This is a genomic window from Galbibacter sp. (assembly GCF_035306585.1).
Taxonomy (GTDB): Bacteria; Bacteroidota; Bacteroidia; order Flavobacteriales; family Flavobacteriaceae; genus Galbibacter.
The window spans coordinates 57672-112001 of sequence record NZ_DATGNU010000077.1; the positions used below are offsets into that span (position 1 = coordinate 57672).

Sequence of the window (54330 nt, forward strand, 5' to 3'; positions counted from 1 at the left end):
TGGAATCATTCAGGCAAATGCTACAGGTGGTAGCTCTTATAAGTGGCTTTCGGAGAAAGGAACAGTTTTAAGTGAGGTGTCCACCTTGAATATCACACAAACTGGAATTTACACCCTAATAGCCACATCGGGATCCTGTACAGTGGAGAAAACGCTAACTGTTGATGCCAATATGGTTGAGAATATTCCCAATGTTGTTAGTCCAAATAACGATACAGTGAATGATAAATGGACCTTGCCACAAAAATTTATCAACGATCCAGAGACTGAGGTAGTAATCTGCGATGCATATGGTACAACAGTTTTAAAAACAACATCTTACGATAATAGCTGGCCAAGTTCTACTTCGCAATTTGCCTCTCAAACACCAGTGTACTATTACTTTATTAACAAAAATGGCAAGAATATCAAAAAAGGTTCCATTACTTTAGTAAATTAAATTGACTATATTAGCGGCAATGATTACTGGTTCACTCGTAGTTGTCATAGGGTGGATGCAGTGCTATGTATTAAAATACGCTGAGTAATTAAGAATGCTTTTGCGTATTTAGAACTTAAACCCAAATGAGTTCAACTTATGAAAAGATACCTACTAAATGTAGCCATGCTATTGGTTTGCTGTACGGCTATTTCGCAAGTCGAAAACAAAAGCACTATTGTTGATTGGCGACAACATAACTTAACCCAATACAATAAATTCCTTGTCAATCCCACCTATAGTGCAGTTCGAAATCAACACAGATCGGTAAGTTTTTGGAGCAGAATTCAATGGACAGGGGTGGATAATTCACCACAAACCTATATGTTGAGTTATGCAGGAAAGGTCGGTGAGAACTCTGGTGCTGGTTTGGGGTTGTATCAACAAAGCCTTGGCTTATTGGTGGATTCTGGTCTTCTGGTGAATTACGCCTACAACGTACAGATTGCGCAAGAGGTTTCTTTGGCCTTTGGGGTAAATACTACTTTATTTAGACGAGGACTTGATAAGAACACCGCAAATTCGGCTGATCCAGATCCTGCTGTTTTAGATAATAAAGATGATTTCTTGTTGGTTTTTATGCCAGGATTAAATGTCTCTATAAAAAATTTTGATGTTGGAGTTTATGCAGAAAACCTTTTTGATTACAACTTTAATGATTCCAATACCCTGACTGATTTTTCTAAGAAAATCTTTTCTGGGCAGTTAGGTTATACCAAGGAATTGGAATACGCCAATGGAATGTTCTTAGATGCAACTTGGCGTACTGTGGCCTATGGGAAGTCCTTGCCAAATGAAGATTTTCAGTACGGACTCAACACCATGATAGATCTGCCATATACTGGATGGATGCAGGTGGGATATAATAATGCTTTTGGGATATCGGGAGGTATTGGTGTTAAGGTAGGCGAGGGCATAAGTATTGGTATCGTTTATGAAAACGGCACCTCAAAAACTAATAAAGCTTTCGGAAGTACCTATGAGGCGATTGCTACTATTGAATTAGGGCCTCGTGAAAGACGTAAGAATATTATAGATACTGACGCACGAGCTATTGTCTCGAAAAATGTTGACCAGGCTAATTTTGTGAGTGCTGATGATATTAGCCGTAGCAGATTGGAAGTGCCAAGTGATAGCGCGAAAACAGCCGAGGATCAAAGCCTATTGATAGATGCGCAACCCCAGGAGGATCAAACAAATAAATACGCGGTATATGCCGCTAGTGATCAAGAGGTGCCGTCTGCTGAAGAATCCGATCAGAACGTGGGTAATTCAGATGCGAAGGAAGATCAAACGGATTCTTATTCCCTTATTGGTGTAACGAAAGATAAAAATAATGATGACACAAAAGCGGCGGGGCAAAGCATGCTTCAAGAGCCTGAGGATGAAACACAGGAAAATGCTTTAGACAAAACAACTCTATTAGAGGCCAAGGAGGAACAAAGCGATCATACAGACCAAATGAGATCACCAATGCAGGTTAAAGATGATGGTGCTGGCCAAGTAACACAGGTGGTAAAAGATTCTGATACTCAGGAAATCAGCGCAGAGGAGATGGCTGAAATTGAAGCCGCTTACCAAGAGTTTTTGGAGAAGAGCGATGCTATAGCTGCAGGATATTCTCCTAGGAAGATTGACAGCACTGCAGTGACCGCAGAGATTTTTGGAACAGAGAGTAGCTATAAAACTTTAACGGTTTCACATGGTATAGATAAAGGCTTTTATTTGGTGCTTAATGTATTTTCAGTAGAACATTATTTTGAAGATTTTATGACTGATCTTAAGAACAGAGGTTTTGAACCAAAATTCTTTATAAACCCTGAGAACGATTATTACTATGTGTATTTATACAAAGCAGATCGGTATATCACTATTAAAAACCTTCAACGAAATAATGTAAACAACTCTTATTTTGACGATAAGTGGGTGTTATGGGTTAAATAATTCACATTCTTTTAGGGTATGCTACCAGCTCTAGGAAATAATCCCTTTAGCTGAGGATATTGCAGGCCGTCTTCCTGAACGTCCATCGATAAAGAGCGATGGTGATCAGGCATTGAAACCCTTGCTATTAGGTGAGGTTCAAGGTGCAGAAGTTAGATGATTATTGCAGCAAGGAGAAAAATAGATTAGAGTCAAATAGACAAGGGCATGATAAAGAATGTTTTTAGTTACAAAATATAACGTAATGCCGTAAATTCGATATATTTATTTTATTTAGAAAAAAACACTAAATAATATTTGGATTCCAGTTTTTTATTGAGTTAAATTTGTAGTGTTAATTGAAACGACATGAAATTTTATAATGTACATCATCATCATTTTTACACTGGCACTCAGGCGAGGTAAAGATGTTATGTATATTATTCATCATATAGGAACCCGTTTGAGTCAGATCAAGCGGGTTTTTTTATGTAAAAACCAATATTAATTTTCAAAGGTTTTATACACTATGGAAGAAAGAAGAATTAAAATAGCAATTCAGAAATCAGGTAGACTCAATGAAGATTCTTTAAAAATTCTCAAGGACTGTGGGATATCTATCGATAATGGTAGGGATCAATTAAAAGCATTGGCTAGAAATTTCCCTTTGGAAGTGTTGTATTTAAGAAATGGGGACATCCCGCAATACCTTAGAGATGGGGTGGTGGATTTAGCTATTGTCGGGGAGAATTTGTTGTTTGAAAAAGGGGCTGATTTACAGGTGATAGAAAAACTAGGATTTTCAAAATGCAAAGTATCTTTAGCCATTCCGAAGGGACAGACTTTTGATTCGATAAAAGACCTAGAGGGTAAAAGAATCGCCACTTCTTATCCAAATACGGTCAAGGAGTTTCTCCAACGAGAAAATATAGAAGCTGACTTGCATATTATTAATGGTTCTGTTGAAATTGCACCTAATATTGGACTAGCCGATGCGATTGTGGATATCGTTTCCAGTGGTAGTACGTTGTTTAAGAATAATCTTAAGGAGGTGACAACTCTTATGAGAAGTGAAGCTGTCTTAGTGGCCTCACCAGAAATCCCTAAGGAAATTAATGCCTTGGTAGAGAAACTAAAATTTAGAATTCAGTCTGTTTTAAATGCTAGAGAATCAAAGTATGTGCTGTTGAACGCCCCCAATGACAAGATTGATGATATCATAGCACTTTTACCTGGCATGCGAAGTCCTACAGTTTTGCCTTTGGCTCAAGAAGGATGGAGTTCCATACATACCGTTATTCATAAAGACCGCTTCTGGGAAGTCATCGATGAGCTTAGAGCAATAGGGGCCGAAGGAATTCTAGTGTGTCCAATTGAAAAATTGGTAGTCTAAATAAAAAAACAATCTAAAAAATGCAAAAAATAACTAACCCAGAGATAGGTAGTTGGGATATAATACTCAAAAGACCGACCGTACAAATTGATGATATTGAAAGTACGGTGACCGAGGTGTTCAATGAGGTTCGCACTAAAGGTGATGTAGCATTGAATAAGTACACGAGTTTATTTGATGGGGTTCAACTACAGACAATCCCAGTAAGCGAATTGGAGATCGAAAGAGCCAACCAAGCGGTAGAGGAACCTTTAAAAAAGGCAATTGAGGTAGCCAAAAATAACATTCTTGCCTTCCACCAGGCTCAAAAGACACAGCGCGTAGCGGTCCAAACCACACCAGGGGTAAATTGTTGGCAAGAAAAACGCCCCATTGAAAAGGTTGGATTGTATATTCCCGGTGGAACCGCACCGTTATTTTCGACCATATTAATGCTCGCAATCCCAGCCCAATTGGCCGGGTGTAAAGAAGTGATTATTTGTACTCCACCAAATAAGCAAGGAGCTATTGATCCAGTAATATTATACACAGCTGCCTTATGTGGGGTGAAAAAGATTTATAAAGTAGGAGGAATTCAAGCGATTGCAGCGATGACCTTTGGAACCCAAACGGTTCCTTCTGTGTACAAAATATTTGGACCAGGTAATCAGTTTGTCACGGTCGCCAAACAATACGCCACACGTTATAATGTAGCCATTGATATGCCAGCTGGACCTTCAGAACTTCTAGTGGTGGCAGACCATAGTTCAAACCCTCAGTACATTGCCTCTGACTTACTCTCTCAAGCAGAACACGGTGTGGATAGTCAAGTCATCCTAGTGAGTACAGATACAGAAATGATCGATATGGTACAGCAGGCAATCGAAATACAGTTAGAAGATCTACCCCGCAAGGACATCGCTAGAAAGGCCATTGAAAACTCTCGATTCATTTACTTTGACACGCATGAACTAGCAATGGAATTTATTAATGCCTATGGTCCAGAACATTTCATCATCGCAAGCTCAAATGAGCAGTTTTATACTGAAGCGGTTCGAAATGCGGGTTCGGTATTTATTGGAAAATACACCCCGGAGTCTGCTGGAGATTACGCATCAGGAACCAACCATACCTTACCTACCAACGGGTATGCAAAGCAGTATAGTGGTGTGAATTTAGATAGCTTTTTAAAAAGCATCACATTTCAAAAGATTTCCGAACAAGGAATTAAGAACATAGGTAATGCCATTGAGCTAATGGCTGAGGCAGAAGGGCTCTTGGCACATAAAAACGCGGTGAGTATCCGACTAAAGGATTTAAATTAACCCATAGATAAAGGTGATCAATTCAATATCCATGACAACAACATTTAATTTAGAGCAATTGGTACGAAAAAATGTACTAAAATTAACCCCTTATTCATCTGCAAGAGATGAATTTACAGGATTTAAAAATCCTATGATTTTTTTGGATGCTAATGAGAACCCTTTTGAGAATGGGGTGAACCGGTATCCTGATCCGCAACAAAGAACCCTTAAAGAGGTGTTGGCTAAGGAGAAAGGAGTTTTAGATTCTCAAATAGTACTAGGAAATGGTAGCGATGAGGTATTGGATTTTATATTCCGGGTTTTTTGTGAGCCCAAAGTAGATAATATTATTACTTTACCTCCAACTTACGGAATGTATAAGGTGCTTGCTGAGATTAACGATGTTGAGAATAGAGAAGTGCTCCTTAATGAAGATTTTGAACTCAATACTCCGGCTATTTTAGATCGTATTGATTCCAATACGAAACTTCTTTTTATATGCAACCCAAATAATCCAACAGGCAACACCTTTAATAACCAAGCTATTGAGAGAGTACTAAAATCTTTTGATGGGATAGTGGTTATTGATGAGGCTTATATTGATTTTTCTTCCCATTCAAGTTGGGTAAATCGGTTGGAAGAATTTCCAAATTTAATCGTTACACAAACCCTTTCCAAGGCCTATGGAATGGCAGGAATTCGATTGGGAATTTGTTACGCAAGCAAGGATATAATTCAAATCATTAACAAAGTTAAGCCGCCTTATAATGTGAATGAACTCACGCAATTAAAAGCCTTAGAACGACTAGAAAACCAATCCCTTATTAGAAGTGAAATACTCTCAATTACAGAATGGAAGAGTAAGTTAATTAAAGCTTTAAGTGAACTAAGTTGGATTACGAAGATCTATCCCAGTGAGGCGAATTTTTTATTAATAAAAGTAGATAATGCCTCAGAACGCTACAAGCGATTAATCCAAAAAGGAATCGTTGTTCGCGATAGAAGCAGCCAACCATTGTGTGAAAATACGCTAAGAATTACCATTGGTACTCAAGCTGAAAATATAAAGTTGATCGAAGTTTTAAAAACAATTTAATGAAGAAGAAAGTACTTTTTATAGATAGGGATGGAACCCTGATTAAGGAACCAGAAGATGAGCAAATTGATTCTTTTGATAAATTAGAATTTTACCCAAAGGCATTACCTTATATGGCTAAGATTGCGGCAGAATTGGACTATGAGCTAGTGATGGTTACCAATCAAGATGGCCTAGGGGGACCCGGATTTTTAGAAGCTGATTTCTGGCCTGTCCAACAATTTATCATCAAAACCTTCGCAAATGAAGGAGTTGTTTTTGAAAAAGTGGTCATCGATAAAACTTTTGCTAAGGACAATGCCCCAACCCGTAAGCCAAATACAGGACTTTTAACTCAATATTTCTCCCCGGTGTATGATCTGGAGAACTCCTTTGTAATTGGAGATCGTTTAACGGATATTGAACTGGCTAAAAACCTAGGATCTAAAGGGGTGTTTATCAATGATCAGCGCTATTTAGGAGCAGATGAAATATCGGTTAAAAGATCGGAATTGAACGATTATATCGCATTGGAAACCAATGATTGGAAACAAATATACCAATTCTTGAAATTAAATAGTCGAGTGGCTGAGATCAGTCGTAAGACCCATGAAACGGATATCTACATAAAAGTAAATCTAGACGGGACAGGTAAGAGCGATATCCAGACGGGCATTGCGTTTTTTGATCATATGCTTGATCAAATTGCACGCCATGGACAATTGGACCTTACCATTAAGGTAGATGGTGATCTTGAAGTTGATGAGCATCATACTATTGAAGATACTGCCATTGCTTTAGGAGAGGTATTTCAAAAAGCATTAGGGGATAAACTCGGAATGGAACGATACGGATTTTGTTTACCTATGGATGATTCTCTGGCACAAGTTGCAATCGATTTTGGAGGAAGAAATTGGTTGGTCTGGGAGGCTGAGTTTAAACGCGAAATGATTGGTAAGATGCCTACCGAGATGTTTTATCACTTTTTCAAATCCTTTTCTGATGGTGCTCGAGCCAACTTAAATATTAAGGCAGAAGGGGATAATGAACACCATAAGATAGAGGCTATTTTCAAAGCACTGGCTAAATCAATTAAGGCTGCAGTAAAAAGAGATGTTGAAAAGATGTTATTGCCCTCTACTAAAGGAATGATTTAATTAAGGGAATTTAAAATACTGGAATTTAGTAATATATGATTATAAATAGAATATATCCTCTTAGTGATTTTAGTCAGTTTATGGCGTATTTTACCTATTATTCCGATTGCAATAAGTAAAGCAAAAAATGAAGGTAAGTATTATAGACTATGGCGCAGGAAATATCCAAAGCGTAAAATTTGCGTTAGAGCGCATGGGAGCTCAGGCCATTTTAACTAATAATGTTGATCAGATCATCCAAGCGGATCGGGTAATATTTCCAGGTGTGGGAGAGGCCAGTAGTGCGATGGACAAACTACGTGATACAGGACTAGATAAACTTATTCCCAATTTAAAACAACCTGTTTTAGGAATCTGTTTGGGAATGCAACTCATGTGTAATAGCTCAGAGGAAGGAAATACGCGTGGTTTGTCCATATTTGATGTCGATGTGGTAAGGTTCAGTGAAAGGGTTAAAGTACCCCAAATTGGGTGGAATCAAATCACGAATCTACGTGGAAGTTTATGGAAAGATATCCAAGAAGGGGAGAATATGTATTTAGTACATAGTTACTACGCCCCAGTTTGCAAAGATACCATTGCATGCACTACGTATGATGTTAGGTATTCCACTGCATTGAATCGTGATAACTTTTATGGGGTTCAGTTTCATCCTGAGAAGAGTAGTGTGATGGGACAGCAGATTTTACATAATTTTCTTCAGCTGCCATAATTGGAAGCAATAAAGGTTGAATCGCAGATGCAGTAATTAAAAAATACAAACTCTAAGAAAAAGAAATTATTTAATTTATGAGAATTATACCGGCAATTGATATTATAGAAGGAAAATGCGTTCGCCTATCGAAGGGGGATTACAACACCAAAAAAGTGTATAATGAAAATCCATTAGAAGTAGCAAAATCTTTCGAAGGGCATGGGATTGAGTATTTACACTTGGTGGATCTTGATGGCGCTAAAAGTAGTCATATTGTAAATTATAAAATATTAGAGACCATTGCTACTAAAACGAATCTAAAAATTGATTTTGGCGGGGGATTAAAAACAGATCAGGATCTAAAAATCGCCTTTGAAAATGGAGCTAGTCAGATCACTGGTGGTAGTATCGCTGTCAAGAATCCTGAAGTGTTTCAACAGTGGATCCAGCGATACGGAAGTCAAAAAATTATTTTAGGGGCAGATACGGATCATGATAAAATTGCAATATCTGGATGGCAGGAAGCCTCCAAAGAAGCACTCCTTCCTTTTATTTCTGCCTATCTCAGTAAGGGGATAAAATATGTCATTTGTACCGATATCAGTAAAGATGGTATGTTACAAGGGCCTTCTTTCGATTTGTATAAAAAGATCCTCGATCAATTTAAAGAGATTAAATTAATAGCCTCTGGTGGGATTTCCTCATTTGATGAGCTTCCCAAACTTGCAGCCTTGGGTTGTGAAGGAACCATAATTGGAAAGGCTATTTACGAGAATAAAATTAGTTTAAAACAACTTGAAAATTATATCATAAAGAGATGTTGACCAAAAGAATAATACCTTGTTTAGATATTAAAAACGGCAGGACGGTAAAGGGCGTTAATTTCGTAGGCTTACGAGATGCAGGGGATCCTATAGCCTTAGCGAAGTTGTATGCAGAGAGTGGTGCAGATGAACTTGTTTTTTTAGACATATCAGCAACAGAAGAAAGACGTAAAACTTTAACTGACCTAGTGATGGGGGTGGCGCAAAATGTCAACATTCCGTTCACCGTTGGCGGGGGTATATCCTCAGTTGAAGATGTAGACACCCTTTTAAAATGTGGAGCAGATAAGGTGTCTGTAAATTCCTCCGCGGTTAAGAACCCTGAATTAATCAATCAACTCTCCGCAAAGTTTGGGAGTCAATGCGTTGTAGTAGCCATAGATGCTAAGCAAATTGATGGACAGTGGAGGGTTCATTTAGTAGGTGGAAAAGAACCTACAACGCTTGATTTGTTTCAATGGGCAAAGGAGGTTGAAAAACGCGGCGCAGGTGAAATTCTTTTTACATCGATGGATCACGATGGTACCAAGGATGGATTTGCCAATCAGGCCTTGGCAAGGCTTTCAGAGGAATTAAATATCGCTGTGATTGCCTCAGGAGGCGCTGGTAAAGCAGAGCATTTTGTGGATGCATTTATTAAAGGAAAAGCAGATGCAGCACTAGCTGCTAGTGTATTCCACTTTAAAGAAATAGAAATTATCGCGTTAAAAGAACTACTACAATCACAAGGGATTCCTGTGCGTTTATAAAAATTTATGAGAAAGAACATGGAAAATATAGATTTTAATAAAAATGATGATGGACTCGTACCTGCCATTATACAAGATTACAACACTAAAAATGTACTTATGCTTGGTTATATGAACCAAGAGGCTTATCAGAACACGCTCGATACAAAAAAAGTTACTTTTTACAGCCGTAGTAAAAAAAGGTTGTGGACCAAAGGGGAGGAAAGTGGTAATTTTTTAAACCTAGTTCATATCAAACTTGATTGTGATAGGGATACTTTATTGGTTTATGTAGACCCTGTAGGACCAGTTTGTCACAAGGGAACTGATAATTGTTGGGGTGAGGTAAACGAATTAAAACTTGGGTTCCTGAGCGAATTAGAAGACATTATAAGAAATAGGTCAAATAATAAGGAGAACGAGCAAAGTTACGTAGCTTCCTTGTTTCGAAGCGGCATTAATAAAATTGCTCAAAAAGTAGGAGAAGAGGCAGTAGAGACCGTTATTGAAGCCATGGATTCTAATGATGACTTATTTTTAAATGAAAGTGCTGATTTATTGTTTCATTATTTAATTTTACTTCAAGCCAAAGGATATAGCTTAAAAGATATTATAGCTGTTTTAAAGGACAGACACTAAGAATTTTTTATATTTAGATGGATTTCGCACCGATGCGAGAAAAAATACACAGCTAAAGCTCTTGAAAGCACCTTCCAAACATAGGCGAGCAAAACACACACTTGGGAATGCACCTGGTACGATTAAGTATATGGGGAATCGAGCGGATGATTCTCAACATATTAGTGTTACCGATTACAAAGATAATTACGCTGATATACAGTTTTTTACATCCATAGAAAAGGTGTTTCAGTACCGAGATTCCGATACGGTTTCTTTAATCGATATTCAAGGGTTGAATAAAGAAAAGGAAATTGAAAAGCTCGGGATGTACTTTCAAATAAATCCACTGGTGCTTGAGGACTTGGTCAATACCAATCAGCGCCCTAAGGTGGATGAGTACGAAGATTATATCTTTTGCGTTTTAAAGTCAATCGCCTTAAATGATTCCAATAAGGTAATTACAGAGCATGTGGCAATTATTTTATGTAGAAATGCTGTGTTGTTATTTCAAGAGGTTGAGAACCCCGTTTTTGATGGGTTGAGACGGCGTATTTTAAGTAAGCATGGTAGAATTCGTTATAGGGAATGTGATTATTTGTACTTTGCTTTAATTGATGCTATTATAGATCAATACTTTGTTGTTTTAGATGAAATTACGGATCGTATTGAATATTTAGAAGAACAACTATACAGCCATCCTTCCCCAAGATTGGTGAATGAAATCCAAAATCTTAGAAAGGAAATCATCGATCTGAGAAAAAATATTCTACCAGTGCGTGAGATTAGCGCTCGATTGGTTAACACAGAACACAAGCTCATAGGAGATGATACGAAGTTGTTTTTAGGTGATGTTCATGATCATAGTGTTCAAATTCATGAAACCCTTGAGGTGATTCGTGAGATGAGTATGAGTTTAATGGAAATGTATATGAGTACGGTGACGATCAAAATGAATGAGATCATGAAAGTACTTACCATTATGACTAGTATATTTATACCCTTAACCTTTATTACCGGGATTTATGGTATGAACTTTCATCAAATTCCAGGCCTCCAATCTCCGTATGGGTTTTACATTGTCTCGGGTGTAATGTTTTTAATCTTGATCCTATTATTAATCTTCTTTAAAGCCAAACGATGGATTTAGTTAAGATATTGATATTTAGGTTTTAATAATGAAATTGGACATCATAACCAATCCTGCTAAAACCAGCCCCATTCCAATTAATTTTTCAAGAGTATTATTATTGATGTGTAGGTTAAGTCGTTGACCACCTAAGGCACCGGCGGAAAAACCGAACATGATTGGCCAGGCTGATTCCATGTGAATATGATCCAGGGCATAGTGGGTAATACTTCCTGTTGTACTTGTTATAACTATCATAAACAGGGCAGTACCCGTGGCAATTTTAGCTGGCATGCGAAAAACCTTTAGCATAATAGGAGTCTTTAAGAATCCGCCTCCGATTCCAAATAACCCTGCGAGGGTTCCAGCCATTAAACCAAAAATTAATACCATCCAAACACTAAATCTGTAGGCTACGTGGTTGAGATGATTCCTTATGATGTAACGAGGCTTTAAGGTGTTTAAGGAATAAAAAAATCCTTGACCCCTTTTGGTATTACTACGTTGTTTTATAAAAAACGAAAAACCAAGCAAAAGTACCAGTATGGCGAAGATAATTTCTAAATGTTTGGCAGAAATATAAGAAAGTAGTAATACCCCTAAAAACACCCCAAGTATTGTTGGAATCTCCAACAAGACTCCCATTCTAAAATCGACATAACCGTCCTTTCTATTTAAAAAGGTAGAAATCAAAGAGGAGGGTAGTAATGAGATCATAACAGATCCAACAGCCGTAGTAAGGGGATAGCTAAAAATGGTAATTAAAATTGGTACCATAAATATTCCGCCCCCAAAACCGACAACTGATCCAAATAAACTGATCGTAAAACTAATCAGTATGAGAATTAAAGTGATGATAATCTCGGTTTCCACTGTTACGATACCTAATTTTTATCTTTAGTTCGTAAAAGTAACCAATTGCCAGATCAGGATATCTATCTAGTAAATAGGCTAACTGCCAACTATAAACCAGCTTCTAATGCTCCGGATTAAAATAAAGTTCTAGGCCTTAAAGTTTAGGTTTACTCATACAAATCTGAAGATAAATAGCGATCACCACGATCACAAATAATCACTACCACGACCCCTTTATCAAGAGTTTTAATAAATTTTAGCGCCGCTGCGACGGCACCTCCACTGCTCATCCCACCAAATATCCCTTCTTTTCGAGCCAGATCCCGAGCGGTACACCTTGCTTCATCCTCACTAACCTCGATCACTTGATCGACCTTATTTTTATCAAAAATCTTAGGCAAGTATTCCTGTGGCCATTTTCGAATGCCTGGTATTTTGGAATTGTCAGTGGGCTGTACGCCAACAATTTGAACCGCTTTATTTTGTTCCTTCAAATAGGTAGAACACCCCATAATGGTACCCGTAGTACCCATGGAAGATACAAAATGGGTTACTTGTTGCTCGGTATCCCGCCATATCTCTGGGCCTGTAGTCATGTAGTGTGCCTTCCAGTTGTCGGGGTTTGCAAATTGATTCAACATCACATAGCCATGATCTCTGACCTTACTTTCTGCATAATCTCGTGCACCTTCGATTCCCACATCTGCAGGAGTTAATGTAACTAAAGCTCCGAATGCTCTCATAGTTTGCACACGCTCCTTAGTGGAGTTCTCCGGCATAACAAGCTCAAGATCTAACTCCAATAGACTGGCTATCATAGCTAATGCAATTCCGGTATTTCCACTGGTAGCTTCGATTATTTTGGTTTCCTTGTTAATCTCACCTCGATCCATGGCACTTTTTATCATATAGTATGCTGGCCTGTCTTTTACACTGCCTCCAGGATTATTACCTTCTAGTTTAAAAAGCAGTTTAACTTTGGGATTTGTATTGAGATTTTTTGAAACGACCATCGGAGTGTTTCCGATCTGATCTAAGATACTATAACTATTCATTGATTGCTGACTTTATTTTAATATCTGGAGTGTGAGTAACGATGGAATTTGGTGCTATAGATTTGGTTAACCAAACGTTCCCGCCAATGGTACTATTCTCACCGATAACGGTTTTCCCTCCTAATATAGTTGCATTGGCATAAATAGTTACATTATTTTCAATAGTGGGATGTCTTTTTACATTTTTTAAATTCTTAGCCACATGGAGCGCTCCTAGGGTAACACCTTGATAAATTCGCACAAAATCTTTGATATGTGCAGTTTCTCCAATAACAATTCCTGTGGCGTGATCTATAAAAAAAGATTTGCCTATAGTGGCACCAGGGTTGATATCTACTCCTGTTAGTCTATGAGCGTATTCTGTCATGAGTCTAGGAACCATTGGAAATCCAGTCTTGTGTAATTCATGAGCTAGGCGATAGATGGCAATGGCATAGAATCCAGGATAACAAAGATATACCTCTTCTTTTGAAACCGCAGCGGGGTCATCCTCAAGAAATGTCTCTGCGTCTAAATTCAAAAGTTCCAATATCCGTGGTAGACTACCAAGATAATCATCCCAAACACTGGAACATGTTTTACTTACATTCCAACAGGCTAAATCTACCAATTCTTCAAAGATATTTTGCAGTTTTACCATATTTTCCTCAACAGGTGTTTCTGCATCGAACAAGGTATAAAAAAGTAAATCTGTGAACTCTTCCGCTCGCTCTTTTAACCTGAACTTAAGATTTGGGTGTTTCTTGTGTTGAATTATCTGCTGCGCTATAGTTTTTCCCATTCCATTTTTATTTATTCAAATTTATGATAAATCCGTTGATTTGATGCGTGTTTTTGTAACTTTACCAGTCAAATTTTTTACAAATATATCCGTCGAATGGAAGTAGCTTGCATTTCAAAATCAACACTATTTTTTTTAGAATCCTTAAAAGAAAATAATAATAAGGAATGGTTCGAGAGTCATAAAGCAGAATATAAACACCAGCAGGATCTTATCAAGCGGTTTTTTAAACAAGTGATGCTGACCTTGCGAACCCATGATGAAATAACCGATTTAAAGGTATTTAGAATTTACAGAGATGTGCGTTTTTCCCATGACAAAACTCCTTATAAGCGTTATTTTGCTTGTAGTTTTAAACGTGCTAAGCCTCATTTAAGAGGAGGCTATTACCTTCATATTGAGCCAAGGAATTCGTTTTTGGTTTGTGGATTTTGGGCACCTGAGAAAAATGACATCAAAAGAATTCGCAAAGAATTTGAAGTAGATGCCTTGGAGGTTCGGAGCATTGTAAACCACCCAGAGTTTAAACATCATTTTGGACAGCTTAAAGGCGATGAGCTCAAAACCGCCCCTCGAGGATTTGATAAGGCTCACCCTGATATGGATCTGATTAAAAAGAAGCAATGGATAGTTACTAAAGAATTTACCGATAGCCAGATCTTAGCTGAGAATTTCGCAAGTGAAGTTGATAAGGCTTATCAAGCCATACGTCCCTTTTTTGATTACATGAGTGATGTGCTTACAACGGATTTAAACGGTACCTCGCTACTATGAGTTCACTAACTTAAACCTTGAGTCAAAATTTAAAGGCAAACTGCTAGCTCTATAAGTTGTACTTGATCTTTTAATGATTCAACCACTAGATTCATCATTCTTTTGTTTATTGCTGAGGAATCTTCAATGTAAATCAAATACTCATCAACTGTAAATTGTCCGATGATCATTCCCTTTAAAGCGTTCCTGAATTTAATGTCCTTTTGAATGGCATTTTCAATGTAGAGCAAGCGTTTTTCTAGGGCTAAAGTGAAATACACACCTTTGTGCTTGTTGGCGTAATTTTTAAAAGCTTCTACTAATAAATAGCGCTGTAATTTGATTATTGGTCGGAGTGTAACGTTTTGAAATCGCTCATTATCACTCATTGTATCGTAAACTGATTCTTGTGGAATTTCAGGGCGTAAACGTAGTAAATGCACTGTTCGAGTATCCATAATAAAAGAAGTTTTACTAAAGATAGGAATATAAACAGTCCTAAAAATTATAGGTTAAAATACTTTTCAACTAGGTTATAAACATTTAGCATTTAAACATGGCGTAAAGAGTAGGGTAGGTGTAAAAACAATAGAGGCCTTCGAGATTTCTCTCAAAGACCTCCAATGAACAATGTAATAAGTCCTAGTTTTGAAGGAAAATCTTAATACTGTGGATTTTGAATCAAAGTAGGTTGCCCTGTTTCATCAACGCTTAAATCGATTTGTGCTTGAGGAATAGGGTAGTATTCACTTCGACCAGGAATAAATCTACCACCTCTTACATCAGTAGTAATATTTCCCTGATACGCAAAATAATCATTGAGTGTTTGCTCTGCAATACCCCAACGAACCAGGTCAAAAAAGCGGTGACCTTCCATGGCTAGTTCTAACTTTCTTTCAAAATAAATAGCGTCTAAAGCATCCTGAGTAGAACCAAACTGAGCCGCTGTGTATTCTGATATCACATAATTTGCTGCAGTCGTTGCGGTGTCAAAACCATCCATTGGGTTATTTGGATCTCTGTACTGGTACAAGAATCCATCCGGATTTGCGGCCCTTCTACGAACCCTATTTACATACTCCATCGCAAGGGGTAGACTACCTGCCTGCGCCTCCGCTTCAGCTGCCATAAGTAACACATCTGCAAATCGAATAATATGAACATTTATAGCAGTTCCTGGAGCCCAAGAACTTTGATCTGCAAATTTATCTTGGGTAGCTTGCCAGTAGATGTTCTTCTTTGGTGAATAAGGTCCACCATATGCTTGATCCCTTACCCATGAAGCACCTGGATGATTTCCCCAATCGTGGAATGGAATCCCACGTCTACCGACAGTCCAATCTAATCGCGGATCTAAGGTACCTGTATAAGGCGTGAATGGCTCATCTGAAGTAATACCCATATCACTCTTTACTGGATCGTTGTTGTAATTATCTAAGTAAGGAAGGCCTGTTGCTGGATCCGTTTTATAGGAGTTTACAAGATCCTGTGTTGGCTGGTAGAATCCACAACATCTAAATGGACTGTTATAAGGAAAATTTAACATTCCACCTTGATTTGAGTTCGCAATAGTTCCAGTTCCGTCATTGGCTACCATCTGAATATCAAATACAGTTTCTGCATTGTTTTCCATAGCGGCATCAAAATTATCTCGAAAACGAGGTATAAGGTCATATTTTACTCCAGCAGAATTGACACCTTGATTGATCACTGTAGTAAAGATGTCCTTGGCCTCAGAAAACTTATGTTGGTAGAGGTACGTTTTACCTAAATAGGCTGCTGCAGCCCATTTATTTGCTCTTGCAAATTCACTTTGAACAGCAGGAAGATTCTCATAGGCAAATTGAAAATCAGCCTCAATCATTGGCCAGATATCTACATCGTTTGGTGTTTTTGGATCCTCGGTAGTCTCATCAATCCAAGGAACCATATTAAACATTTTTTTGAGTTCAAAATAATAATGACCTCTTAAGAATCTTGCCTCTCCAAGAATTACTGCTTTTTGAGCCTCAGGAATATCTTCGGCTTGAATACAATAAAGAATGGTGTTGTTACATCGGTTGATACCCTCATAAGTTGCTTTCCATTTTGTATTGAAAAAGCCATTAGAGGCATCTGTGGAAAATTTGGCGATAGGATCTATCGCTGGTTGATCTCCTCCAAAACTTCCTTTACTAGCAATACCTCCAGCAACCGTTCCGTAGATCCAGTTATCAGGAGAAGCCTCCCATGGGCCTCCACCACCTAAGGCAGCTCCGTTGGCTTGTCCATCTAAGGCAGCATAGGCTCCAACTAGTAGGGCGTTTACTCCAGTTTGTGTGGCTACTGGTCCCTCAGGCAGCGCCCCTGTTGTGGGTTGTTCCAAGAAACTGTCTGCACACGAGCTCAGCAGTGCTGTTAGCATTAACACTGCTACAGGTAAGCGCCATGTTTGTTTTATAAATTTCATATATTTTATATTTATCAATTTCATCTTTAGAATATTACGTTAAGTCCAAATAATAATTGTCTTTGATTTGGGTAAGCCCCCTCATCAATACCAAAGTTCACACTACCACCAGATATTTCAGGATCTAATCCAGAATAAGAAGTGAAAGTAAACGGATTTACCATCTGAGCGTAAATTCTTAGTTTAGATAGTTTTATTTTGTCTAATAAATCAGAGGAAAGAGAATATCCAAGTTGCATCTGTCGAACTCTTAAGTAAGATCCATCTTCCACAAAATATGAGTTTGGTACGTTTGCAGTACTGAAAGATCCAGTAATCTCCTGAATCGGTGCACTTGCATTGGGATTAGTAGGAGTCCAAGAATCGTATAATGCCGTATGGCTTTTTGCTCCTTGGAAAGAACTATAAAAATCCGTCCACCAACGAACATTATTCCAAATATCATTTCCTTGTGATCCATACATAAACATGCTGAAATCCCAATTTTTGTACAATAACTCAAGATTTAATCCATAAGTGAAATCTGGATTTGGATTACCTAGGAAGGTTCTATCGGCATCCGTAACACGACCATCACCGTTGACATCTCTATAACGGAATCTACCAACTGCAACATCATTTTGATACGTTGCATTCGCATTTCCAGTGGCAGCAGCAGCGGCAGCATTTGCTTGATTGATTTCATCGGTAGAGTCCCAGAAACCTTCAATTTCGTATCCAAAGAATTCACTCACCGCATGTCCTTCAGCATTGCGTATAATGGTACTACCATTAAATCGACGCCCTTCAAGATCGAAATACTGTAATTCATCAGTAATTTTGACGATTTCGTTATCGTAAGAAGTAAAGGTCAAAGTGGTGTTAAGTCTTAAATCATCTGTTAAGTTGAAAAAAGTAGAAACATCAATATCCACTCCACTATTTTTCATCTCCCCTACGTTAATATATGGAACTGTGGCAGTACCAATCGTTGCAGGGAGATTAGGGTTGTAGAGTAGGTCTTCCACTGTTTTCTTGTAATAATCCACCGTTAGTTGTACAGTATGATTAAACAAGCTAGCATCAATACCTATGTTTGAGTTGATGTTTTTCTCCCATTCGGCTTGAGGATTTCCTAAACGTGATCTAGAGAACCCTTCAGAAATACTTGAATTGGTTGCCCCAATAGCGTAATAAGAGGTCTGTTGGTTTCCTAAAAAAGTAGTGAAGGAGTTTTGAGGGTCCACATTTAACTGATTTCCCATCACACCATATCCTCCACGAATTTTAAGATTGTCTAACCAACTAGATTCTGGAAAGAAATTTTCATTCGAAATATTCCATCCCGCACTCACTGCAGGGAACCAACCATATTGGTTTTCTAGGAATCTAGAAGATCCATCCCGACGAATCGTTGCACTTAATAAATAACGGTCACTAAAATTATAATCAAGACGACCAAATACAGAGGCTAATTGATCTTGGTATTGGAAACTATAATTGGTCTGGGTGCCTGAACCAGTATCTAGATTTACATAATTTGGATCAAAGTTAAAATAATTCTGAGTGGATCCGCCAACTTCTCTACCTTTATTCTGATAGGCTTCAGTACCTAAAAGCACTGTAATATTATGCTTGTCATTAAATGAATTTTGGTACTGAACAGTATTGGTCCATGTCCAATTAAAGTTGGTAGCTGAAGCTTCGTTGTACTGATTAACGGTAATATTCTCAGCATTTTCATATTCTGGGAATTGGAAAGAGTTAAAGCTGTTGCTAAAATACTGCCCTCCAAAATTGGTTCTAAAAGTGAAATTCTTTAAAAAATCAATTTCCAAGAAAATATTACCAAACAATCGAGAAGAAACACCACGATTGTTTCGCGTACGTTCCATAATAGCCACTGGATTCTTCGCGTTACCTAAACCGCTACCAAAAGAACCTGCATAGTTGCCCATAATATCGTATACTGGGATAATAGGTTGGTTCCTAAAAGCAAACCCAATACCACTACCTTCTGTAAGCGCATCTATTTGTGGGTTATCTCGAATGGTGAAGCTTATATTTTCACCAATTCTCACATTGTCACTCACATTATAGGTAGAATTTGCACGAATACTATAACGCTTTAAATAGGTGTTTATCAAGGTTCCTTCTTGGTTATAGTAATTTAATGAAAATAAGTGGCTTCCTCGTTCACCCCCGCTGCTAATGGAGAGGTTGTGACTTTGAATACTTGCCGGGCTAAAAATTTCTTGGAACCAATTGGTCCCTTTTTTATTGGCACGTACAATACGGTAAAAGTTACCTATATCTCCAGAATTGGTATAATATGGATTTACATTATACAAGGCCTCATTCACGGAATCTGCCCCCACAGGTGCGATATAATTAGGAAGGACTGGATTAGCGCCGTTTCCATACTGTGGACTACTTGGAGCAACATCCGGATTGGTGTTACGTTGAGCCATCCAATTGAGTTCTGCCATTTCTTGAGAACCTAGAATATCCCATGGATTTCCTTTCTGTACCATTTGAACACCATAATAAGAATCATAGGTAACTTTGAGTTTACCTTTACCTTTTTTGGTGGTAATGATAATTACGCCGTTTGCAGCTCTGGATCCATAGATAGAAGCCGATGCAGCATCTTTGAGAACCTGCATGGTTTCAATATCATTAGGGTTTAGATCTTGAATTCCATCTGTTGGTATCCCATCTACTACATAAAGAGGGGTGTTGTTTCCAAAGGTGTTGGCACCACGAATTTTAACTTGTGGCGCTTCACCCGGTTGTCCGCCTCCTGTGATGGTTACCCCAGAGACTCGACCTTGTAACTGATTGGTAACGTCAGCCACGGGTTGTTGTGTTAGTTCGTCGGCATCCACTACGGAAACAGCACCAGTTAAATCCGATTTTTTCTGGGTACCATAACCAACTACTACAATTTCATCCAATGCGGTAACATCTGCTGAAAGTGTAACATTGATTTCGGTTTGCTGTCCCACCTGAACTTCTTGATTCTTATATCCAATATAAGAAAAGACGAGTGTGGAACCAGGAGCTACTGAAATGGTATAATTACCGTCGAAATCAGTAGTAGTACCATTCGAACTCCCTTTTTCAATAACATTTGCTCCTGGAATAGGAGTGCCGGTTTCTGCATCTATTACAGTACCAGTAATTTGCTGTTGGCTAGCTGTTAAATGAATTGAAACTCCCTCAGTTGCATTCATGCTCACTGTACAGAACAGCGCCAGAATCAATGGGGAAAATAGCTTGTTGAAAGTTGTTAAATAGTTTTTCACACATTTAATTTTGGTTAAACAAATAGTTAGTTAATTATGTTAATTAATTCATAATTACGTTAAAAATAGCCAAAATAATGTCGAATCATAAATAAGAAGTTCGAAATTTTATGGTATAAATATTAATATTTAGTATTAAATGTGAATTTGACAATAATTAATAAACTATAGTTGTAAAATCTACACTTATTGATTTTATACAATAGTTTGGTGCTTATTATATCCTAAAAAATTAATGCTAATACCTATGTATTGGTTATATATTTTAAAAATATAGATTTATTTTTCAAATAAGAAGGCAATATCAACCAACCAGAATGTTATAGTATTAAGTCTATATTCGATAAGGGTAAAATCGCAATGAATATTAAAATTAATCCATTAAAAAAGTTAATAATTACCACAAAATTGCCTTGGGAAGTCATAAATTTCATGGTTAAAATGGCTGGTTTTTGGGTAAATGATTTCTAAATTTTACAAAGATTTGCTCAAAAGTGCATACTACACTATCGCGAAGTGAAGAATTAGTTATATCAATAAATTTATTTTGAGTTAAACTTCCTACTTTTTGTTTTTTCTGGGTTGCTAAATAACCGCTTAAAAAAGCCGTCTCTTTTCTTTGGGTTACAATCCAGACTCTCAAGTACTTCTTTAGAGGTTGGCTTAAAACGTGCTTTGGTATACGTGCTCAATTCTGGGTCTTTATTCATTTTTTGCATCCAGCGCCCAAATATAGGAAGTGCAGCGTTGGCTCCTTGTCCCATAGCAGTAGACTTAAAACCTATTTGGTGGTTGTTTAATCCAACCCAGGTGACACTGACAAGATTAGGGGAGAGTCCTACAAACCACGCATCTTTATTATTTTGAGTGGTACCGGTCTTTCCTGCTAAATCATTGGTTAATCCATAGGTGCTCCTGAGTCGTTGTGCAGTACCTTCATTAATGGTGGTCTTCATCATCTCCAATACAGCCTCTCTTGTGGTTTGTGAAATAGCTGGTTTTTTCTCTATATCCGTGGCCTCGATGGTTTGGTCCTGATATAAAATGTCCCCATTATCGTGTTCTATTCTGGTGATAAATTTTGGAGCGGCTGGAATTCCTTGATTTAAATAAGTTGAATACGCTATGGCAAGTTCCATCACAGTTAGCTCGGCAGTACCTAGTGCTAGAGATGGAACCTCCGGTAGGGTAGAGCTAATACCCATCTTTTGTGCCTGTAATATGGTATTTTTAATTCCTGCCTTTTCTAGAACTTTGACCGCAATGGTATTGATGGATCTACTCAAGGCATACTCCATAGAATAATTGATATAATCCTCTTGTTCTTTATCAGAAGCATTCTTTGGGGTCCAGCCCTTTAAATTTTTATATTCTACCTCTTGCAATGAAAAATAAGTACATGGATCAATACCATTTTCTATAGCGGCTGTATATACAATGGGTTTAAAAGTAGAACCAATTTGTCGCTTACTTTGAATGACATGATCGTATTTAAAGTGCTCGTAGTCGATTCCACCGATCCATACCTTTAGTGCACCATCTCTAGGATCTAAAGTTACAAAACCACAGTTAAGAAGTTTCATATAATGCTGAATGCTATCAATACTACTAGCATTTTCCTTCTTCTCACCCTTCCAAGTAAAGAGTTCCATTGCTTTCTTTTTATTTAAAGAATCCATCACAGCAACTTCGTTTAGACCTTCTTTGATAAGGTTCTTATAGGCAGGTGAGTTTTTTACCTCTGCTTCAATTAATGCTTTATTGGTCAGCCAAGGTGCATTGTCACCATAACTTTCTTCAAACCGCTCTTGCAACGTGCTCAAGTGCTCCTTCATAGCCTGTTCCGCCAATTGTTGCATTTTATAATTCAGGGTAGTATGAATCTTAAGACCGTCGGTGTAAATATTAATAGTACTGTCTTGTTTTTGGTTGTAATCTCGAAGCCAATTTTTTAAATACAGTCGAACGTGCTCTCTAAAGTAAGGAGCAATCCCATCATTATAACTGTACTGCTGAAGATCTAATGTGATAGAGTCCTTGGTCAATGTGTCATACGCCGCTTGGTCTAAATATCCATAATTTTTCATTTGGCTTAACACTACATTTCGTCGTTGTAAGCTACGATCGGGAAACAGTTTTGGGTTATAATAATAGGTGGCCTTTAAAGAACCTATTAATGTTGCCCCTTGCGATATGCTTAACGCTGTGGTAGAACGATTAAAAAAATGCTTGGCGGCACTCTCTATTCCATAGGTATTGTCACTAAAAGGGACGGTATTTAAGTAATGTAACAGTATCTCTTCTTTCGAATACACCTTTTCCAGTCGCTTAGCAATGATAGATTCTCTAATCTTATGAACAATAATGCCAAATGAACCTAGGTTTTTACGAGGAAATAAATTTTTAGCTAATTGCTGGCTTATTGTACTTCCTCCGCCTGAGGAATCATCCTGAAGTAAAATAGACTTTATCAATACTCGGAAAAGACTTCGGATATCCACACCGTTGTGATCATAAAAACGGACGTCTTCTGTAGCCACCAAAGCATTTATTACATGCTTAGGAATGCTATCGTATATAATAGGTTGACGGTCATTAATATATAACTTCCCCAGTAGCTGTCCATCTTCTGATAAGATTTCTGTAGCCTGCTCTAAATTCAAATTAGAAAGTTCTTTCTTGGAAGGGATGTGACCCCAAAGTCCAAAATAGATAGAACCGTAAAAGATAAAAAGCAGGCAACAAAAACCTGCTATTGAAATCAAAATTGCCTTTTTATGTTTATTGATAAAGTGCTTTATTCTCATAATATACAAACAAACGAATTTTAAAGAATCAATTTGTTAAATTACTATACTTTTTTATACGATTCAATGCTCCTAAACTGCGGTTCGAATGCTACAAGTATTTACGAAAAAGAAACCCGTATGGTTTATACGGGTTTTAATTTTCTAGTCTTTAACCTAGATATGTTTTTAATATCTTACTTCTGGTATTGTGGCGCAACCTACGAATGCCCTTTTCTCTAATTTGCCGGACACGTTCCCTGGTTAGATCGAATACTTCGCCTATTTCCTCTAAGGTCATGGGATGCTGATTCCCAATTCCATAATTTAGACGAATTACATCTGCTTCTCTTGAGGAAAGGGTATCTAGAGCACGATTGATTTCAGTGTGAAGGGAATCGTGCATGAGGCTTTTATCTGGATTGGGTGATTCACCAGAGCGTACAACATCATAAAGATTGGATGTTTCTCCTTCTTTAAGGGGGGCATCCATGGAAAGATGTCTACCAGAATTTCGCATAGATTCTTTTACATCTTTAACGGTCATATCGAGTTCCTTAGCAATTTCTTCTGCCGAAGGAGCTCTTTCATGCTCTTGTTCTAAAAAGGAGTATGCTTTGTTTATTTTATTAATTGATCCAATTTTATTCAGCGGTAAACGTACAATTCTAGACTGTTCCGCCAGTGCTTGTAAAATGGATTGACGGATCCACCATACTGCATAAGAAATGAACTTAAATCCACGAGTTTCATCAAATCGTTTGGCAGCTTTTACCAGTCCTAAATTTCCTTCATTAATTAAATCCGGTAATTTTAATCCTTGGTTTTGATATTGTTTGGCCACAGAAACCACAAAACGTAGGTTAGCTTTGGTTAACTGCTCCAAGGCCAATTGGTCTCCAGCTTTAATTCGTTGCGCAAGTTCTACTTCTTGATCAGCAGTGATCATATCAATCTTACTGATATCTTGTAGGTATTTGTCTAGAGATTTGGATTCTCGGTTGGTAACCTGCTTGATAATCTTCAGCTGTCTCATGTATTTTTTTCTATAAATTGTTACTCAACAAGCATTAATACGTATTTTTTATTAGAAATGCAAGTAAAGCAGGGCTATAGTGTGCAGCGTTGTTAAATTTTAATCTTTTTTTAAGAGTATCGCCGAATTGTTAATTTTTATTTAAGAGTTAGATATAAAAAAGCCTGAGAATATAAATATTTTCAGGCTTATTTTATGTTCGATCTATTGGTTATTTAATTTCCAATAACTCTATGTCAAAAATTAAATCTTTTCCTGCTAAGGGATGGTTGGCATCTACAATGATACTTTCAGGCTTTACCTCCGAAACCACTAGCTGGATCTCACGCCCATCAGGTGTTCTTGAAACGAGTCCCATACCTTTTTCAGGTTGGATATCCTCTGGTAATTCTTTTCTTGGTATTTCTTGAAATAATTCATCTTGTACCTGGCCATAAGCCTGAGCAGATGGAATGTGAATCGTCTTTTTTTGATGAACCGACATGTTTAAAATTCCGTTTTCAAACCCTGGAATTAATTGTCCTTGGCCTAAAGTGAACTCTAATGGTTCTCTCTCCAGGGAACTGTCAAAAATTTGACCGTCTTCTAATTTTCCAGTGTAGTGTACTTTTACAGTGTCGTTTTCTTTTACTTGACTCATAAATTTACTTTTGTTGTTTTTTGCCTTTTACTTAAGGCTTCAATGAACTTTAAGCTGCTAAGCTAAAAGAATTATGTGGATTGACCATAGCATTTATGTTAAGGATTGTATAAACCCTTAATATTCAGGTCCAAATGGTAAATTCTTAGATTTTCGTTAATCTATGGTTATTATTTCACTATAAGGATAAAACTGACTAAATTTGCACGTTTAACCAATTACCTAACATTAAATAGGTGTATGATAGCTACGGAAGAAGAAAAAAAAGAATTATACGATTATCAAAAAGGGGCCATTGATGAAATATTCAATCGGATAGAAAATCAACCTCCAAATTACCATTTATTATATCAATTACCCACCGGTGGAGGAAAAACAGTAATTTTCTCTGAAATTGTCAGAAGGTATCTGGAACAGCACGACAAAAAAGTAGTGGTTCTTACCCATAGAATTGAACTTAGCAAACAAACCTCTAAGATGCTTAAGGGGTTTAATGTCAACAACAAAATTATTAATAGCAAGGTAAAGGACCTACCTGACCAAGACCAATACATGTGCTTTGTGGCTATGGTAGAGACCTTAAAGAATAGACTCAATGACAACAAGCTGGAAATTGATAATATTGGGTTAGTGATTATCGATGAGGCGCATTATAATTCCTTTCGAAAATTATTGTCTTATTTTAAAAATAGCTTTATTCTAGGAGTTACGGCTACCCCACTTAGTTCTAATATTAAGCTCCCTATGAAGGATAACTACAATGAACTCATTATAGGGGAGGCCATACAAACATTAATTCAAAAAGGATTTTTGGCCAAGGCTCACACGTATTCGTACGATGTGGGATTAGGGAGCTTGAAAGTGGGTATCAATGGGGACTATACGGTTAAATCCTCTGAGGCATTATATACTAATTCAGATATGCAGGAGAAGTTACTTTATGCCTATGAAGAAAAGGCAAAAGGAACTAAAACGTTGATATTTAATAATGGTATAAATACCTCTTGGTACGTGTATGAAATGTTCAGAGAGGCAGGGTACCCGGTTAGACATCTTGATAATACCCATAGTAACAAAGAGCGAAAAGATATCTTAAAATGGTTCAAGAATACTCCAGATGCCATTTTAAGCTCTGTGAGTATCCTAACCACTGGTTTTGATGAACCTTCTGTGGAGACCATCATATTAAATAGGGCGACCCGTTCGCTTACCCTATATTTTCAGATGATCGGAAGGGGATCTAGGGTTTTACCCAATAAAAACACTTTCACCGTATTGGATCTTGGTAACAATGTGGCGCGTTTTGGATTATGGAGTGAACCTGTCGACTGGCAACACATCTTTAAATATCCAGATTTTTACCTTGAAAATATCAAAGATGACGAAGAGATTGAAAGTCATTTTGTCTATGAAATGCCTAAGGAATTACGGGCCAAATTCGCCAAGAGTAAAGAGGTTACCTTTGACATTGAAACGGCCTATGATGAGATCATTAAAAAAGGTCAAAAATCAAAGACCATACTCGATAGATCCTTGGATCAACATACCCAGATGTGTGTTGTAAACAGTGAAGACGCTTATGAGGCTCGAATGCTTGCTATGGAATTAAAAGATGATATTCAGAGTAGAATAAAACGGTATTCCATGTGTATTAGTAAGAGTACTAAGAATTATAGAGATTGGTTGGCAGAGGATTATTTCCGTAAACTACGGATGAATATCGTTAAGGAATATCAATCCTAAAACTACTATTATTTCGGATGTTCATGCCGAGTGGCATGTTCATCTCATAAAAAAAAGTGCTATCTAAACAAATTGTAGAAAGCACTTTTTTTATGGTTATTTTTAAATATCTAATACTAGACAAAGGTCTTATTCACATCCGCCTGTAAATCCAGTGGCATCAAATTGCGTTTGAACTGACCCTTGATTTTCACCTTGAATCGCCTGAATGACAAGGAGGTTTTTACCACTTCTTTTTGGACTGCAGTATTCAAATAGATAGAAGCTATTTGCTTGTCCCTCCACATCTTCTGAGATTTCTTCAAAGGTATCTTCTAATTCTTCTTTATTTGCCGCATAGGCGCTTCCATTTTTCCCGATTTTATCCAGGATATTAGTTTCTATTTCAGATCCTAAACCAATGGAGAAAAAAGAGATGTTTTCATCAGCCTTTTGCACCTTGTTTATGGCATTGTCCTTGCTATAACGAGCAGCTTGATCGCTACCATCGGTAAAAATAACAACGGAGGCAGCTGCCAGGATCTCTTCTTTTTTATTCTCTTCCAAAATAGCTGTTGCCGAATCGGTGGCTTTAATTACCGCACCGTATAAATCCGTGGAAGGGTCATTACTTATATCAGTGGTAATTCCGTCAATAGCTGTAATTAATTCGGTCCTATCAGTAGTGAGAGGGTTTAATTCATGTAATTTATCCTCTCCGTCAAACCAATAGACTCCCATTTTGAATTCATCACTTGGCGTTGAGGGCATTACCTGTTCAATAAAACTAGTACTTGCCAATTTTAATTCCTCCAAACTAGTACTTAAAACACTATTGCTTAAATCTAGTATTAAAAGTGTGTTAGTATTGAAAATTTGAGATTTTGAAGAAATTCTACCATTGGATTCCGAGGCAGAAATAGGCTTATAACAGTTGTCATTTGAACCTTTTTCGAAAATTTTAAAATTATTTGCCGTTAGCCCAGCAACTGGATGATTTCCATCCTTTGTGGTTACTTTAAATAACACGGAAACCTTCCCTGGTAAAGTGGTATAGTGATCCTGAATTTTTAAAGATAATTTTTCAGCGCCAAGGCCGAGGCAGTCATCCACAATAGGTCCTGAATTAAAGTCATCATCCGAGGATCCACAACTGATCAAAAGAAACAGCATAGAGAATAAACTGAAAAATAAGTTGATACATTTCATTTGAAGTGATTTATTTGAGTTTTTACACTAACTATTTAACGATAGATGGCTACATAAAGTATGCCAGGATGCTAAAATTCTAAAAAAAGCAATTCCTCATTTGTTATGTTTTATCACTTACAATGGTACGAAAGGTGAGGTTTATACGCGGGTGATGTACTTTTTTAGTTGGAGGAAGTCTATGGAGCCAATGTTGTTGGGTTTCGCCTTTCATGATTAAAAGACTCCCAGGGGGTAGGTATAGGGATCGTGTTTCTTTCGAGGTTTTGTGTTTGAATGCAAACTTACGCTGGGCACCAAAACTAAGCGAGGCGATAGCACCATTTTTCTTTAAATCTTTTTCGGCATCACTGTGCCAGGCCATCCCTTGACTACCATCAAAATACAGGTTTAAAAGGCAAGAATTGAAACGTTCTCCAGAGGTTAGCTCTACTAAAGATTTTAATTCTAATAGTTCTTCGCTCCAGGGTAGTGCGGTTTTAGTGGTGTTGGAATAGGAATAAGGAAAGTTGTGATCTCCGTACCAGGCAACCTTTCTTTTTGTAATTATAAGTTTGCCGAATATTTTAGCTTGATCATTTTGCCATGCTACAGTATCTAATAATACCTGAAAATAATGTTGTGCTTTTCCAGGATCCATAATCGATCCATAATAGTTAACCGTGCCCTGATAGGGTAGCAAGTTTTCACTAGGGTCGTTTAACTGGCTAAATAGATTCATATCTGATGCTCTTTCTTATGGGTAAAGGTAGGAATAATTATGCTTGTTTATAGGCAATAATTCGCTTTAGTTATGGATAATAAAGGGTGTAAAACCACCGATTTATTACATTATTTCGCTTTAATTGCGTTCCTTTGCAGACTGTTTAATAACATGGACGCTATGATACGTATCGGTGAATATAATACTCTAGAAATTTTACGAGAAACCTCGGTTGGCATCTTCCTAGGAGATGATGCTGGGAATGATGTTTTGCTACCCAATAAATACGTTCCCAAGGAATTTGAAGTTGGGCAGAGCATTACAGTTTTCTGTTATCTTGATCATCAGGAGCGTCCTGTAGCCACTACACTTAAGCCGAAGGTGGTTAAAGGAGAATTTGCGCTTTTAAAAGTGGTAGAGGTGACTAATATTGGTGCGTTTTTAGACTGGGGACTGGAGAAACATCTCTTTGTACCCTTTCGCGAACAAGCCCGTAAAATGGAGCAAGGGAAATGGTACTTGGTCTATGTCTATGAAGACAAGGAAACCCATCGTTTGGTGGCCTCTAGTAAAACAAATCAGTTTGTTTCCAATGAACATGTCGATCTTTCCTTTAACGACCAGGTCCAAATCATCGTCTCTAGATTTACAGAGCTAGGGGTAGAGGTGATTATAAATAACCAATACAAAGGCCTAATCTATAACGATGAAATTTTCGAACCTCTAAAATTAGGAAGTGTCCACCAAGGGTATATCAAAAAGGTTCGAGAGGATCAAAAAATAGACGTAAGTTTACAACCTCAAGGTTATAAAGCCATAGAGCCTGCCTCACAAAAGATACTTGATCAATTAAAGGCAAACAACGGATTCCTTGCCTTGGGGGATAAAAGTGATCCTACGCTCATTAAACAAACTTTGAATCTGAGTAAAAAAAGTTTTAAAAAGGCTATTGGAGCACTGTACAAGGAAAAATTAATAACTATAGACACCGATGGTATACGTCTGAAATAGATCGGAGTGTCAATGTAAAATTACGATCAACATCCAATTTTTAGGGATTCAAGTCAAAATCTTGCCTATAAAGTTAGTTTTAAATCGTATATCTTCATATTTTTGGTAAAAATAAAAAACCAATGAATAAGCCTCGCTGGGAAACCGTAAGGGAGTTTGAAGATATAACTTATATGAAATGCAATGGGGTAGCCCGTATTGCGTTTAACAGACCAAATGTAAGGAATGCTTTCAGGCCTAAAACTACAAGTGAACTGTATCAAGCATTCTACGATGCACAAGAAGATGTCACCATTGGAGTGGTGCTTCTTTCTGGAGAAGGGCCATCGACAAAGGATGGTGTGTATTCATTCTGTAGTGGTGGGGATCAGAAGGCTCGTGGTGATCAAGGTTATGTTGGGGAAGATGGTTACCATCGTTTAAATATTCTAGAAGTCCAACGTCTCATTCGGTTTATGCCTAAGGTGGTTATTGCCGTAGTTCCTGGTTGGGCTGTTGGAGGAGGACATAGTTTGCATGTGGTGTGTGATTTGACCCTCGCCAGTAAGGAACATGCCATATTCAAGCAGACTGACGCTGACGTTACTAGCTTTGACGGCGGTTACGGCTCTGCCTACTTGGCCAAAATGGTCGGCCAGAAAAAAGCTCGAGAAATATTCTTCCTTGGAAGAAACTACAGTGCTCAGGAAGCTTTTGAAATGGGTATGGTCAATGCGGTGGTTCCCCATCAGGAGCTTGAAGATACCGCCTATCAATGGGCTCAGGAAATATTGGAGAAATCTCCAACCTCCATAAAAATGTTGAAATTTGCAATGAATCTAACCGATGATGGAATGGTTGGGCAACAAGTATTTGCAGGGGAGGCGACGCGCCTTGCTTATATGACAGAAGAGGCCAAAGAAGGGAGAAATGCATTTTTAGAAAAAAGAAAGCCCGATTTTAAAGGGATCAAATGGATTCCTTAAAAGTATCTAGTAGAATTAAATCTGTTCGATCATGCCTTATATTGACGAAAATCATTTAGTTAGCTTACATAAAACTATTGAGACAAAAGAAATACAAGAGCAGCGACTATTGAAGGAATTAAAAAAACAACGTGTAGAAAAGGATAAACTGTATCGGTCACGCAATATTTTAAGATTCGTTTCAATTTGCTTGCTGGTTGTCTTAGTACTTGGTGTAGCATTATATTTTATAAAACCATCATTTTATATTAATGAACGGGTATTAGAATCTCAAAACAAAATGCTTATTGAGAAAAGCGAATTGGATCAGTATAAGAACACCATTGCACTTTTAAAGCAACAATCGGATCATTCATCACAAATATCACCCAACCCTGAGGTTACCTTAACGGACACTACACTTACATATGCGGTCCAAGTGGCAGCTTTTGAGCATAAAGAAATTTCTTTGTACTCTAGTGACTTAAAAAATATCAACCATTATAAAGATAAGAATTTTAACAAATACGCTCTTGGTAATTTCACCAATTTGGAAGATGCTAACTTGTTTCGAAAAGAAATGGTAGCCCTGGGTTTTAAAGATGTCTTTGTGGCTTCTTATAAAAATGGTAAACGCATTAAAATTGAAGAAGCCTTTTAAAAATTGAATGACAAAACTTAAAACGCTCATAGAGGCTGCACGTCCTAGAACGCTGCCCTTATCGGTATCTGGTATCATAGTAGGTTCCGCTATCGCTTTCGCTGAAGGTTTTTTTAATCCTTATATTTTAATATTATCCCTTATTACCACTATCGGTCTTCAAATCTTATCCAATTTTGCCAATGATTATGGCGATGGGGTGAAGGGAACCGATAATGCGGATCGCGTGGGACCTATTCGTGCATTACAAAGTGGTATTATCTCTGCCAAAGAGATGCTTTCGGCTATGATTGTTACAACAATATTTACTCTGATAGTGGCTATTACCTTGATCTACATCTCTTTTGGTAGTGAGCAAATATTATTCTCTTTATTGTTTTTCGTTCTTGGCCTATTTGCTGTGGCTGCTGCTATTAAATACACCGTAGGTAATTCTGCCTACGGATATCATGGTTATGGAGATCTTTTTGTATTTATTTTCTTTGGACTGGTCAGTGTGATTGGTTCTTATTTTTTGTATACTAAGAAATTAGAATGGGACGTTATTCTACCTGCGATATCGGTTGGATTGCTAAGTGTAGGAGTCTTGAATCTAAATAATATGAGGGATTTCCAAAGCGACGCCAAGTCTAACAAAAATACTATGGTGGTAAAACTCGGGATCACCAAAGCGAAAAGATACCATAGCTTAATTCTAACGGTAGCACTCATCGCAGCAATGCTATTTTTACTTTTGAACTATCAGCAGTGGACTAATACCATTTTTATAATTTCCTTTATACCAATTATTTTGCATTTAAAAAGGGTTCGTTCTATTAGACAAGAACAACTTTTAGATCCCGAATTGAAAAAATTATCCTTATCAACGTTTTTATTTGCAGTACTTTTTCTGTTAAGTTATAATAATTTTTTGTAGTTTTAAATCGTAATTAACAGCATTTATTTTGAACCAACTTATTAAGATTCTTATCCTTGAGGATAATGTGATCATAGCCGACGATATGCAATCTATGCTCGAAGATATCGGTTATGAAATCGTTGCTAATGTCGTTGACTTTGAGAGCGCTACAAAAGCGCTTAAAGAAAACCAAGTTGATCTTGCGTTGGTGGACATCGTTCTAGCAACAGACAAAACTGGAATAGACTTTGGAAAACACATAAGGGATAATTACAACATCCCGTTTATTTTTGTGACTTCTAATTCAGACAAAGCTACTGTGGAAAACGCAAAAAGTGTTCACCCGAGTGGATATCTAGTAAAACCTTTTGAACAACAAGACCTATTTACCTCTATTGAAATCGCACTTTCCAATTTTAATGAAGAATCCAGTAGGGCAGTGCAGACGGACAATGATGGTGAAGAGGAAACTAAGCATTTGTCAAGTTCCGTACTAAGAAATTCAATTTTTGTTAAGAAGAATCAACATTACTACCGGATCCCCTTCGACGATATTCAGTATGTGAAAGCGGATAATGTTTATTTAGAGGTTTACACGGCTGATAAAAACTTTCTGGTGCGATCCGCCTTAAAGGATTATTTGGAAAAACTTCCTTCAGAACAATTTTACCGTGCTCACAAATCCTATATTGTAAATATCGATCACATAGAGGCTATCAATACAAAGGATATAATGATCAATGGTAAAAACATCCCGATCTCCAAGGAATTTAGGGAATTTATACTTTCAAATATGAACTCATAGTTCGGCTAAAACACGTTAAAACCACAGTTTTTTAAGAATTAACAACAGTATTTAAGTGGTTGTCAACATATGTTTTATACTATATTATAATACTCCTATATTTGAAAAGTAGTTAGTGTTTATGATAATTAATTTTCCCCTAACAAATACCTTTTATCAATATCCCCCACACTAGCTGACAAATTAACAACCTAATTTAATAATAGGTAACAAAAGAGTTTTGGAGATTCCAAAGCTCTTTTGACTTTTAAATGGATGTTTGTTTTTTAATTTCGGAAGGAGGCATGACTTATTTTATACCACACAAAAGTATTCTTATACAACAAAAATTTAATTAATTAAATTTATTGAAGTAAGTTTAACCGCTGTTAAGATGTTATTTATATAATAATAACCCTTGAACGATGAATTATTATATAGTGATTAAAGCCTAAATGTAACATTTAGGCTTTTTTAAAGAAACATTTAAGTAAGTAATTTGCATAAAGACTATTGGGAAAGCTCATTAAAATATCTGTTTATTTCCTTTTTATTTTCGGAACATCTTTAAATGTTGTTGCTCAAAATTATGATCCTATTGAAGACCCTTTAGAGGTATTCATGGAAATGAAGGATGCTGACCAACGGGTAAATTACTTTTTTGAAACCAAAAGACGCTATTCGGTTAGTTCAGCTTATAGTTGGTTGGATTCTATTAATGAGCCCCTTATAACTGCAGAGAAAAGAAATGATTCCGTAGCTGTTTTTAAATATAAATTAATGCTCTCTGAGCTGTATTACGATGTAGGTAATTATGATAAAGGAGCTCTTATTGGAGAGGAGCTTTTGCACAAACTCAAAAAGCTGGATCGTCCTATAAAGGTCTATTTGCTTTATACCCTAGATAAAATATACAAAGAACTTCAGTTACACGATAAGCAGTTGGAGATTCGTCGACAACTCAAAGGGTTAGGGGAGAAAGTTGTACTTTATGACATTTATGCTGAATTAGGACTTTATCGGCAAGCAATGATGGAATATACCATTGCCAATAAATCCAAACTAGGAAATGGAGAAGATAAATTTTACAAGGCTGAATATTACAATAATCTTGGAACCTACTTATTGAAGGACGGATCTATTTATACTGCGCTAAAGGATATTGAGATTGCCCACCAGAGTATTATGGACTATCTTAATAATGAAAGCTTGATCAGTTCAGAAGATTTTAATGAAGCGATATACCTAAAAGGACAAATTGAAAGTAACTTAGGAAAGTGTAAAATGTTCCAAAATAAATTTGATGAAGCTATTCCTTACCTAGAGGCCGGGGTTTCCTCAAGTCGAGTTTATGATAAGGGAAGGTATTCAAAATCCACCGTTAATTTATGGGGTAATTTGGCGGAATGTTATATGGAGATCAACAATCTTGACATGGCCAAATCCTATCTCGATAGCATTGTTACCACCCAAAAGTTGGTTAAATCAACCACCGTAAATTACAACCGATTAAGGGCAAACCTTTACCTTAGAGATAGTGCACTGGATTCTGCATCCATCTTTTTCAATCGTTATGTAAAATTGAAAGATTCTTTAGACTATAGTAGTAGAAAAAAACAACTATTGAGTTTGCTGGTCCAGTTTGACTTAAATAATCAAAAAGAGACCATAGAGCGTCAACGTTTGAATTTAGAGAAAAATAAAACTGAGATTCTAGAGAGAGAAAAAGCCATTTACCTTAGCGTATCAGCGCTTATTCTATGTTTTATCTGTGTAATTGGTTTAGTGGTAGCTTATTTAAAAAGTTTGAAAAATAAGCGCTTGATAGAGAATCAAAAACAAATTATCGAAAATTCACTGATCGAAAAGGATTCATTATTAAAGGAGATACACCACCGGGTTAAAAACAATCTACAGGTGGTCTCGAGTTTGCTTAGTATACAAACTAAAAATACGCGAAGCAAATCAGCCATTAATGCGCTAGAGGAAGGAAAGAGTAGGGTAAAAGCAATGGCATTAATCCATCAAAAACTCTATCAAAATGAAGATCTTTCTGTTATCAAGATGCAAGAGTATATTGAATCCTTATCGGCTAGTATTCAGTCGGTCTACAAAAAGGGTGGCTTTCGAATAAATATACATATTGATGCGCATAGCGCTGCCTTAGATGTAGATAGAGCTATCCCAATCGGGCTTATTTTAAATGAACTCATATCCAATTCGTTTAAGTATGCTTTTGAAGGCGAGAAAACTGGAAATATCTTCATACAACTAAAGGAAGAAAATGGGCATTTATTATTTGATTATAAGGATGATGGGATCGGTTTACCCCCAGGATTTGATGTCGATTCTTCGGGATCTATGGGACTTAATCTTATTAGGAGATTAGCTAACCAATTGCGTTCTATTCTAAATGTGGATACAGATGTTAATGGTGTTCACTTTTGGTTTGTTTTCAAATAAGAAATCATTTTAGTACTTTTTAGTTTAATTGTTTAAATTTAACCTTTGAACCTTGATTCGAAGTGCAGTATTATCTTAAGCAAAATCAACAATTATGAAAATTACATTCTACGGACACGCTTGCCTTGGAATTCAGATAGAGGAAATCAACCTATTAATAGATCCATTTATATCAGGTAACGAAAAAGCTTCTCATATTGATGTAGAATCAATCAAAGCAGACTATATTCTAATAACGCACGCACATGGGGACCATACCTTGGATGTGGAGTCAATCGCTAAAAGAACAGGTGCAGTGATTATTTCCAATGCAGAAATTGCAGATTATTATAGTGGTAAAGGTTTCGATACCCATCCTATGAATCACGGCGGGAGTTGGGATTTTGAGTTTGGGGTACTTAGATATGTCAATGCCATACACTCCTCGTCATTTGCTGATGGAACCTATGGAGGGCAACCTGGAGGATTTGTACTTGAAGGGGAACGTAAAAATATTTATATAGCGGGCGATACGGCGCTGACCATGGATATGAAACTTATTCCACTTCGAACCAACTTGGATTTGGCCGTGCTGCCAATTGGAGATAATTTCACCATGGGAATCGAGGATGCCATTGTTGCTTCTGACTTTGTATCATGTGATAAGATCCTGGGATATCATTACGATACCTTTGGTTATATTGAGATTGATCACGAGGAAGCTAAAAAGAAATTTTATGAGGCTCAAAAGGATTTGATGCTACTCAGCATTGGTGAAAGCATCGAAATATAAATGGAGGCATATTACAGCAAACACATATTAAAATTTAACAAGCCCAGTGGAACCTCTAGAGGGGTATTAAGACAAAAAGAAACCTGGTTTATCATCATTCAAGACAAAGATAAGGTTGGGATAGGTGAATGTGGCTTATTACCAGGACTGAGCATAGATGATCAACCTGATTATGAATCCAAACTACAATGGACCTGTGATCATATTGATTTAGGATTTGAAACGCTCTGGGAGCGTCTTATAGCATACCCTTCTATTCAAAGTGGACTTGAACAAGCCTTTATTTCCCTTTCAAATGAGAATCGCTTTGAATTGTTTCCTTCCGAATTTACACAAGCAAATACTGGTATTGCCATCAATGGACTTATTTGGATGGGAAGTGAGGAATTTATGTCGCGTCAGATTCAACAGAAAATTAAACAGGGTTTTGGTTGTATAAAAATGAAAATCGGAGCCATTGATTTTGCCACTGAATTAAAGCTTTTAACTGCAATTCGCAAAGAATTTAGCGCTAGTGATATCGAGCTTCGAGTGGATGCTAATGGAGCCTTTAGCATATCGGATGCCTTGCCAAAACTAGAGCAACTGGCTACTTTAGATATACATTCCATAGAACAGCCTATAAGACAAGGCCAATGGGATAAAATGGCTGAACTTTGTAGCAAAACACCTATACCAATTGCTTTAGATGAGGAGCTCATAGGTATATTTGAACTAGCAGAAAAGGAAAAGTTACTTCAGCAGATTCAACCACAATATCTTATTTTTAAACCAAGTTTAATAGGAGGTTTTAAAGGGACAAAACAATGGATTGATCTTTGCCAAAAGTACTCCATTAATTGGTGGGTTACCTCGGCCTTAGAGAGTAATGTCGGACTAAACGCAATTGCTCAATGGACATATACTTTAAACAATCCCATGCCACAGGGGCTTGGGACTGGAGGTTTATATACAAATAATATTGATTCCCCGTTAGAGGTCATAGGAGAAAAACTATATTACAACAACAGGGGTAAATGGGATACTAAATACCTAAAATTCAAATAACTTATGTACATCGAGCAAGGATATCGCGGACAACTAAGCCTTTGGAAATATCTGGTGATCCCTACGGGTTTTATCGGATTAATTATCATAAATTATATCACGGTGCTAAACACCCCTCAAAGCACTGAAGAGATCATGCAAATCATGGTTGATAAAATCGGATCAAACCTGGTTTTAATAACTATGTTACTCCCTTTAGCAATTGCCTTGTTCATTTTATTGGTTTGGGTAAAACTAATTCATCAGCAAAGTATTACCTCCTTAACAACCTCTCGAAAGAAAATTGATTGGAAACGCATCTTATTTTCTTTTATACTTTGGGGCTCAGTTACCGCTTTTTTTGTGGTTTTAGATTACTCTCTAAACCCGGAAGATTATATCTGGAATTTTGACTTAGTACCATTTCTATCCTTGGTGATTATCGCCATACTACTGGTACCCTTACAAACGAGTTTTGAGGAGTATCTCTTCCGAGGATACTTGATGCAAGGTATCGGTATATTAGCTAAGAATCGTTGGGTGCCATTGGTGTTTACTTCTGTAATTTTTGGTTTAATGCACATTGCTAATCCTGAGGTTGAAAAACTAGGATATGGCATTATGATCTATTATATCGGAACAGGATTTTTTCTGGGTGTTATAACCTTAATGGATGAGGGAATGGAGCTAGCCTTAGGGTTCCATGCGGCAAACAATTTGGTAACCGTATTGCTAGTTACCGCTACCTGGACAGCTTTTCAGACGGAATCTGTCTTAAAGGATGTATCTACTCCAAAATTAGGCTACGATGTATTTGTACCTGTTTTTATTATATTTCCAATACTCGTTTTTATTTTCTCTAAAAAATATAAGTGGAATCGTTGGAAGTACAGACTAACAGGGGCGATTGATAAATCAAATTTAGAACTAGAAGCCTAAAAACTAAAGTACAATCCGCTTTTAATTTTGAAATTTCAGTGATAACTTTGAAAAAACATTTATTGCCTTGTAGTTTAATACAAAAAAAGGAAGATGAATACACCCAGCTATGATAAAGTCCATTTAAGATTTAAGTTAAATGGTACTTACTACGATCGAGAGGATTTAATGGAAGTTGCTTATAGTTATATAAAAGAAGGAGAACCTTTCGAACGATCCATTGGAGATTTTTTAATGGATTGGTTAAATGAGAAGTCATTTATGTACGTTCGAACCTCTGGATCAACGGGTGAAGCAAAATCTATCCGTATTCAAAAGCAAGCCATGGTTAATTCTGCTATAGCTTCGGGAGATTTCTTTGGAATTAATGTAGGTGATAGTGCACTACACTGTCTACCTGCGGACTTTATTGCGGGGAAAATGATGCTAGTGCGTGCAATGATACTTGGACTAGAGATTGATTTAGTAGCGCCCAGTTCGTCACCTTTAAAAGGTTTGAATAAATCCTATGATTTCTCTGCTATGATTCCATTGCAGGTAGAAAATTCACTTCCTAAAATCGATCAGATAAAAAAAATGATTGTTGGAGGAGCTCCTATTTCGAGTACTTTGGTCAAGCGTCTTCAGAACAAATCTTCAAAAATTTACGAAACCTATGGGATGACAGAAACCGTCACCCATATTGCTGCCAAAAAGATTAATAATTTTTCTAAATCAGAAAATATAAGCACTGCTAGCTTTAAAGTATTACCCAATATTACTATTGGTACTGACGATAGAGGATGTCTTGTAATTGATGCACCCAATATCGCAGAGACAGTTATTGTGACCAATGATTTGGTAGAACTTGTTAGTGCAGATGAGTTTCAATGGAAAGGACGTATTGACCATGTTATAAATTCGGGTGGAGTCAAATTAATTCCTGAACAAATTGAAAAAAAGCTAGCCGAAGTTATTGCCACTCGTTTTTTTGTCTATGGGATAGAGGACTTATCCCTTGGCCAAAAACTAATAGCAATCGTCGAGGGAAAGCAGGACCTTCAATTAATGGAACGTATTAAGAATCTAAGTGCTCTCGATAAATTTGAGAACCCAAAAGAAGTATACTTTATCGATCAGTTTTTGGAAACTGAAAATGGTAAAATAAAAAGAGAAGCTACGGTTAAAAAAGTAGTAAACATTTGATATTAAAATCATTTAAACCTACGTTCTCCAGTGGTGATTGAGTTTTATTTCCCTTTCTTAGGTTTGAAGTACGCCCATATTAAATGGTTTGGTGATAGGAGCATGGTTTGCTGCTTCAATCCCCATGCTTATCCATTTACGCGTATCTAGTGGATCGATAATGGCATCGGTCCATAATCTTGCGGCCGCGTAATAGGGAGATGTTTGATCGTCATATCGAGATTTGATTTTCTCAAACATAGTCTGCTGCTGCTGCTCTGTAATTTCTTCCCCTTTTTTCTTTAATGATGTCGTTTCTATTTGTAACAAAACCTTAGCAGCTTGTGCTCCTCCCATTACCGCTAATTCTGCACTAGGCCATGCTACGATTAATCTAGGATCATAAGCCTTCCCACACATCGCATAATTTCCCGCACCATACGAATTGCCTATCACAATGGTGAATTTTGGAACCACAGTATTCGCTACAGCGTTCACCATTTTGGCGCCATCCTTAATGATTCCACCATGTTCGGATTTACTGCCAACCATAAACCCCGTAACATCCTGTAGAAAAACAAGTGGAATTTTCTTTTGATTACAATTGGCGATAAATCGAGTGGCTTTATCAGCCGAATCCGAGTAAATCACCCCGCCAAACTGTAGTTCTCCATTTTTGGTTTTGACCATTTTTCGCTGATTGGCCACAATGCCAACTGCCCATCCATCTATTCGTGCATAGGCGCAAATAATGGTTTTACCATAACCAGCTTTATACTCTTCCAAAGAGTTGGCATCAATTAATCGCTCGATTATCTGATGCATATCGTAGGGTTGGGTACGACTCTTAGGTAGTAGCCCATAGATATCTTGTGGTTCCAGTAGAGGCTTGATGGATTTTTTGCGACTGAATCCAGCCTTTGGATCTTCTCCAATTTTATCCATGATATTTTTAACGATATCCAAAGCGTGCTGATCGTCTTTAGCCTTATAATCAGTCACCCCACTGATTTCTGAGTGCGTCGTAGCTCCTCCTAGTGTTTCGTTATCTATTTGTTCCCCAATGGCAGCTTTCACTAAATAACTACCTGCCAAAAATATACTACCGGTGTTTTCTACGATAATGGCCTCATCACTCATAATAGGGAGGTAAGCACCCCCTGCGACACAACTACCCATTACCACTGCAATTTGGGTAATCCCCATGCTACTCATCTGAGCGTTGTTTCTAAAGATCCGGCCAAAGTGTTCCTTGTCTGGGAAAATTTCATCCTGCATTGGAAGATAAACCCCGGCACTATCTACAAGATATATAATAGGCAATCTATTTTCAATGGATATTTCTTGCGCACGAAGGTTTTTCTTTCCAGTGATCGGAAACCACGCTCCAGCCTTTACTGTAGCATCGTTGGCTACCACGATACACTGTTTTCCGCCAATATAGCCAATCTTCACTACTACACCACCAGAGGGGCAACCACCATGCTCTTGATACATCTGATCTCCAGCCAAGGCGCCAATTTCAATTGTTGGCGCATTTTTATCTAAAAGATAATCGATACGCTCCCTAGCTGTTAATTTGCCCTGTGCGTGTAACTTTTCAATTCGACTTTCTCCACCTCCCAAAGAGACCTTGGCTAATTTTCGTTTTAAGGCAGTAAGTGATAATTTATTGTGATCCTCGTTTTGATTGAATTTTAAATCCATTAAATTGTGATTCTAATAGCGTGAGACTTTGTAAATTACAGGTTCTAATATTTTTGAGGTATTCAAACCCCTTGTATTTTATGCTAAAATACAAAATCAAGCCAAATCGAATTGTTTAATAATTGCTTAAATTGTACGATATTTGTCAATTGGAAAATACGCAATCAGGTTTATATGAGAAATAAAACAGGACGAAGCATGAATAAAAATACAGTTTTAGCTTGGGCTACTTGGATAATGGTCATCGTTGGATGTGGACTTATCGCATTGGGCGCATTTCGCTATGATGATGTTGCAGGATATGGATTTGCCTCTGTTGGAGTAGGATTTTTCGCCATCGCATGGGTGTTTAATGCTTTAAAAGGAAGGGTGTAGCTGTCCAAATCTTCGAAATACCAAATTGCTAGAATAGCAGATTAAAATAATAACATAGAAAAAATAAAGCAAAATAATGGCTGATGATAAGAAAGTGATATTCTCCATGTCTGGAGTATCAAAAACATACCAAAGTACCAATAAGCAGGTTTTAAAAGATATCTATTTAAGTTTCTTTTACGGCGCAAAGATTGGAATCCTTGGTTTAAATGGTTCAGGGAAATCAACACTACTTCGAATTATCGCGGGAGAGGAAAAGAACTATCAGGGTGATGTGGTGTTTTCCTCGGGATATACGGTGGGCTATTTGGCTCAGGAGCCAAAATTAGATGATACAAAAACGGTGATCGATATCGTAAAAGAAGGAGTTTCTGAAACGGTAGGTATTCTTGATGAGTACAATAAAATAAACGATATGTTTGGTCTTCCAGAGGTTTATGAGGATGCTGATAAGATGCAAAAACTCATGGATCGTCAGGCAGAACTGCAAGATAAGATCGATGCTAGTAATGCATGGGAGCTAGATACTAAACTAGAAATCGCTATGGATGCTTTAAGAACACCGGAGCCAGACACACCAATTAATGTACTCTCTGGTGGGGAACGAAGACGTGTCGCTTTATGTAGGCTGTTACTTCAAGAACCAGATATTCTTTTGCTCGATGAACCTACCAACCACCTGGATGCTGAATCTGTTTTATGGTTGGAACAGCACTTACAACAGTACAAAGGAACGGTCATTGCTGTAACCCACGATAGATATTTCTTGGATAATGTTGCTGGTTGGATTTTAGAATTGGATAGAGGAGAAGGTATTCCTTGGAAAGGAAACTACTCATCGTGGTTAGAACAGAAGTCTAAACGATTAGCTCAGGAACAGAAGCAAGCTTCAAAAAGACAAAAAACACTCGAGCGAGAATTGGAATGGGTACGAATGGCTCCAAAGGGAAGACAAGCCAAACAAAAAGCGCGTCTTAACAATTATGATAAACTCTTAAATGAGGATCAAAATAAATTAGATGAGAAATTAGAAATTTATATTCCTAATGGACCACGTTTGGGTACTAATGTGATAGAGGCTAAAGGAGTTTCAAAAGCCTTTGGAGATAAATTACTTTATGATGATTTAAATTTCAGTCTTCCTCAAGCTGGAATAGTCGGTATCATAGGGCCTAATGGTGCTGGTAAAACGACTATCTTTAAAATGATCATGGGTGAGGAGACTCCAGATAAAGGGAGTTTTGTCGTCGGTGAAACCGCAAAAATTGCCTATGTGGACCAATCCCACTCGAATATCGATCCCTCAAAATCTATTTATGAGAATTTCTCGGATGGTCAAGAGCTCGTTATGATGGGAGGTAAGCAGGTGAATGCACGCGCTTACTTGAGTCGTTTTAATTTTGCCGGTAGTGAACAAAACAAAAAGGTAGCGGCCTTATCAGGAGGAGAGCGCAATAGACTGCACTTAGCGATGACCCTTAAAGAAGAGGGGAACGTACTTTTACTAGACGAACCGACCAACGATCTAGATGTTAACACATTAAGAGCATTAGAAGAAGGTTTGGAAAACTTCGCAGGATGCGCTGTTGTTATTTCTCACGACCGCTGGTTTTTGGATAGAATCTGTACCCATATTCTTGCATTTGAGGGAAATTCAGAAGTGTATTTCTTTGAAGGAGGCTTCTCGGATTACGAAGAGAATAAACGCAAGCGTCTCGGGGCTGATGTAACACCAAAACGTATCAAATACAAAAAATTAATTCGTGATTAGAAATAATAATCTTAAAACAAAAACGAGAAAACTTTAATGGTGCTTCTCGTTTTTGTTTATTCCTTAGGGCAATTCATTTTCTAATAAAGTCTGAAATTAAAAAACTGATTGCTTTTCCTATTTGAAACCTATCTTGATCGTCATGCAATGGTGATCCTTCACAAATATGTAAGTAAGCCACATTTTTATGGCTACCAGCTTTGTAGACCATCTCTCGAAGGTGATTTAAATGAAAACCAGAATTACTTTGAGCGCTACTAGGAGCATGTACAATACTATCCATATCCACTTCAATTCCAAATTTAGTATTCTTTACAAATTCGATAGCTTCTTTTAACTCAAAATTAAATTCTTTTTCTTTACGAACGAAAAGTTCTTCAAAAGTGCTAAAGCGAATCCTTCTCTCAGCCTTAAGACTTTTATGGACCTTTTTGGGGCTGTAATTCTCCTGCATACCCATTATATAATAATGGTGTAGGAACCCTTCTTTAAAAGCATACCTAAACGCATTCCCACTATGACGCCCTTCACGTTTTCTAAAATCACTATGCGCATCAATATTTAGGCAATTAACAGCAGCATTTTGTGCTAAAGCGGTCCCCTTAATCATTCCATAGGCATTGTTATGCCCACCACCGATGGCAATTGGGATTTTTCCACATTGCACAATTAGTCGGATTAGATCAGTAACCTCGGTGTCGATGTAGGCGGTGAGTTCCCGAGCCTTCTCAACCCTTTCTCCTAAGGGGGTTTTGTCAATTTCCCGTAATTCTTCTTCAAAATCCATATGACCTAGTAGCAACACCTCTTTACCTTTTACAAATTTATTGTTCTGTATGTTTAATAGGAAAGGTAAACAAGATTGCCAAGCACCACGAGTTCCTGGTTTGCCAAAATTCCCAATGACCCCTATATCTTCTGGAATTCCGAAAAGTACATATTTTGCATTGGATTCTAATAAAGCAACCTCAAGTGGATCATCTTTGGATAAGAGTTTTATATGTTCACCAAACTTGCCTTCACCTTTTCTTACCTGGATATAAGAGGTGATTTTTTGAAGGTCATAGATTACTAATCTTGAATGCATATTTTAAAATAATTGTTGGTTCGGCAAATGTAAATAATCTAAATTCATTTTTGATTCGTATATACATTCGTAAAGCAATTTAAAAAAGTTTGATTAAATTGCTGAACCAAATTGTAAAAAAATAATGAGCTTATGGCGGAAACAAAAAGTAATAATGGTTTAAAGGTCATTGCCGGTCTATTGGCTGTTGCTTTAATCGGGACCCTTATTTACACAGGTAGTTTGTACAAAAGTAAAAAGGACACTACCCAGAAATTAAATCAGGAGAAGAACTTGGTTATTGAAGATCTGAACAATTTAAAGTCAGACTACGACCGTGCAATCTCCGAAAATGAATCTACAAATGCTGAGCTTATTGAAGCCAGAAACAAAATTGCGGTTTATATTGATTCTGTTCAAAAAATGAAAGCTGATATCAGTGCTTTATCTCGCTACAGAAGACAAGTAAATCAACTGACAAAGGAAAGGGAATACCTACTTGCCCAAAACGATTCTTTAAGAGCTTCGAATACTTTGCTGGCTATGCAAAGAGATAGCACACAGGCTGCGCTAGCTGAGCAGTCAATGTTTACAGATTCATTAATTATGCAGAACACTCAATTGGCTAAGGTGGTTGAAACTGGAGCTTCATTGGGATTATCTAAATTCTCTGCAGAGGCGGTAAGAGAACGTAATAATGGAAAAATTGTTTCCGTTAGTAACAACAGAAGAGCGGATAAACTCAAGATTTGCTATACTGTAGGATCGAATAAAATTACAAAGCCAGGTGCAAAGCAATTTTATATTCAGGTAACTGATCCAACTGGAAATATCATCGGAGAGCGTGCAGTTGCTGCAAAGGAAGGCGATGAGGTGAACGAATCAATTAGTGTTACTTATAGTAAAGCCTCTAGCTTTTATTATGAAAACACCGCGCTGGATGTTTGTGATTTTATAGACAAAAATGGTGCAGAGTTTCCTGAGGGAACTTATGGCGTTGTGGTTTATGACCAGAATTTAAAAGAATTGGGCTCAACTGAGTTCCAACTTAGATAAGGTACTAACTAACCAATCAACCTTATTGATTAAAGAAGCCGTCTCAATACTGAGGCGGTTTTTTTTGCAATTTTCGGGAAAAGTGGTTGTAAAAACCTCATCCTTTCCATATCTTTAAGAATTGATTATCAGCACTATGGATATTGAATTTAAAGACTACAACCAACAACAAAACTGGCTTTTTCCTCCTTCAATTGAAGAATTAATTCCACAGGAACATCCCGTACGGATTATAAGTTGGCTAAAATGGCATATACTCCATCAGTTTTCAAAATTATTATCCCTTAAGAAAAAAGAAATAAATTAGCCTAATTGCTTAACAATGTCTTTAACTATATCGTCCGGACTAAGTCTCAAATTCACTTTTATGGCATTTTGCGGGGGTTCAAGGGTGTCAAATTGTGATTTGAGTAAAGAAGCAGGCATAAAGTGAGCCTTTCGCTGGGTAAGCCTTGTTTGAATGGTTTGGAAATCTCCTTCTAAATAAACCATTTGTAATTGATCTTCAATGTCTTTTCGAAGTAGATCACGATACGATTTTTTCAAAGCGGAACAGGCAATAATGCAGGACTGTTGTTTGCTTAAGTGCTGCAGTGCGAAATCGTGGATTGCTGCCAACCATCCCGCTCTATCATGATCATTTAGAGGATGTCCAGCTTTCATCTTTTCTTTATTTTCCTTTGGATGGAAATCATCCCCATCATAAAATTCGATTGATAATTCTTTTGAGAGTAACTTTCCAATAGTTGATTTTCCTGAGCCAGAAACTCCCATGATAATAATAACAACGGCTGTTTTTTGGTTATTCATAGTTTTTTAAAATCTCGGTTAACTTATTAATGATTTGTCCATAGGGCGTTTGATAGTCAAACCAATGAATATTTTGCTCCTTCTTAAGCCAAGTGATTTGGCGTTTGGCAAATCTTCTGGTGTTTTTTTTAATTTCGGATACCGCAAACTCATAGGATACATTTCCATCGATATATTCGAATAATTCTTTATAACCAACAGTTTGAAGGGCATTTAATTGTCGATACTTATAAAGGGATCGCACTTCATCTAACAGACCATGATCCATCATTAGATCGACACGTTTATTGATTCTTTCGTACATCACGGCGCGATCTGCAGTAAGACCTATTTGAATGGTGTTGAACAAGCGTTGGGGTTTACCTTGGTTTAAATAGGATGAAAATGTTCTGTTAGTACCAAGACAAACCTCTAAAGCTCTTATAAGTCGATGGGGGTTCTGAAGATCTATGGAAGCATAGGAGATAGGATCAAGTGATTGAAGCTGACTTTGTAACGCCTCAATACCGTTCTCTTGAAGCCTTAGGTTTAATTCCATTCGAATCCCCGGATCTACCTTTGGAAAATGATCTAATCCTTCAATAACCGCTTTATTGTAGAGACCACTGCCTCCTGCCATCACAACTACCTGGTGAGAGGCAAAGAGCTCTTTTAAACGTACTATGGCCTGCTTTTCAAAATCACCTACCGAATAGGGATCCTGAATACTGATATGCTGAATAAAATGGTGCTTTACAGTTTGTAATTCAATAGGGTCTGGAACGGCTGTTCCTATATACATTTCTTTGTAAAACTGTCTTGAATCCGAGGAAAGAATCTCAGTGTTAAAATATTTTGCGACAGCAATTGCTAGAGCTGTCTTTCCGATGGCCGTAGGACCGACTATTGTTATGAGAGTTTTATGCTTCATTTAAATAATTTCCGCAATTGTAACAAAACTTAGCATGGTCATTATGGTTCTGCGCATTGCAATTTGGACACGCTTGCGTATTGGTGTGAATTTTATAAAATTTGTTTTGTTTGTAAAATTCAGCAGAAACTATTCCTGTTGGTACTGCAATTATTCCGTAACCCATCACCATAACAATTGCAGCAATGGTTTGCCCCAGCGCTGTTAAAGGTACGATATCGCCATAACCAACTGTAGTCATTGTAATAATGGTCCAATAAATCCCCTTTGGTATACTGATGAAACCAGCTTCTTTTCCTTCAATTAAATACATTACAGTACCAATAATTACAGATAAAACTACAATAGTAAAGATGAATACTGTAATTTTTGTCCTACTGTTCCAAAGTGCTTCTTTTAGTTTTCTTGCCTCCCCGATAAACTTAACCATCTTCAGTATCCTAAATAGTCTTAGTAAACGAATTGCTCTGATCACTATTAAAACCTGAGATCCCGGAAATATAAAAGATAAATAGAGTGGGATTGTGGAGAGTAGGTCCACGATCCCATAAAAACTAAAAACATACTTCAATGGTTTGTTGATACTTAAGAACCTTGCGATGTATTCAATGCTGAACAGAATGGTAATTATCCATTCGGCGACATATAAGATCTGATGAAATTGATGATCAAAAGATTCTACACTCTCCAACACCACTAAAATAATACTGATAAGTATTAATCCTATCAGAGCAATATCAAACCATTTTCCTTCAGGGGTATCGGCTTCATATATAATTTCATGAAGCTTCGCTTTCCAATTTATAAAGTAGTCCTTATTTTCTCTCATATTTTGCTAGTTGCAGTTCTAGGCCGTGTTTTTAGGTAAAAAGAGCAGAAAACTTAATGGGTTATCTTTTGGGTTTCAAGTTGAACTATTTTAAGATTTGGTTTCTTCCTCAAATACTGCTCAATATAATAACGAACTATTTTCGAATCTTCTATAGGCGTAATAATGGACTGTAAGATCTCTAGGTTATTAAGCTGATGGTTCAGTTCAAAAAACCCATAACCTTTCAACTTGTCTTTTATAAATAGGATAACACTTTGTTCGTTGATTGATCGTCCTTTATCAACTATAGCAAAACTACCCTTTGACAAGCTATATTGGTGAATAGCCTTTCGAACTCGTTTATTGTAAGCTTTAAGCTCATCTTGATTCTGCAGACTTTGTTGCCCAATTTGTCCAGCAGCATTGTCGTTATAATGCAACTCGAATTCAGTCAATATTTCCTGCTGCACCTTTATAGCCTGATTGTAATTTACAAAATTGAGGATGCTTGTTTGATCCAGGTCAAACTTATCCACAATAAGTCGTAAGGGTGAATTATCTTCCTTCTCTAGATACAAAGCATGGGTAAATTTTTGTTTTCTCTTTGAATTATACCTCGGTTTATTACCATGGGATTCCTGAATTTCTTTTAGCTGTGCAATTAAAACATTTCCAGTTAAGTCAAAACTAACTTTTCTAACTTCCTTTTGAATCTTTCGATTCTTAGGTGCACTGTTGATAAATATCTTATTAACCTTTTTACGAATATTGCTGCTTTTTGATAGATAAATCAATTCTCCATCTATATTATACATATAAAACACCCCTGTTTCACTTGGAAGACGCTCTACAATTTCAATAAGCCTAGGGTTGAGCTGTCCTACTTGTTCTTGACGTATGTTGTTTTGGACTATTTTTTTATGAACATCCTTTGATAAGAGGAGTTTAAATAATTTAACAGTGGCTATCGCATCACCATTGGCACGGTGCCTGTCACTCACTGGAATACCAAGGGCACGAACTAGTTTTCCTAAACTATATGAGGGTTGTTCAGGTAGTAGCTCTTTAGATAACTCTACCGTACAAAGAGATTTACGCTGGTAATCATAACCGAGTCTTCTAAATTCGGTTTGCAAGATCCTATAATCAAACTGTGCATTATGTGCCACCAAAGTACAATCTTCGGTGATTTCTATAATTCGCTTGGCTACCTCATAGAACTTTGGTGCTGATCGAAGCATTTGGTTATTGATACCCGTGAGTTTGACAACAAATGGCTGAATTTCTTTTTCTGGATTAATTAGGCTAATAAACTGATCATCCACTTTATGGCCGTCAAACCTATAAATTGCAATCTCTGTAATTCCTTCTTCATCGTATTTCCCTCCTGTGGTTTCTATATCGAGTACGGCATACATTGTTTTACATACGTTTTAGGTGAAATTTTTAAAAGCTGGTTTTTAGTTGTAATTCCTTGATCCGAAAATGTGACTGCCAATGCGCACCATAGTACTACCACATTGGATGGCGATCTTATAATCGCCACTCATTCCCATGGATCGTACAGTTAATTCAAAGTTTTCCGTTTTGGGATAGGTGCTTTTTAGGGATTCAAAAATAGTATTTAAGTGGCTAAATTCTTGTGCTATCTGCTTAGTATCTTGGGTAAAGGTGGCCATTCCCATTAAACCAACAACCTTAACTGCCTGGAGTTTTTTAAAGGTATCACTAGCAATAAGATCCTCTAACTCTTCGGTTTTCAACCCAAACTTCGTTTCCTCTTCTGCTATGCGAACCTGTAGTAGACAGGAGATAACCCGATCAACCTTTAAGGCTTGTTTATTAATTTCTTTAAGTAATTTAAGACTGTCAACCCCGTGAATTAGGCTGACAAAGGGAGCCATATACTTGACCTTATTTCGTTGCAAATGACCAATCATATGCCACTGTATATCCTTTGGCAATTGTTCCCATTTATCCACCATTTCTTGAACCTTATTCTCGCCAAAGACCCGCTGGCCAGCTAGATAGGCTTGCATGATCTCTTCTTTACTTTTAGTTTTTGATACAGCAACTAGATTCACATGCTCCGGGAGGGATTCTTTAATATTAAGCAATCGTTGTTTTATATTCATATTCCTGCAAAACTTATCTAGGCTAAAAGTAAGTATTTCTTTCTAGATTCACCTTCAAATACATAAAGAACTTGTGAAACTAGCGCCCATGAGAACCCTTAATAATCATTCCTTGGGTGATGCTTTGAAATGACATCGGCTAAATCCTTCTGATTTAAATGCATATAAATTTCGGTAGTAGTAATGCTTTGATGCCCTAGCATTTGTTGAATGGCCCTTAAATCAGCTCCATTTTGAAGTAGGTGAGTGGCAAAGGAATGTCTAAAGGTGTGTGGACTGATGTTTTTTTTGAGTTCGGCCTTCTTAGCGGCGTTCTTGATAATGGTAAAGAGCATTGCTCGGGTTAATTGCGCCCCTCTTCGGTTTAAAAATAGAAAATCCTCATGTCCCTTTTTGATGGAAATATGTGATCTAATTTTATTTTTATAAATGGTTATATACTTTATAGCGGTAGGAGCAATAGGAACAAAGCGTTGTTTGTTACCTTTTCCTTGCACTCGAATAAAACCTTCTTCAAAATACAATTCTGAAATTTTCAGACTGATTAGTTCTGTCGCTCTGAGTCCACAACTGTATAAGGTTTCTAGCATACAGCGGTTTCGCTCCCCTTCAGGAGTGCTTAAATCAATGCTTGAAATAAGAAGATCTATTTCATCAATTGACAGTACATTAGGTAGTTTTCTTCCTAACTTAGGTGTTTCGATAAGTGCCGTAGGATCATCCTTTCTGTAGTCTTCAAATATTAAGTAACTAAAAAAACTCTTCAAACCGGAAATTAATCTTGCTTGTGATCGTGCGCTAAGCGATTTAGTTACCTGGTAGATAAAATCATGAAGCGTATTTGGTTCAATATCAACAGGGGTATGTTGAAATTGATGCTGTTTGAGATAATTGACCAACTTCCAAATATCCAAACCATAACTTTCAACCGAATTTTCAGACAACCCTCTCTCTATTCTAAGATAATATTTATAGTCCGATATAGTTTGTTTCCAATCCATACGGTAAAACTAAATATTATATTTAATTCTACCATTAACACTTGCGGTAATTGAATTATAGAAAACGGTGTATAAATCCTATCGCACTCAAATAAAGTTAAATGAGGGTTAAAGAATTCCCAAAATTTTTATTGGAACAAGTAAGAATAATCTTTAGATTTGATGGTTCATTTAAAACTCAACAATCATGAAAAAATTATTAGTAACAGCAACATTTATCTTGGGCGCATGGCTTACTTCAAATGCACAATCAACAACCGCTAACCCTGCTTTATCAGAGGGAAGTTGGCTTGTAGAGGCCAATACCAATTTCGGAAGAGGACATACAGCCCACACTGGTTTTAGCCTTAATACTAGTGACAATAATACCATTTGGAATATCGGCTTTGAGGGTGGTTACTTCATTATGGATGATCTTGCACTTAAAGTTGGTCTTGGATATGGAGATAGCGACAATGCTGATGGACGTTTCTCCTATAAAGCAGGTGCAAAGTATTATATCGAATCTCAATTTCCAGTTCAAATAGATTTTAATGGAAGTAGTGGAGATAACTTCAGCCCATTATTCGTTGGGTTACAAGGAGGATATGCTTGGTTTGTAGCTGATAACATCTCTTTGGAACCAGGAGTAAGGTATGATATCGATATCAATGATGATGCTGATAATTTCGGTGGTTTAGGTTTAAATGTAGGTTTCGCGCTTCATTTTTAAATGATAAAATCACAGAATTTTACAATTATAGAATAAAAGAGGCTTCGGCCTCTTTTTTAGTGGATAATGTTTAAATTTACACCAAAGGTCAAATTAAAATATAAGCTATTGAAAATCACAATCATCAACGGTCCCAATTTAAATTTACTAGGTAAACGTGAACCCGAGATCTATGGATCTGAAACATTTGAAGATTACCTGCAAAGTTTAAAAGTAAAATACCCATCGGTATCCTTTGAATATTTTCAATCAAATGTTGAAGGCGAAATAGTTGATCGACTACATCAGGATGGTTTTCATGGGGATGGGATTATACTAAATGCCGGGGCGTATACACATACCTCCGTAGCCATTGGTGATGCTGTAAAAGGCATTAATACTCCTGTGGTGGAAGTTCATATCTCCAACACCTTTTCAAGAGAAGAGATACGGCATCAGTCGTATATTTCAGCCAATGCAAAAGGGGTTATTCTTGGGTTTGGAATGCAGAGTTATGAATTAGCCTTGTTAAGTTTCCTTTAGAATTCTTCTTAGATCCCAAGCGCTATGAGCCATAAAACATTTTTAAACTGGAGTACTGGTAAGGATAGTGCTATGGCTTTGTATAGGCTTCAGCAAGACCCAACCTACAAAGTTGAAAAACTTCTAACAACCCTTAACCAAGAGGATAGCCGGGTATCCATGCATGGCACCCGAAAAGAACTGCTCTTAAAACAAGTACAATGTATTGGTCTTCCAGTATCAATTTTAGATCTCCAGAAGGGTATTTCGTTGCCCGATTATGAAATGGCCCTTCATAATAAGTTACTTGCTTTAAAAGATCAAGGATATACGCACAGTGCCTTTGGTGATATTTTTTTAGAGGATTTAAAACAATATAAAGAAGCAAAACTGGCCACTATTGGCTTTAAAGCAGTTTTTCCGCTCTGGAATAAGGATAGCTATTCACTTATGACTGAGTTCTTGGATGTGGGTTTCAAAGCTATTAGTGTTTGTGTAAATTCCGAAGTTTTAGATCAAACTATGGTTGGGAGAGTCATCGACAAAGAATTCTTAAAAATGCTACCCAAGGAAGTTGATCCTTGTGGAGAAAATGGAGAATTCCATACCTTTGTCTATGATGGCCCCATTTTTAATAAACCTGTAGATTTTCAAATTGGAGAAAAAAGGCTGGTAACCTTTGGTAAATCTGAAGAAGCAGAGAAGATGGACTGGGATTCTAGTTTTTGGTATTGTGATATTTATCCATAACATGCGCTTGGGTGAACAAAAAAAGGCGAAATTCGAAAATTCCGCCCCGGTATAATACCTTTAAAGTATATTTGTTAAAACGCCTAAGCTTAAATATGGATCACCTCTCCATAGGCAGCAGCAACAGCTTCCATCACCGCTTCACTCATGGTGGGGTGTGGGTGTACTGCTTTAAGTACTTCGTGAGCGGTGGTTTCTAATTTTCTAGCCACTACAGCCTCTGCAATCATATCAGTAACTCCAGCTCCAATCATGTGACAACCTAGCCATTCACCGTACTTCGCATCAAAGATTACTTTCACAAAGCCATCAGAATGCCCACTTGCTTTTGCTTTACCACTAGCTGAGAACGGGAACTTTCCTACTTTGATCTCGTATCCTTTTTCTTTAGCTTGTTTTTCTGTAAGCCCAACGGAGGCAATTTCAGGTGAACAGTAGGTACAACCTGGGATATTGCCGTAATCAAGTGCTTCTACATGATGACCTGCAATCTTTTCTACACAAAGAATTCCTTCTGCAGAAGCTACGTGAGCCAAAGCCTGTCCGGGTGTTACATCACCAATAGCATAATATCCTGGGATGTTGGTTTGATAAAAATCATTGACCAAAATCTTATCACGATCTGTAGCAATACCTACATCCTCTAATCCGATGTTTTCGATATTCGTTTTAATTCCAACTGCAGAGAGAACGATGTCTGCCTCGAGAACTTCCTCTCCTTTACTTGTTTTTACAGTCGCCTTAACGCCTTTGCCACTTGTATCTACTTTGGTAACTTCAGCGGAAGTTTTAATTTTAACTCCCATCTTTTTAAAGCTACGCTCAAGTTGTTTGGAAACCTCTTCATCCTCTACTGGAACAATGTTGGGTAGGTATTCAACAACTGTGACTTCCGTACCCATCGAATTGTAAAAGTAAGCAAATTCGATTCCGATTGCTCCACTACCTACAATAAGCATTTTTTTAGGTTGCTCTTTTAAAGTTAGAGCCTCTCGGTAGCCAATAACTTTCTTACCATCTTGAGGTAGACTTGGCAGCTCTCTAGATCGAGCGCCAGTCGCAATAATTATGTGATCGGCGGTGTATTGAGTTACCTTATCTTGGTCGTCTTTTACCGATATTTTCTTCCCTTTCTCAAGGGTTCCATACCCTTTAATAACATCAATTTTATTTTTTTTCATTAAGAACTGAACGCCCTTACTCATTCCATCTGCAACACCTCGGCTTCGCTTTACCACCGCGCTAAAATCCGATTCTACTTTATCAACTTTAAATCCGTAATCGTCAGCATGTTTAAGATACTCGAAAACTTGCGCTGATTTCAGTAATGCCTTTGTTGGAATACATCCCCAATTCAAACATACGCCTCCAAGATTTTCTTTTTCGACAACTGCGGTTTTAAAGCCTAGTTGAGAAGCGCGTATGGCAGTTACATATCCACCAGGTCCACTTCCTAAAACAATTACGTCATATTTATTCATT

Annotated in this window: 49 protein-coding genes (1 of these 49 cut by a window edge); 29 read left to right on the plus strand and 20 right to left on the minus strand. The window is 37.3% G+C overall.

Going from position 1 to position 54330, the window contains the following annotated elements:
* The 11 genes from VKY50_RS07865 to corA all read left to right on the plus strand — a co-directional run.
* Window positions 1-439, plus strand: partial view of a T9SS type B sorting domain-containing protein gene (locus tag VKY50_RS07865; protein ID WP_324300596.1) — the 3' end only. 1715 nt of this gene lie to the left of the window's left edge; the window shows 439 of its 2154 coding nt (coding positions 1716-2154); its start codon lies off the left edge, out of view; it ends in the stop codon at window positions 437-439.
* A gap of 138 nt (window positions 440-577) precedes the next feature.
* Window positions 578-2422 carry a PorP/SprF family type IX secretion system membrane protein gene (locus VKY50_RS07870; protein WP_324300598.1) on the plus strand — a complete coding sequence of 615 codons (1845 nt, stop codon included), beginning with the start codon at window positions 578-580 and terminating at the stop codon, window positions 2420-2422.
* Window positions 2423-2930: 508 nt separating this feature from the next.
* Window positions 2931-3794: an ATP phosphoribosyltransferase gene (gene hisG, locus VKY50_RS07875; RefSeq protein WP_324300600.1), complete on the plus strand. Its 864-nt coding sequence runs from the start codon at window positions 2931-2933 to the stop codon at window positions 3792-3794.
* A 20-nt stretch (window positions 3795-3814) separates the two neighbouring features.
* Complete coding sequence (gene hisD, locus VKY50_RS07880) at window positions 3815-5098, plus strand: histidinol dehydrogenase (RefSeq protein ID WP_324300602.1); 1284 nt, start codon at window positions 3815-3817, stop codon at window positions 5096-5098.
* Window positions 5099-5129: 31 nt separating this feature from the next.
* Window positions 5130-6176 carry a histidinol-phosphate transaminase gene (gene hisC / locus VKY50_RS07885; RefSeq protein ID WP_324300603.1) on the plus strand — a complete coding sequence of 349 codons (1047 nt, stop codon included), beginning with the start codon at window positions 5130-5132 and terminating at the stop codon, window positions 6174-6176.
* Window positions 6176-7312: a bifunctional histidinol-phosphatase/imidazoleglycerol-phosphate dehydratase HisB gene (gene hisB, locus VKY50_RS07890; protein WP_324300605.1), complete on the plus strand. Its 1137-nt coding sequence runs from the start codon at window positions 6176-6178 to the stop codon at window positions 7310-7312. The genes hisC and hisB overlap by 1 nt, the downstream gene beginning before the upstream one ends.
* A gap of 127 nt (window positions 7313-7439) precedes the next feature.
* Window positions 7440-8024, plus strand: a complete 585-nt coding sequence (hisH, locus tag VKY50_RS07895) for an imidazole glycerol phosphate synthase subunit HisH (protein WP_324300608.1) — start codon at window positions 7440-7442, stop codon at window positions 8022-8024.
* 77 nt (window positions 8025-8101) lie between these two features.
* The gene (gene hisA / locus VKY50_RS07900; protein WP_324300610.1) at window positions 8102-8830 is read left to right on the plus strand and encodes a 1-(5-phosphoribosyl)-5-[(5-phosphoribosylamino)methylideneamino]imidazole-4-carboxamide isomerase; all 729 of its coding nucleotides are present in this window, start codon (window positions 8102-8104) and stop codon (window positions 8828-8830) included.
* Window positions 8824-9579 carry an imidazole glycerol phosphate synthase subunit HisF gene (gene hisF, locus VKY50_RS07905; RefSeq protein ID WP_324300612.1) on the plus strand — a complete coding sequence of 252 codons (756 nt, stop codon included), beginning with the start codon at window positions 8824-8826 and terminating at the stop codon, window positions 9577-9579. Before hisA ends, hisF begins: the two co-directional genes overlap by 7 nt.
* A gap of 6 nt (window positions 9580-9585) precedes the next feature.
* Window positions 9586-10197, plus strand: a complete 612-nt coding sequence (hisIE, locus tag VKY50_RS07910) for a bifunctional phosphoribosyl-AMP cyclohydrolase/phosphoribosyl-ATP diphosphatase HisIE (RefSeq protein ID WP_324300614.1) — start codon at window positions 9586-9588, stop codon at window positions 10195-10197.
* 61 nt (window positions 10198-10258) lie between these two features.
* Window positions 10259-11326, plus strand: coding sequence for a magnesium/cobalt transporter CorA (corA, locus tag VKY50_RS07915; RefSeq protein ID WP_324300615.1), 1068 nt, complete (start codon window positions 10259-10261; stop codon window positions 11324-11326).
* A 15-nt stretch (window positions 11327-11341) separates the two neighbouring features.
* Here the strand turns inward: corA and VKY50_RS07920 are convergent, their stop codons facing one another.
* The 3 genes from VKY50_RS07920 to epsC form a co-directional block, all read right to left on the minus strand.
* The gene (locus VKY50_RS07920; protein WP_324300617.1) at window positions 11342-12178 is read right to left on the minus strand and encodes a sulfite exporter TauE/SafE family protein; all 837 of its coding nucleotides are present in this window, start codon (window positions 12176-12178) and stop codon (window positions 11342-11344) included.
* A gap of 149 nt (window positions 12179-12327) precedes the next feature.
* The gene (gene cysM, locus VKY50_RS07925; protein WP_324300619.1) at window positions 12328-13215 is read right to left on the minus strand and encodes a cysteine synthase CysM; all 888 of its coding nucleotides are present in this window, start codon (window positions 13213-13215) and stop codon (window positions 12328-12330) included.
* On the minus strand, window positions 13208-13996 hold the full coding sequence (gene epsC / locus VKY50_RS07930; RefSeq protein WP_324300622.1) for a serine O-acetyltransferase EpsC: 789 nt from the start codon (window positions 13994-13996) through the stop codon (window positions 13208-13210). Before epsC ends, cysM begins: the two co-directional genes overlap by 8 nt.
* A gap of 96 nt (window positions 13997-14092) precedes the next feature.
* On the opposite strand from epsC, the gene VKY50_RS07935 reads away from it, so the two are divergent.
* Window positions 14093-14770, plus strand: coding sequence for a DUF2461 domain-containing protein (locus tag VKY50_RS07935; protein ID WP_324300624.1), 678 nt, complete (start codon window positions 14093-14095; stop codon window positions 14768-14770).
* 29 nt (window positions 14771-14799) lie between these two features.
* On the opposite strand, the gene VKY50_RS07940 is transcribed toward VKY50_RS07935, so the two are convergent.
* The 6 genes from VKY50_RS07940 to VKY50_RS07965 all read right to left on the minus strand — a co-directional run bounded on the left by VKY50_RS07940 (window position 14800) and on the right by VKY50_RS07965 (window position 24947).
* Window positions 14800-15207 carry a glyoxalase gene (locus tag VKY50_RS07940; protein ID WP_324300626.1) on the minus strand — a complete coding sequence of 136 codons (408 nt, stop codon included), beginning with the start codon at window positions 15205-15207 and terminating at the stop codon, window positions 14800-14802.
* 203 nt (window positions 15208-15410) lie between these two features.
* Complete coding sequence (locus VKY50_RS07945) at window positions 15411-17198, minus strand: RagB/SusD family nutrient uptake outer membrane protein (RefSeq protein ID WP_324300628.1); 1788 nt, start codon at window positions 17196-17198, stop codon at window positions 15411-15413.
* Between the two features lie 26 nt (window positions 17199-17224).
* Entirely contained in the window at window positions 17225-20485 is a 3261-nt protein-coding gene (locus tag VKY50_RS07950; protein ID WP_324300630.1) for a SusC/RagA family TonB-linked outer membrane protein, read from the minus strand.
* Window positions 20486-21027: 542 nt separating this feature from the next.
* Window positions 21028-23250, minus strand: a complete 2223-nt coding sequence (locus tag VKY50_RS07955; RefSeq protein WP_324300632.1) for a transglycosylase domain-containing protein — start codon at window positions 23248-23250, stop codon at window positions 21028-21030.
* A gap of 193 nt (window positions 23251-23443) precedes the next feature.
* Window positions 23444-24307: a sigma-70 family RNA polymerase sigma factor gene (locus VKY50_RS07960; protein WP_324300634.1), complete on the minus strand. Its 864-nt coding sequence runs from the start codon at window positions 24305-24307 to the stop codon at window positions 23444-23446.
* A gap of 211 nt (window positions 24308-24518) precedes the next feature.
* On the minus strand, window positions 24519-24947 hold the full coding sequence (locus VKY50_RS07965; protein WP_324300636.1) for an FKBP-type peptidyl-prolyl cis-trans isomerase: 429 nt from the start codon (window positions 24945-24947) through the stop codon (window positions 24519-24521).
* Window positions 24948-25187: 240 nt separating this feature from the next.
* Between VKY50_RS07965 and VKY50_RS07970 the strand changes: the two genes are divergently transcribed.
* The gene (locus VKY50_RS07970) at window positions 25188-26690 is read left to right on the plus strand and encodes a DEAD/DEAH box helicase (RefSeq protein WP_324300638.1); all 1503 of its coding nucleotides are present in this window, start codon (window positions 25188-25190) and stop codon (window positions 26688-26690) included.
* Window positions 26691-26819: 129 nt separating this feature from the next.
* Here the strand turns inward: VKY50_RS07970 and VKY50_RS07975 are convergent, their stop codons facing one another.
* On the minus strand, window positions 26820-27878 hold the full coding sequence (locus VKY50_RS07975) for a vWA domain-containing protein (RefSeq protein ID WP_324300640.1): 1059 nt from the start codon (window positions 27876-27878) through the stop codon (window positions 26820-26822).
* 103 nt (window positions 27879-27981) lie between these two features.
* Window positions 27982-28599, minus strand: coding sequence for an alpha-ketoglutarate-dependent dioxygenase AlkB family protein (locus tag VKY50_RS07980; protein WP_324300642.1), 618 nt, complete (start codon window positions 28597-28599; stop codon window positions 27982-27984).
* A 162-nt stretch (window positions 28600-28761) separates the two neighbouring features.
* Between VKY50_RS07980 and VKY50_RS07985 the strand changes: the two genes are divergently transcribed.
* From VKY50_RS07985 to VKY50_RS08030, 10 genes are all read left to right on the plus strand, one after another.
* Complete coding sequence (locus VKY50_RS07985; RefSeq protein ID WP_324300693.1) at window positions 28762-29592, plus strand: CvfB family protein; 831 nt, start codon at window positions 28762-28764, stop codon at window positions 29590-29592.
* A 122-nt stretch (window positions 29593-29714) separates the two neighbouring features.
* Window positions 29715-30557, plus strand: coding sequence for a 1,4-dihydroxy-2-naphthoyl-CoA synthase (locus VKY50_RS07990; protein ID WP_324300644.1), 843 nt, complete (start codon window positions 29715-29717; stop codon window positions 30555-30557).
* A gap of 31 nt (window positions 30558-30588) precedes the next feature.
* Window positions 30589-31197 (plus strand): SPOR domain-containing protein, encoded by a 609-nt coding sequence (locus VKY50_RS07995; protein ID WP_324300646.1) that lies wholly within the window; start codon window positions 30589-30591, stop codon window positions 31195-31197.
* Window positions 31198-31204: 7 nt separating this feature from the next.
* Window positions 31205-32113, plus strand: a complete 909-nt coding sequence (gene menA, locus VKY50_RS08000; protein ID WP_324300648.1) for a 1,4-dihydroxy-2-naphthoate octaprenyltransferase — start codon at window positions 31205-31207, stop codon at window positions 32111-32113.
* 28 nt (window positions 32114-32141) lie between these two features.
* The gene (locus VKY50_RS08005; protein WP_324300650.1) at window positions 32142-32900 is read left to right on the plus strand and encodes a LytR/AlgR family response regulator transcription factor; all 759 of its coding nucleotides are present in this window, start codon (window positions 32142-32144) and stop codon (window positions 32898-32900) included.
* Between the two features lie 492 nt (window positions 32901-33392).
* Complete coding sequence (locus VKY50_RS08010; protein WP_324300653.1) at window positions 33393-35342, plus strand: tetratricopeptide repeat-containing sensor histidine kinase; 1950 nt, start codon at window positions 33393-33395, stop codon at window positions 35340-35342.
* A gap of 94 nt (window positions 35343-35436) precedes the next feature.
* The gene (locus VKY50_RS08015; protein WP_324300655.1) at window positions 35437-36114 is read left to right on the plus strand and encodes a metal-dependent hydrolase; all 678 of its coding nucleotides are present in this window, start codon (window positions 35437-35439) and stop codon (window positions 36112-36114) included.
* Window positions 36115-37161 carry an o-succinylbenzoate synthase gene (locus tag VKY50_RS08020; RefSeq protein WP_324300657.1) on the plus strand — a complete coding sequence of 349 codons (1047 nt, stop codon included), beginning with the start codon at window positions 36115-36117 and terminating at the stop codon, window positions 37159-37161.
* Between the two features lie 3 nt (window positions 37162-37164).
* Window positions 37165-38079, plus strand: coding sequence for a CPBP family intramembrane glutamic endopeptidase (locus VKY50_RS08025; protein ID WP_324300659.1), 915 nt, complete (start codon window positions 37165-37167; stop codon window positions 38077-38079).
* A gap of 93 nt (window positions 38080-38172) precedes the next feature.
* Window positions 38173-39264 (plus strand): AMP-binding protein, encoded by a 1092-nt coding sequence (locus VKY50_RS08030; RefSeq protein ID WP_324300661.1) that lies wholly within the window; start codon window positions 38173-38175, stop codon window positions 39262-39264.
* A 57-nt stretch (window positions 39265-39321) separates the two neighbouring features.
* Here the strand turns inward: VKY50_RS08030 and VKY50_RS08035 are convergent, their stop codons facing one another.
* Window positions 39322-40950: an acyl-CoA carboxylase subunit beta gene (locus VKY50_RS08035; protein WP_324300663.1), complete on the minus strand. Its 1629-nt coding sequence runs from the start codon at window positions 40948-40950 to the stop codon at window positions 39322-39324.
* 198 nt (window positions 40951-41148) lie between these two features.
* On the opposite strand from VKY50_RS08035, the gene VKY50_RS08040 reads away from it, so the two are divergent.
* Window positions 41149-41325 carry a CAL67264 family membrane protein gene (locus tag VKY50_RS08040; protein WP_324300665.1) on the plus strand — a complete coding sequence of 59 codons (177 nt, stop codon included), beginning with the start codon at window positions 41149-41151 and terminating at the stop codon, window positions 41323-41325.
* A gap of 76 nt (window positions 41326-41401) precedes the next feature.
* Complete coding sequence (gene ettA, locus VKY50_RS08045; RefSeq protein WP_324300667.1) at window positions 41402-43096, plus strand: energy-dependent translational throttle protein EttA; 1695 nt, start codon at window positions 41402-41404, stop codon at window positions 43094-43096.
* A 73-nt stretch (window positions 43097-43169) separates the two neighbouring features.
* On the opposite strand, the gene VKY50_RS08050 is transcribed toward ettA, so the two are convergent.
* Window positions 43170-44183 (minus strand): formimidoylglutamase, encoded by a 1014-nt coding sequence (locus VKY50_RS08050; RefSeq protein ID WP_324300669.1) that lies wholly within the window; start codon window positions 44181-44183, stop codon window positions 43170-43172.
* Window positions 44184-44315: 132 nt separating this feature from the next.
* On the opposite strand from VKY50_RS08050, the gene VKY50_RS08055 reads away from it, so the two are divergent.
* Complete coding sequence (locus VKY50_RS08055) at window positions 44316-45218, plus strand: hypothetical protein (protein WP_324300671.1); 903 nt, start codon at window positions 44316-44318, stop codon at window positions 45216-45218.
* A gap of 303 nt (window positions 45219-45521) precedes the next feature.
* On the opposite strand, the gene VKY50_RS08060 is transcribed toward VKY50_RS08055, so the two are convergent.
* From VKY50_RS08060 to xerD, 6 genes are all read right to left on the minus strand, one after another.
* Window positions 45522-46028, minus strand: a complete 507-nt coding sequence (locus VKY50_RS08060) for a gluconokinase (RefSeq protein WP_324300673.1) — start codon at window positions 46026-46028, stop codon at window positions 45522-45524.
* On the minus strand, window positions 46021-46938 hold the full coding sequence (gene miaA / locus VKY50_RS08065) for a tRNA (adenosine(37)-N6)-dimethylallyltransferase MiaA (protein ID WP_324300675.1): 918 nt from the start codon (window positions 46936-46938) through the stop codon (window positions 46021-46023). The genes VKY50_RS08060 and miaA overlap by 8 nt, the downstream gene beginning before the upstream one ends.
* Window positions 46928-47767 carry an ion transporter gene (locus VKY50_RS08070; RefSeq protein WP_324300677.1) on the minus strand — a complete coding sequence of 280 codons (840 nt, stop codon included), beginning with the start codon at window positions 47765-47767 and terminating at the stop codon, window positions 46928-46930. The genes miaA and VKY50_RS08070 overlap by 11 nt, the downstream gene beginning before the upstream one ends.
* A gap of 53 nt (window positions 47768-47820) precedes the next feature.
* Complete coding sequence (locus VKY50_RS08075) at window positions 47821-49167, minus strand: exonuclease domain-containing protein (RefSeq protein ID WP_324300679.1); 1347 nt, start codon at window positions 49165-49167, stop codon at window positions 47821-47823.
* Between the two features lie 42 nt (window positions 49168-49209).
* A complete protein-coding gene (locus VKY50_RS08080; protein WP_324300681.1) occupies window positions 49210-49884 on the minus strand; it encodes a YggS family pyridoxal phosphate-dependent enzyme in 675 nt (224 codons plus the stop codon).
* 98 nt (window positions 49885-49982) lie between these two features.
* Entirely contained in the window at window positions 49983-50885 is a 903-nt protein-coding gene (gene xerD, locus VKY50_RS08085) for a site-specific tyrosine recombinase XerD (protein WP_324300683.1), read from the minus strand.
* A gap of 187 nt (window positions 50886-51072) precedes the next feature.
* On the opposite strand from xerD, the gene VKY50_RS08090 reads away from it, so the two are divergent.
* From VKY50_RS08090 to VKY50_RS08100, 3 genes are all read left to right on the plus strand, one after another.
* The gene (locus tag VKY50_RS08090; protein WP_324300685.1) at window positions 51073-51597 is read left to right on the plus strand and encodes a hypothetical protein; all 525 of its coding nucleotides are present in this window, start codon (window positions 51073-51075) and stop codon (window positions 51595-51597) included.
* Between the two features lie 108 nt (window positions 51598-51705).
* Window positions 51706-52119 carry a type II 3-dehydroquinate dehydratase gene (gene aroQ, locus VKY50_RS08095; protein ID WP_324300687.1) on the plus strand — a complete coding sequence of 138 codons (414 nt, stop codon included), beginning with the start codon at window positions 51706-51708 and terminating at the stop codon, window positions 52117-52119.
* Between the two features lie 24 nt (window positions 52120-52143).
* On the plus strand, window positions 52144-52848 hold the full coding sequence (locus VKY50_RS08100) for a Dph6-related ATP pyrophosphatase (protein WP_324300690.1): 705 nt from the start codon (window positions 52144-52146) through the stop codon (window positions 52846-52848).
* Window positions 52849-52937: 89 nt separating this feature from the next.
* On the opposite strand, the gene lpdA is transcribed toward VKY50_RS08100, so the two are convergent.
* The gene (gene lpdA, locus VKY50_RS08105) at window positions 52938-54329 is read right to left on the minus strand and encodes a dihydrolipoyl dehydrogenase (protein ID WP_324300691.1); all 1392 of its coding nucleotides are present in this window, start codon (window positions 54327-54329) and stop codon (window positions 52938-52940) included.
* Window position 54330 lies beyond the last annotated feature (1 nt).

What these genes read in the sequence shown, in the direction of transcription:
- VKY50_RS07870 (WP_324300598.1), top strand. Translation starts at nt 578, where the DNA reads ATGAAAAGATACCTACTAAATGTAGCCATGCTATTGGTTTGCTGTACG.
- hisG (WP_324300600.1), top strand. Translation starts at nt 2,931, where the DNA reads ATGGAAGAAAGAAGAATTAAAATAGCAATTCAGAAATCAGGTAGACTC.
- hisD (WP_324300602.1), top strand. Translation starts at nt 3,815, where the DNA reads ATGCAAAAAATAACTAACCCAGAGATAGGTAGTTGGGATATAATACTC.
- hisC (WP_324300603.1), top strand. Translation starts at nt 5,130, where the DNA reads ATGACAACAACATTTAATTTAGAGCAATTGGTACGAAAAAATGTACTA.
- hisB (WP_324300605.1), top strand. Translation starts at nt 6,176, where the DNA reads ATGAAGAAGAAAGTACTTTTTATAGATAGGGATGGAACCCTGATTAAG.
- hisH (WP_324300608.1), top strand. Translation starts at nt 7,440, where the DNA reads ATGAAGGTAAGTATTATAGACTATGGCGCAGGAAATATCCAAAGCGTA.
- hisA (WP_324300610.1), top strand. Translation starts at nt 8,102, where the DNA reads ATGAGAATTATACCGGCAATTGATATTATAGAAGGAAAATGCGTTCGC.
- hisF (WP_324300612.1), top strand. Translation starts at nt 8,824, where the DNA reads ATGTTGACCAAAAGAATAATACCTTGTTTAGATATTAAAAACGGCAGG.
- hisIE (WP_324300614.1), top strand. Translation starts at nt 9,586, where the DNA reads ATGAGAAAGAACATGGAAAATATAGATTTTAATAAAAATGATGATGGA.
- cysM (WP_324300619.1), bottom strand. Translation starts at nt 13,215, where the DNA reads ATGAATAGTTATAGTATCTTAGATCAGATCGGAAACACTCCGATGGTC.
- epsC (WP_324300622.1), bottom strand. Translation starts at nt 13,996, where the DNA reads ATGGGAAAAACTATAGCGCAGCAGATAATTCAACACAAGAAACACCCA.
- VKY50_RS07935 (WP_324300624.1), top strand. Translation starts at nt 14,093, where the DNA reads ATGGAAGTAGCTTGCATTTCAAAATCAACACTATTTTTTTTAGAATCC.
- VKY50_RS07940 (WP_324300626.1), bottom strand. Translation starts at nt 15,207, where the DNA reads ATGGATACTCGAACAGTGCATTTACTACGTTTACGCCCTGAAATTCCA.
- VKY50_RS07945 (WP_324300628.1), bottom strand. Translation starts at nt 17,198, where the DNA reads ATGAAATTTATAAAACAAACATGGCGCTTACCTGTAGCAGTGTTAATG.
- VKY50_RS07960 (WP_324300634.1), bottom strand. Translation starts at nt 24,307, where the DNA reads ATGAGACAGCTGAAGATTATCAAGCAGGTTACCAACCGAGAATCCAAA.
- VKY50_RS07965 (WP_324300636.1), bottom strand. Translation starts at nt 24,947, where the DNA reads ATGAGTCAAGTAAAAGAAAACGACACTGTAAAAGTACACTACACTGGA.
- VKY50_RS07970 (WP_324300638.1), top strand. Translation starts at nt 25,188, where the DNA reads ATGATAGCTACGGAAGAAGAAAAAAAAGAATTATACGATTATCAAAAA.
- VKY50_RS07975 (WP_324300640.1), bottom strand. Translation starts at nt 27,878, where the DNA reads ATGAAATGTATCAACTTATTTTTCAGTTTATTCTCTATGCTGTTTCTT.
- VKY50_RS07980 (WP_324300642.1), bottom strand. Translation starts at nt 28,599, where the DNA reads ATGAATCTATTTAGCCAGTTAAACGACCCTAGTGAAAACTTGCTACCC.
- VKY50_RS07985 (WP_324300693.1), top strand. Translation starts at nt 28,762, where the DNA reads ATGATACGTATCGGTGAATATAATACTCTAGAAATTTTACGAGAAACC.
- VKY50_RS07990 (WP_324300644.1), top strand. Translation starts at nt 29,715, where the DNA reads ATGAATAAGCCTCGCTGGGAAACCGTAAGGGAGTTTGAAGATATAACT.
- VKY50_RS07995 (WP_324300646.1), top strand. Translation starts at nt 30,589, where the DNA reads ATGCCTTATATTGACGAAAATCATTTAGTTAGCTTACATAAAACTATT.
- menA (WP_324300648.1), top strand. Translation starts at nt 31,205, where the DNA reads ATGACAAAACTTAAAACGCTCATAGAGGCTGCACGTCCTAGAACGCTG.
- VKY50_RS08015 (WP_324300655.1), top strand. Translation starts at nt 35,437, where the DNA reads ATGAAAATTACATTCTACGGACACGCTTGCCTTGGAATTCAGATAGAG.
- VKY50_RS08020 (WP_324300657.1), top strand. Translation starts at nt 36,115, where the DNA reads ATGGAGGCATATTACAGCAAACACATATTAAAATTTAACAAGCCCAGT.
- VKY50_RS08025 (WP_324300659.1), top strand. Translation starts at nt 37,165, where the DNA reads ATGTACATCGAGCAAGGATATCGCGGACAACTAAGCCTTTGGAAATAT.
- VKY50_RS08030 (WP_324300661.1), top strand. Translation starts at nt 38,173, where the DNA reads ATGAATACACCCAGCTATGATAAAGTCCATTTAAGATTTAAGTTAAAT.
- VKY50_RS08035 (WP_324300663.1), bottom strand. Translation starts at nt 40,950, where the DNA reads ATGGATTTAAAATTCAATCAAAACGAGGATCACAATAAATTATCACTT.
- VKY50_RS08040 (WP_324300665.1), top strand. Translation starts at nt 41,149, where the DNA reads ATGAATAAAAATACAGTTTTAGCTTGGGCTACTTGGATAATGGTCATC.
- ettA (WP_324300667.1), top strand. Translation starts at nt 41,402, where the DNA reads ATGGCTGATGATAAGAAAGTGATATTCTCCATGTCTGGAGTATCAAAA.
- VKY50_RS08050 (WP_324300669.1), bottom strand. Translation starts at nt 44,183, where the DNA reads ATGCATTCAAGATTAGTAATCTATGACCTTCAAAAAATCACCTCTTAT.
- VKY50_RS08055 (WP_324300671.1), top strand. Translation starts at nt 44,316, where the DNA reads ATGGCGGAAACAAAAAGTAATAATGGTTTAAAGGTCATTGCCGGTCTA.
- VKY50_RS08060 (WP_324300673.1), bottom strand. Translation starts at nt 46,028, where the DNA reads ATGAATAACCAAAAAACAGCCGTTGTTATTATTATCATGGGAGTTTCT.
- miaA (WP_324300675.1), bottom strand. Translation starts at nt 46,938, where the DNA reads ATGAAGCATAAAACTCTCATAACAATAGTCGGTCCTACGGCCATCGGA.
- VKY50_RS08070 (WP_324300677.1), bottom strand. Translation starts at nt 47,767, where the DNA reads ATGAGAGAAAATAAGGACTACTTTATAAATTGGAAAGCGAAGCTTCAT.
- VKY50_RS08075 (WP_324300679.1), bottom strand. Translation starts at nt 49,167, where the DNA reads ATGTATGCCGTACTCGATATAGAAACCACAGGAGGGAAATACGATGAA.
- VKY50_RS08080 (WP_324300681.1), bottom strand. Translation starts at nt 49,884, where the DNA reads ATGAATATAAAACAACGATTGCTTAATATTAAAGAATCCCTCCCGGAG.
- xerD (WP_324300683.1), bottom strand. Translation starts at nt 50,885, where the DNA reads ATGGATTGGAAACAAACTATATCGGACTATAAATATTATCTTAGAATA.
- VKY50_RS08090 (WP_324300685.1), top strand. Translation starts at nt 51,073, where the DNA reads ATGAAAAAATTATTAGTAACAGCAACATTTATCTTGGGCGCATGGCTT.
- VKY50_RS08100 (WP_324300690.1), top strand. Translation starts at nt 52,144, where the DNA reads ATGAGCCATAAAACATTTTTAAACTGGAGTACTGGTAAGGATAGTGCT.
- lpdA (WP_324300691.1), bottom strand. Translation starts at nt 54,329, where the DNA reads ATGAATAAATATGACGTAATTGTTTTAGGAAGTGGACCTGGTGGATAT.